The sequence below is a fragment of the Aneurinibacillus sp. Ricciae_BoGa-3 genome (assembly GCF_028421645.1).
In the GTDB taxonomy this organism is placed as follows: domain Bacteria; phylum Bacillota; class Bacilli; order Aneurinibacillales; family Aneurinibacillaceae; genus Aneurinibacillus_B.
The window spans coordinates 1,194,386-1,252,056 of sequence record NZ_CP116887.1 but is presented as its reverse complement, the minus strand read 5'-3'; the positions used below and the strand labels follow the sequence as shown (position 1 = coordinate 1,252,056).

Here is a 57,671-nt window from a genome sequence, read left to right as displayed (position 1 = left end):
CACGGTAGACGCAGATCCCGCAAGCATAGAACGGGAAGATTTATCCATTAAGAGAACTGCCGCTGCTCCTGCTGCCGCTCCTGCAAATACACCGAAAAGAAGTTTTCCATAGCCTGAATCCGTTCCGTAATTCATTTCATTCTGCATTGTTTAGCCTTCCTTTCTTTTGATCAGGTAGATTTATTCTTTACTAGTAAATACCCGAATAAAAAGGGGACAAAACAGCGTCTATGCTGTTGATAGCGCCACAGAAGTAGCTTTATTCCGCATCGGTATGCTGGGTCTTAAACTGACTGGTCAAGTTTTGCAGCTCTCGTGCCAGCTCACTGAGCGTTCCAGCATCCGCGGCGATTTGATGGGAGGCAGCTGCCTGCTCCTCACACACCGCGCTTACCTCTTGCGCACCTGCGGAAGCCTCTTCGGTAATCGCCGCAATCGTCTCGATATTCTCCCCGACAAGCCCGCTTTTCTTTTCCAAAATGTCCATCGAACGCACAAGGTCATGGGCCTGGTTGACAGCCTGTACGATAGATTGGTTTATCGTTGTAAACGACATGCCAGTGGTGTGCACAAGCTGCGCACCTTCACTGATTTCAGCCTGTCCTAATTCAATCGAACGAATGGCGGATTGAGTCTGCGCCATCGTTTCCATTACGATTTGTTGTATGTTCAGTGCAGCTGCCGACGTTTCTTCGGCAAGTTTTCGGACTTCACCAGCAACAACAGCAAATCCTTTACCTGACTCGCCGGCACGCGCCGCCTCTATACTGGCATTGAGCGCCAGTAAATTGGTTTGGGAAGCGATATTTGTGATGAGCTGAACAATCTCATGCACTTCATTAGTCTTCTCACCAAGCGTGCGCATCCGAACAACATTTTGTTCCGTGTTGTGGTTGATCTCTGACATCTTCTGAATCGTGGCTGCCGCATCTTCCTGCCCCTTCCGCGATTCTTCCTGTGAACGCTTGAAAATATCCAGCATAGACGCCGCAATTTTGTTCACATGCCCTATGGTGGCGATCATGTCTGCTACTTCGTTGGCTATCTCCTGGATGGACATAGAAATGTCCGTTGTGCCATTTGCCAGCTCTGAAATCGTAACGGCCACTTGTTCGGAGGAATCCTTTGTTTCCCTGCTGGTGATTTCAAGCGTTTCAGAAGAGGCTTTCAGCCGTTTAGAGGCCTCTTTCACATTTAAGATAATCGACTGCATACTGTCAACCATGTCATTAAAATACCTGCTTAAATCGCCCACTTCATCCTTTGTATAAATGTTTGTTTTCAATGTTAAATCGCCCTGCGCTATGCCCTGCGTAAGCATGCTTAATTGGTGTATGGGGCGGACTAGCCTGCTTGCGAATACCACCAGCGCAAGAATAGTAAAAATAAGAACAATAAGCGCGGTTACAAACGATAGCTTGGCAAGGTATGACATTTGTGAGGTGGCTTCGTTAACCGGGGACGTGATGATGATGCCCCAGTCCGTCTTTGCACTTTTTTTGTAGAATGCATATTTGTCGACACCTTCAAAAGTGTACTCGATTAACCCTGTTTCCCCATGTATCGTCCGATTAATGGCATCTGATAGTTCTTTGCTGCCCAGTGTATGTAAGTTTAATTTTAAGATATAGTCATGCTTCGGATGAGCAATGACAATCCCCTGGCTGTTGAACATGTAGGCGTAACCGGATTGCCCGAGCTTTTGTGAATTAACGACCTGCACCAGCTTATCGACGAGAATCGTTCCACCAATAACTCCGGCAACTTTTTTCTCTTTATACAGAGGAGCTGAAACGACAACGGCCAACTTGCCGGATACCTTCGAGATAAGAGGATCCGTAATGACTGTTTTTCCATTCAGGCTTTCTTTAAAATAGGGACGGCTGGAAATATCCATTGATTGCCCCGTAGAGGTTAGTGTCCTGTTTCCAATCGTATCACTAGATACAAAAAGCATTTCGAACTCGCTGTGAGCGCCAAGCTGCTTGAGAAGATAACTGTGCTCGATTTGAAGATTAGGATTGGCTGCCTCCTCAGATAGGGCCATCGTGTGTATGACATCCTGTTTAGACTGGATCCACTCATCTACACTCTTCTGAATAAAATCCAGTTTTCCTTGTGCATCCTGTTGAAAATTCTGTTTTAAAAAGTCTTTGGCCTTATTATGATTGATGTAGGCAATCATCGTGAGGGAAATGACAAAAATAGGAATCATCAAAAATAAAAGTTTAGAGCGCAGCGTTTTCATGAAATTCCCCCATTCTACTTCACAAAAGTTTTACATAATTAATAGAGTGTTCACCCCTAATTCGGGAAAATTTTACCTATTCTTGTTGATTTAATTATAGTAACATATACCTTAAGATTCAACGTTTTCTGATAAAAGTTTAGGATTTTGTAACTATTTATTTTTGTAAGACTAAATTCATGTGAGGTGGTTTTGTGAAGCACAAGCGGATGGCGATTGTCATGACAGCGGCGTTAGCGGGCATAACAGGATGTGGCTCAAGTACAGCGGTCGAGCGAGCGGCTGCGGCAGCAGGAAAGGAGAAAAAAATTGTAGAGGTGTCCACTGTTCATTCGGAAGCAGGAGCGCAGTACACCCGCTTATCCGGCATCCTTCAATCGTCTGAAGAAACCCTCGCTTCCTTTGAGGTTGGCGGCCGTATTGTGAGCACCGAAGCGGCAATCGGGGATAGGGTCAGCCAGGGAACGGTTCTTGCCAGACTGGACAGTTCTGATTACGAACTGCAATCGCAGAAAGCAAATTCCGCTATAGACACCGCGAATGCGGCCCTGCAATCTGCCGGTGCCAGTATTCAATCGGCCCAGGCAACCATCGATGAGACGGCTAATGGAGCACGAGAGCAGGAGCGCGCCCAGGCTAAACTGGCTCTAGACAGAGCCAATGATGCTTACCTGAAAGCGGATAGTGACCGTAAGCGTGCTGAAGCCCTGTACCGGCAGGGCGCTCTTTCACAGAAGGATTATGATGATGCGGTATACAAGACTTCCAATGCGCAGAAAGATTTAGAGAATGCACGCGCGGCCTATTCTCTGGTAATGGAAGGCACCCGCCCGGAAAAGCGCAGAGCGATCCAGGCTGCCTTAGTACAAGCACAAGCCGCCCAGCAACAGGCACAAACCGGGCGAGACCAGGCGGTTTTATCATCCGAGCAGGCGCAGCTTACCCTCGCGAAAACAACCCTGACTTCAAAGATCGCAGGCGTAATTGTGGACAAACAGGCATCCGTTGGCCAGCTCATCACACCCGGCACGCCTGTATACCGGATTGCAAGTATCGATCCACTGAAGGTGCTTCTGCCGGTTCCTGACAGCGAAATTGACAACTGGCACATTGGTGATGCCGTTACGCTCACGCTTTATGGCAAATCCAGATCGGCAAAGGTAAGCAAAATCTATCCTTCAACGAATTCCAGCACAGGAACGATTAACGTCGAAGTACATATTCCAAACCCGGCTGGAGATTGGTATGCCGGTCAGGTTGTTTTCGCAGAGCGAAAACTTAAGGAAACAAAAGGTATTTTCCTACCGGTTGAAGCGGTTATTAGCACAGGGAGCCATCCCTATGTTTTTATCAATAACAAAGGAAAAGCGGTTCAGACACCTGTAACAATTGGCACGCTGGTAAACAACAAGCTTGAAATTACATCCGGCCTGTACGACGGAGCATCTGTTGTAACGAAAGGAGCGGATCGCCTCTTTAACGGCGATGCAATTGACGCCCGTTCAAGTGGAGGTACCCAAAAGCCGTGATTTCTTATGTGATCCGAAAACAGAAAATAACGCTTCTCTTTTTTACCATGATTGTACTGTTGGGCTTTTTAACCTTTTTTCAGTTGCCCCGCCAGGAAACGCCGGATATCATCGTCAATGTTGCTACCGTCGTTACCGTTTACCCAGGAGCATCCCCTGAAAAAGTGGAGCAGAATGTTACGAAGAAGATCGAAGAGAAAGTGAATGAAATTCAAGGCCTGAAGAACATCCGGTCAGAATCCACATTAGGGGCTTCCACGATTGTCGTCGAAGTAAAGGATGGAATTGATCCGAAGACGAAGTTCGATGAACTGCGCAAAAAGGTCAAGGATGCAGAAAAAGATCTCCCGCCGGATGCGAAACAGCCGGTTATAAACGATGATTTAAACCGCACTTTTATCCAAACTTTTAACATTTCTGCGGCCAGCATTGACCAGCTGTACAGCTTGCGTAATACTTTAAAAACGTGGAAGGACCAGCTTCGCACCATTCCTGGCGTATCAGATGTGAAGCTGGATGGACTCCCGGACAAAGAGGTTCGGGCAGAAATTGATACCCAAAAGCTGGCCCGCTATGGACTTTCATGGGGCCAGGTATTAAACGCCATTAAGGCCGAAAATGATAAAGTTGGGCTGGGCAACTTTGACGTGGGATCCAGAACGTATCAACTGTACCTTCCGGATAACTATCATGCAGATGAATTGAATCGCGTCATTGTCTCCCGCACACCGGAAAGTTACCCGATATACCTGCAGGATATCGGCACAGTCAAAGAGACAACCAAAAAAGTTGACTACTATGCCTACCAGAATGGACGCCCGGCGATAACGCTTAGCATAAATGCAGAGGTTGGCAGCGATGTGCCAACGATTCAAAGCAAAGTGGATAATGCTATGACCGGGTTAAAAAAATCGCTACCCACCTGGGCAAAAGTAGACTCGATTTATTCACAAAATGAGCGCGTGCATGAGCTTTTCTCAGATTTAACCCGCGAAATGCTAATCGCGGTAGGGGCGGTGCTGCTTGTCTGTACACTTGGCCTCAACCTCACGACTTCGCTTGTGGTGGCGCTTGCCATACCGATTTCCCTAGCACTTGGGCTGATGTTTCTGCCCTCACTTGGCATTACACTCAACCAGATGTCCATCGTTGGGTTGATCATTGTACTAGGGATCCTCGTGGATGATGCAGTCGTCGTAAACGACAACATTGAACGCAGATTGCAAGTACTTGGTGAAGATCCTGAAACGGCGGCTACACACGGAGCGAAAGAAGTGTCCATTTCAATCCTTACCGCAACACTGGCCACCATCGCAGCCTTTGGCCCCCTGCTGTTTCTTCAGGGGAATGCCGGCCAGTTTATCCGGCCGATTCCGGTTATCATTTCGCTTACCATGCTAGCATCTATGCTGATGTCACTTACGATCATTCCAATTTTCCGAAGATGGCGGGAATCCAGGGCAAGGACTGCGGCCGCAACCATCCCAAGAAAACCGGCCGGGCTTCTCGGGAAGCAACTAGCCTCGCTTACAGGGTGGTATTCCGGGCGATTGATGCCCCGCATGCTTAATAAGCCCTTAAACGTAGGGCTAGCCGGTATTTTACTCGGGACAGCAGCTTACGGCTTAATCCCCCTGCTGCCTATTGAGCTATTCCCGAAAGCCGACCGGGCTGAGCTGCTCGTTAATCTTCGTACGCCGACTGGCAGCAACCTTCAAGCTACCAACCGGGTGGCATTAGAGACCAGCCAATGGCTGTTAAAACAGAAAGGGGTGCTATCCGTTGCCTCTTATACAGGCGGAAGCGCTCCTAAGATGTTCAGCGGCGATACGGGAGCTGGAGACGGAATAGAGGTTGCACAGCTCGTTGTTACAGTAGACAGGAAGGTGGTCCAAACATCGGACGTGGTTTCGCCCTGGACAGCTGCGTTGGAGCCGATGTTCCCTGGAGTCCGAATTACGCCTAAGGAATTAAGCGCCGGCCCACCCGTGGGGGATCCGGTGGTTGTGCGCGTATATGGGGGAGATATTCCAACACTTCGCAAACTTTCCAACCAGATAAAGGAAACGATTGCTTCGCTGCCTGGCACTCGGAATATCAATGACGATTTCGGCATCGAGCGATATGCGCTGGAGTTTCATGTGAAGAAAGATATAATGGATCAGAAGATGGTCAGCTATTCTGATTTATCCCGAACGCTTCGACTTGCCGGCGAGGGACTTACCGTAGACCAGTTCGATGACAGCAGCGATTTAATCGACATTAAGCTGTATGCCAGCAAGAATGACGGCAATGCCCTCGGTGCCATACAACAGTTGACTGTTCCAAATTCCCGCGGCCAGCAAATCCCGCTGTCGGAACTGGTCAGTACCATCCCTTCATTTACCATACAGAATATTCCGCATCGAAGCCTATCACGGGATGTGGAGATTTCCAGTGACGTAAGCGGGCGCACGGCGACAGATGTTATTAGTGAATTAAAACCAAAGCTCTCTGCTCTAAAAATGCCTGAAGGCTACCGCTGGGAAATCGGCGGGGAGACCTCGGAACAGACGGATATTTTTATCAGCCTGGGTAAACTCTCTATTATCGTTGTCTTTCTCATTGTCATTTTAATTGCCATGCAGTTTTACTCGCTTTCCCTGCCTATTCTTGTCATGAGCACCGTTTATTTGGCATTTGCCGGGAGTCTTATCGGTTTGTTTATTACGCAGACACCACTCGGATTCATGACAATGATGGGTGCGATATCATTATCCGGTATCGTTGTCCGAAACGGCATCGTGTTAATTGAGTTCATTGAGGAAGCCCGCCGTGATGGAGTGGAACTTAAACAGGCGGTCATCAGAGCCGGGGAAGCAAGGTTGCGCCCTATCCTGCTAACCACCATGACGGCTGTCGCCGGCTTGACCCCGCTTGCCGTGTCCAATGACGTCTTGTTTCGGCCGCTGGCAATGACCATTATTTTTGGGCTTATTTTCTCTACGGTGCTTACGCTCGTAGTCGTTCCTTCTCTATATACCGTACTCGCACAGCGCAAGATGAAACGAAGCCAGAAAAAAAAGCAGGAACCACCTGCTATTTCATTGTAAACAAGCAAAAAAGCTGCCGGGACAAAAATCCCGGCAGCTTTCTTAACTTAACTTTGTTTGCTTTCAGCAGATCTTTTTCGAACAGCGTGAACAATAAAAGTACCCAGGAATACAGCGATCAGGATACCGAAGAACAACAGGTCATGCAGCTCGAAGCCAAATGCTCCGGCAATCATTTTGACCCCAATGATCGCAATCAATACAAAAGCGGTTGTCTCAAGCTCCGGCACGGCTTCAATGAGCCTAAGAAAGATTTGAGCAACGCCGCGCATCATCAGGATCCCGAGAATTCCGCCCATAAATAAGATCCAGACTTTGTTGCTTACGCCAAACGCGGCAAGCACGCTGTCAATACTAAAGGCGATATCCATCAATTCAACAGCAAGCACAGTTCCCCAGAACGACTTTTTCGTCTCCTGAACATCATCATCCCCGCCGTCTTTGCCAAGAAAATGCTTGAGCGAAAGCCAGAGCAGATAAGCGCCGCCGACAATTTTAATCCACCAAATCTGCGTCAAGTAAACCCCAATTCCAATGGCGATAAAACGGAAAATATAGGCGCCTAAAATCCCGTAGAAGAGAGCCCTCTTCTGTTGGTTCTTAGGCAAATGCCTTACCATAACGGCCAGTACGAGTGCATTGTCTGCTGAAAGCAGACCTTCCAGAATAATTAAGGAGCCAATATAGCCCCAGCTTACAGGGTTGGCCAGCTCTGCTACAAGCTCGTGAAGTGAAAAAAACTGGCTGTACGTGTGTATCAACCCGGCTAAGAATCCATCCATTTAGTAAAATGACCTCCAACTAATATTTGCTATTTATTGTAATACGATGTTACTCGTGAAAAAGGATGCCGGAAAGAGTTACACTACCGGCATCCTTTCTAAGGGTTTCAATCAGCCTGCCTGCAGACCATAATTGGCGCATAGAGCTGCAAGGCCGCCCTGGAACCCGCTGCCGATTGCGTTAAATTTCCAGTCTCCATTATGGCGATACAGCTCACAGACTACAACCGCTGTCTCAATCGAGAAATCCTCACCCAGGTCATACCGCATAATCTCCTGGTTAGTTTCCTCGTTAACGACACGGACAAATGAGTTCACAACCTGCCCAAAATTCTGGCCGCGCGCTTGTGCGTCGTGAATCGTAACGGTAATGGCCACCTTGTCCACGTGGGCAGGAACCTTTGAGAAGTCAATCTTGATCTGCTCATCGTCCCCATCTCCTTCACCTGTCCGGTTATCCCCGGTGTGAACAACCGATCCATTTCCGCCCTGCAGGTTATTATAGAAGATAAAATCCTGTTCGCTCTTTGCCTTGCCGTCTGCCCCCAGGAGAAAAGCGGAAGCATCCAGATCAAAATCAAAACCTCCATCGTAGTGCTTAATATCCCATCCAAGACCGATGATGACTTTTTTCAATCCCGGATTGGTTTTTGTAAGGTCAATGCGCTGCCCTTTACTTAAACTAATCGACACAGCTATCCCTCCTGTAGCGTTCCATGATTAAAAAACGATTAGCCAACCTGCAGGCCATAATCGCGGCATAAGGCGGCAAGCCCGCCCTGATAGCCGCTTCCGATGGCGCTGAATTTCCACTCGCCGGCGTGGCGGTAGAGTTCTCCGACAACGACAGCCGTCTCCACTGAGAAATCTTCACCAAGGTCATAGCGGATTAATTCCTGTCCATTTTCATCATTCAGAATACGCACATAGGCGTTGGAAACCTGTCCGAAGTTCTGCTTGCGTGCATCCGCATCATGAATCGTAATCGCAAAGGCAACTTTCTCGATTGAAGCAGGTACAGACTTCAGGTCTACACTAACCTGTTCGTCGTCGCCATCGCCCTGGCCAGTCCGGTTATCTCCTGTATGGGTGACTGATCCGCCACCGCCCTGAGGATTGTTATAGAAAACAAAGTCTTTCTCGTTCGAAACCTTGCCGTTGGCATCTAAAAGAAACACGGAAGCGTCCAGGTCAAAATCATTTCCGCCATCGTATTTGTTTACATCCCAGCCAAGACCCACCACTACTTTTGTTAAACCCGGATTGGTCTTTGTTAAATCTACTTTTTGTCCTTTTGATAAACTAATTGCCATGATAAAAGGCCTCCTTTAATTGTGTGTTATGTATGGTTATTATTGATATCGCTGGACAACTTCACCCAATGATCCATCATTGGTGCCTTCGCCAACAGCGCCAAACTTCCATTCGCCGTTATGGCGGTATACCTCGCCAACAATAAGCGTCGTCCGGCCTGCATAATTATCCGTTAAGTTAAAGCGCAGCAATTCCTTGCTATTGGCCATGTCAGCCACGCGGATAAACGCATTCTGGATCATGCCAAAATCCTGTTTGCGATTCCGGCAATCATATATATTTACAACAAAAACCAGCTTGTGAATCTGAGCCGGGATGCGGGAGAGCTCGATAATTATCTGTTCATCATCTCCCTCGCCGTCACCTGTCAGATTATCTCCGGTATGACGAATGCTTCCATCTTTGCTCTGGAGATTACCAAAATAGATAATATTTTCCTTCGCAGTTATCTTATTTTGCTCATTGAGCATGATAACTGATGCATCACAGTCAATATTTTGGCCGCCACCGCCAAATAGGCCGCCCAATAATCCGCTACCACCGCGTTTAACCGGGTCCCATCCCAATCCGACCAAAATTTTGGATAGGCCCGCATTCCCTTTTGTTAAATCAATTTTTTGCCCTTTTTGCAGAGAAATAGTCAAGAAAATCTTCCTCCTCTATATGTACGTATTACAAACCAGTTCTTTTTGGAGCGCCAAAATCCTGCAAGCCTGTTAAAAGCCAGCTTGTGTTGTTCCGTGACCTGTGAACGCGTTGACCGATCGCAATATGTCTTCGGCTGCCCGAATTCCTTGCTGCTCGGTAAAAATGATCGACGAGCTTCCCCTCACGCCTAACCCCAGTTGGTAGATTTCCCCATGAAGCGGGCTGATTCCCACATCCGCCTGATGCAGCATGTCCAGATCCAATACAGAATCACCGGCGGCAGCCACTCGCATGGCCCCCGACCGCATCTTTACAAAATCAACGGCATCTCTTTTATTGACCGCTTCAGGGATTACATACAGCTTTCGGCCGTGACTGTACAGCAGCCAGCCGCATGTGCCCAGCCATTGTTGAAATTGCTGCAATTCAAACAGAGGAGCAAGCTCGCGTTCAATGATACAGTAATAGAATAATCCGTCAGCGGACCGGGAAGAAAACACCCAATTCGGATGCATGAGATCTTTTTCGAAGCGGCCCACAATCTCTTCCATACACATGCAACTGTCTTCCAGCCGCTGCTTCATTATCCACTGCCACTCTTCATCGATCCTGCCATCTACCAGCACATGTCCCCCATTGCTCGTGATCGCATACAAAGGTTTAATTTCTTCCCTAAATAGGCTAATGCGCTGGTACTGTTCCAGGGTGCGTGTGGTTACCGGAACAAATTGGATGCGGTCTGCCAATTCTTTAAGCTCAGTTACCGCCTTCTCTGTCATAAAGGAAATTTCCTGTTCCTGCTTGCTTTCTATCAAGCGAACCGGGCGCAGGCTGTCCGTCTCGCCTGGACCAAAGGCTTGTCGTGAATATATCAGTGTCCTGTCGAGATCGCTGGCAAAAATCATGTTTCTCCTCCCCCGATACACTTGATCAACCCGCAGCATGAAAAGGACATATCCGGGTACGTTTCAAGCGGCACCTGGCGTTCATGAGCAAGCTGCAGCACATGGGTAAGGTTATGAACCCTTTCAGGATGGATAAGTATTTTCCACGGGATACGCCGCAGCAGCACCCTCGTCGTTTCTCCAACACCCGGCTTTATGAGGTTAACATCCGGGATGGCGAACTGCCGCCCGATTCTGGCAACATCATCCATACCTTTCCAGCTTGCCAGATCAAGCGGATAATTATTCGCCTGTATTATGGCCTTCTCTATCGTATACGGAAATAACCGGGCAATGGTTTCAACAAAAAAGCCAGAAACATCTTCTTTTTGCAATTCCGTATAAAACTTAGCGCCATGGTAATCATTATGCCCAATAATATCACTGCGGTGTACAGTTCTGCTGATAAGCCCGGACACGGTAGCGTTTAAGCACGCGCTGGGAATTAAAAAATCCTCGCGAGTCCCGTACAACTCCGTACAGTGGCCGGGATCAGCGGCAACAGCAAGCTGCGCTGATAGATTTATGCCGTGGTTTGTTTGAAACAACGAGCACGCTTCTCTAAGTTCTTTTGTAATCGCACCCTTGCCTGTCCAGCCGTCGACAAACTGAATCTGTCGATCAGGGTGCTGCTGAAGAATATACAAAATAGCATTTTCATCGATACCCTTTCCCCGAATAATGGAAACACTATAATGGGGGAGGGAAATGCCAAACCGCAGGTGAATGTAGCGTTTAAACAGAATGCCTATGGGTGTGCCAGCACGCGCCAGCGATACGAGCACCAGATTAGTACCGCGCTGCTGAATGATTCGTTCGGCCGCTACAGCTGCCGTCTCAGCGAGCTTGTGCGCAGTCTGTGCAAGCGATGTGTAGAAAATCTTCATGTATTCATCAGTAGGCTTATATTCCTGAGGCAGCATTTCCGAGTAATGGGCACCCGATTGTACCGCCCTTTCCCTCTCTTCTGTGCTGCTCTCGTTAAGGGATTCGCCGATATTTTTAAGAACGAAAATGGCATCATCCGGCGCATAGCTTCCGATTGGCTGTGGATGAGGCAAAACAGGGTGATTAGTCATTCGGGTAAAGGTCACCGTCTTCATCCCTTCCGCTGTGGCTTAAGGTAACAATAGAAAGACGTGGAATACGCAGAGAACGAAACACCTGGTACAAGGCCTCCATCCTCTGCTGGTCCACCTTTCGTTCCATAAAAAAATAGACCTCGCTGTACATCCCGGGCTCAACGTTGTAGAAATAATGAAGCACCGCGGGGTCTTCCGGATTGGGGTAGCAATAAGCAGTACGGACCGCATAATCTTGCCTGTAAGCTGGATATATCGGGCTTCGTGTGGTGGACTGGTAGAAAACATCTTCGCCCATTTGGGCCGCAATCTGCATCGGAAGGTACATAAATTCGCCTGTGCCCATGCATAGCGTTCTGCCACCGCTGCGAGTTTTCTTTAAGAAAGCTGCCGCATGCGCGATCTCCCTGGCTGTGGTTTTGGATAGCTGCGACGTTAGGCCAAAGCGGCCGGTTGCCTGTACATAGGGAACGCTTTTTTCCGTACCTGCCGCATTGGTTGAGACAAGGGACAACCTATTAGAAAATGAGAGGTTGTACGCATCTAGGGTTGAGTTTTCTTTAATCCCGGAAGAAAGACAGGAATACGGTATAGGGCCATCCAAAATAAGAGAATCTGAAACGTCTTCTGTTGTATTTTCCTGCACCTCTATTTTCCCGGAGATGAGTGAGATGCAACGGATCCGCACGCCCAGCCGCCTCTCCATTGCAGAGAATCGCGCCCTATCCGCCTCGGAACGCCAGTCCAAAAGCGACACAACCATGTACTCGCTGCGCGGGTAGTGTGCATGAAGCTCCTCAATGATGTTCAACGCGGTTTTGCCTGTCGTGATTTCATCATCCACCAGCACAACCGGGTCGCTCCCTGCTAAAAATTTTGGATCAATTGGGTAACAGCGGTGGGATGTTGCATGTGAATGTTCTTCTTCAAAAGAAATCTGCGGCTGAAAATCTTTTATCCGCTCACGTGTAGTATGTATGTACCGGGCTTGTCCAGCAAATGAATCAAAAAATGCAGCCCCCAGCGCTGTGGCCGTCTCGGCAAACCCGATGACAAGCATTTGTTGCGCAAGCTCAAAAGCAGGCGGATCGATAAAATCAGCGTCCGTGTTGCGCGTTTTGGGATGAAGCAGTTTTTGCACAAGAGCGTCCGTCTCAATATCGTCTTTCCCGCATATTTCCTGCATAAATCTGGCCGCAAGAAGCCGACCTCCAGTAATGGGAATCATCGGATCAACCGGAATATGTTTGCCCAGTATTTGGCTGACAAATAAAAACCTGCGCTTTTTATTTTTCCGTGCTGCCATGGAAAACATCACATCCAGCGGAATTGTGTATGGATTGTGCTCCACCTCAACCTCCACGCCAAGACCCGGAAGAATATTATACGTATAGCTTTCTGGTAAGCAGACTGCGTTCATTTTCTCCCTCATGAAACACCCCGTATATTTGTGCCTGCCGCAGCACCTTTTTTGCCCACGCCATATGCGGTTTACTTTCGTTCATCTTATTATGGTAAGGACTTTTACTCGCTCCTGAACTGCTGTACGCCTCCATAATACTGCATGCATCGGCGTACTCCTCGCGGCCGATTATATAGCAAGACTGAACAACTTGCAGCTGGTCAGGATGGATCACTGTTTTTCCTACCAGCCCATTGGCTCTGTCCATTTTAACTTCTTGTAAAAGACCTGACACGTCCTCACCAAAATACTCCCAAACAGGGCCTGCGATCACATATGGATCGGGACCGCGGCCAAATACATTGACAATATCACCGATGCAGTCGCGTATAACCGCCACATCATAAATGGTTATACTGTTACCGCGGCGCAAGCCGAAGATTCCTGATAAATCAGTAGCGCCTATTCTGACATTCAACACCCTGTCCCGGTAAATATCCAACAAATTTTTTATCGCCAGCAGTTCGTCTATTCGTGATTCTTTATAAATAATGGCAGGTGATTCCAAAATTGGCATGGCATATAACCTGCGGGAAATTTGCCTGTTCACATTTTCAAGCGTCTCAAAATAGGCTGCACCGTTACCAGACGAGAATTTTGGGAAAACAAAGCCTGTAAGCAGTTCAAGCTGCTCCTTGCCCAATTGGTTTGCAAGGCGCTGCATTTGCTCCACGCATCGCACCCGGACAAACAAAAGGGGGAGTTCCAGCTCAGTTAATCGTCCCTTTTCAAACGCTATGCCAATTTCTTTTATATGCCTGAGAAGCGTCCCCTCTGCCCCGTCAACCTCCAAGTCCCCTACAGCGTCTTCCAGGCAGAGAACAGCTGATTGGAAACCTTCGTGTCTTCGGGTTATAATGTCGCTGGCAATTCTTGCCCGGTTAGCCGGCATATAGAGCAGAGCTCCGACTGCGTAGGCAAGCGTTTCTTTATCCATGTCGCGGGTATAAGGTAAAGGAGGAATGTAAAACACGTCTTCTAATACACGTGGTGGCAAATAGCCAAAGTATCGCACTGCAGAACCTCCTTTTGCTTTAGTGCACTCTCTGTTAAAATGGTATTGTATACCAGTTTGTAAACTTTTGAAACCCCCCTGCAACCAATTCCCGCTTTTTACGTATGAATATTGAAGAATCAGTGAAGGCAACTCTTACATAGAAAGGTTGATGCAGCGTGGCCGTTCGATTAAGCAAAGGGCAAAAAGTCGATCTAACCAAAACACATCCCGTATTGAGGAAAATTGTAGTAGGGCTAGGATGGAATGCCGGGGGGCAATCCATTGATCTTGATGCGTCTGCTTTTTTGCTTGGACCTTCCGGTAAAGTACAAAGTGATCATGATTTTATTTACTATAACAATCCTCTTGGCGCGAATGGCGCAGTGCGCCACAGTGGCGATAAAAGACAGGGCATTGGCTCAGGCGATGATGAACAGGTTTTTATTGACCTGCATGCCATACCGCAGCACATTGATAAAATTGCCTTCACCATCACCATTCATGAAGCCGAACAGCGCCGGCAGAGTTTCGGACAGGTTGCGCAGGCCTATGTGCGCATTGTTAACGAGGAGAACGGCGAGGAACTCCTTCGCTATGATCTGGGAAAAGATTTTTCGATCGAGACAGCAATCGTGACAGCTGAACTCTACCGCTACCAGGGTGAGTGGAAGTTTAATGCTGTGGGCAGCGGTTTTCAGGGCGGGCTTGGTGCGCTGTGCCGCAACTATGGCCTGGAAGTGGACGAGTTCCCGGCAACGGCCTCGACTTCCTGGCAGCAGCCGTTCCAGGAAGGGTATCAGCCTAATCAGGCAGGCCATCCTAATCAGCCGTTCACAAGCGGCTGGCAATCGCCGGGGGTTCATGACTGGACAAGTTCGCAACCCCCGCAGGCTTACAATACGCCATATGGCGGTTCATCGTCTCCTTCAACGCCTAACGGGAACATGTATAGTGGCGATATGGCCCGCTGCCCGCGTTGCGGCTCCACCCAAATTATCAGCGGCAAAAAAGGCTTTGGCTTCGGAAAGGCGGCTATTGGCGGGCTAATCTTCGGACCTATTGGTCTGTTGGGCGGATTTCTTGGAAGCAAGAAATTAGAATTCACCTGTGCAAGATGTGGCAATAAATGGTCGACTGAAGCAGCTGATTACATGAAATGGATGAACACCCAGAAGGAGCGGGCTCGTGAATTGATAAACCGCTACAAAGGGCAAGATATGCTTGATGCCGTGGTTGCAGGCTGTGCACTCGTGGCGTCTGCTGATGGCGTCATCAGCCAGGTGGAAAAGCAAAAAATGGTCGAAGTTATCCAGCAGGTTGAAGAACTGCGGGCCTTTGATATGGCTAAAGTGATTGACAGGTTCAATCACTTTACCGGCAATTTTCAATCTGATCCAATGCTGGCCAAAGCAGAGGCTATGCGTGCCGTGGGTAAAATAAAAGGTAAACCGGACGCTGCCCGGCTGGTTGTCCGGCTATGCTGTGCGATTGGCATGGCTGATGGCAGCTTTGACCCACAGGAAAAACAAATTGTAAGCGAGATATGCCGGGAACTCTATCTGAATCCGGCAGAGTTTATCGAATAACTCTTAAGTAAGGTCATAGAAAATTTGGTTGTGCGCCTGATTGCAGTGCCAGCAGTAACCTTATCTGTACTATTTGGATACGAAAAGGGCCCCCGGCAGGAGGCCCTTTTCTTAGTTCAGTACTTCTTCTATAAATATAGTAGTTGCTGTTGCCAGATCAATTTCTTTAACCTCAGGTTCTTCAAAATTAAACGAATCCCCGTTTTTTTTCCTGATGACACGAACAATTGGCCGGGATGGCAATCCTTTATGCTGGCCAACTATTACGCCTATTTCGCCAGTATTTAATTTTACAGAGGTTCCTGTCGGATACAGAGCAATCGATCGTAAAAAATTAACCGTGATCGTGTGGTCAAAATGGCGGCCTGCTAATCCCATAATAAATTCACTGGCCTGGTAAGGCATGTAAGTAGGCTCGCTGCTGAATTCCGAAATTAAGTTATCGTAATAATTTGCGACTGCTACAATTTTAGCATATTCGTGTATTTCATCGTTTTTTAAGCCGCGCGGCAAACCGGTTCCATCTACATGTTCGTGGTGCTGAAGTGAAACATGTGCGGACGCAAGGTTCAATTCATGTTTTTTTCGAAGAACATTAAACCCTACCCACGCGTGGTGTTCCTGGTCTTTTTTATCTGTATTTCGCCGTATCGGATCATTTTCTTTGACAACTTTTCCTATATCATGGAAGAGGGCCCCAAGCGCCAGATCCCGCAGCTTATCCGCGTTATATCCCAGATTGATGCCTATAATAGTTGACGTCATGCAGACGTTTAACGAATGAATAAACAGGTGGTTGTCTTTTGTGCGCACATCATCCAGCTGGAGAAGAATGTTTTTATTTCCCACGATTTCGTCGACCATGTTTGTTACCGTCTTGGTTACATTTTTCATGTCGATATTCTTCCCATCCTGCACACATTGCATGGATTCAGAAACCTGAGAAAGCGTTTCCCTTCTGGTTTTCTCCGATACCATATCCTCAATATGCACATCTGCAAAATGCTTGTCTTTTATGTAGAGCATCGTGACGCCAATTCGGCGCAGCTGGGTAATCATCATAGGTGTTAACAGCACATTAGCATGCAGCAGCGTCCGTCCATCACTTGTGTAAATGCTTTTTCCAAGCACCTGCCCGGACTCAACGCTCTCGATTGAAGTATGGCGCATCTATGTCTCTTCCTCCCCTTAAAACCAACGGTCTTTTATTGCCATATTACCATGAATATGAAGACGTTTGAACTACTTATTTATACTGTGTAAAATAAACAGGGCATCAAAAAAACCGACCTGACGAGATCGGTTTAGAATGACATTGATCTTCTTGTATTTATCGTAATACCAATCCGCCTTCTCTCACATACCGTGTGATTTTGCTGATTGATACACCTGTCGCATTGGCGATCTGCATTGCGTTTGCACGGGGATATTCGGCAAGATATTCGCGAATTCTCCGGTATACGAGTAAATCATCCTCCCGCGCTGTTGTGCTGTTTAACGTATTCTGGCTACCCGCTCCCATTGATAATCCCCCTGCTCTATTAGGTATATGTTTCCTCTATTATACTAGCAAGCGGATCAAGGATATATAGAGCGCAAGTCTATGTATCATTGGGCTTAATTTTGTTCCGGTTATCAAACTATGGATTTATTTAACACACGCATGCCCATTTTTATGCTATACTTGCTTATAAAATATTCTAATAACTTTACTGGGTTTCTCTATTATTTTTGATAGTCAAGGGGGTATAAACATGATCCCAGCAACAGGTGTTACGACTACGGTTTATATGATGCAGAGCGGCAAAATTCTGCTGGATACGTATGGAGAATCCTTTGGCTATCTCGAAGAGCCATATTTTCTTCGCATACCAGTAAAGGAAGTGGAAATTGCGACTGAGTGGATATATGGTTCGGAGAGAGGCGTTATTTATATTTCTAAAGACCCTGGACGAAATCCAGCTAAAGAAGAATATGGCTGGTAGAATAATTTGAAACAGCTGTCGTAAAAAAAGCCGGTGCAGAAGCGCCGGCTTTTTCCATATATCATCCTACTATCGATAGACTCTTGTGCCATCAGCCTGATAGAGTTTGTCATTCCTGTATTTGAATGTTTCTCCGCTAACTGTACTAATAAATAGTACATCCGCCTTTGGATCATACTCAATATGATCAATATCGATATAACCGAGCGGCAATTTTGTAATGCCCCCGCTTGCTTTATATTTATATACTTCACTTGTCTGATCATGTCTCATTTCGATATAGAAAAACTCCAGATAAGGTGAGAAGTATATATTTTTTACCTCCCGCTTTGTCCCAAGCCATTCATATACTTCAACAGGATCTTTTCCACCCGGCTGCAGTAAATAGCCTTTAAGTGAACTGTCCTGCACAAAGTATAACAGCGTGTTGGAACGCCCAAGCCACTGCATATAGGCAACCTTCCCCACGATCTGGTTAAAAGAGATGCCCTGCTGTTTGTTTTCAATAAACAAACGATCATCACTCGTTGTGTAAGCAACGTACCTCTTGTCATCCGTTAATGCCGATTTAACCGCGTTAAACGGAGGTGCCATGGCATCTTTCTGTGCGGGGACATCTAGAGGTTGCGGCGTTTTCTTCGCAACCGCTTGAAGCGATGGAGGTTTTAAAAACCGGTCAACCCCGAATAGCGTTCCGAATTGGATAACAGAAAGAACAATGAATAGAATGATCCATATCTTAGCTCCAAAGCGCTTCGTTTGGTTATGGCTCACTGCCCCTTCACTCCATCCACAATGAAACTCGTTGCAACATACCGTTCACCAAGCGGATTTGAAGGAGCTACAAGAAAGTCATTTTTGTAGTACAGCTCTGTACTGTACCCGCCATCGAGATTTCCGGCAATAATTGCGCCGTTCTCCAGCATCACTTCTTCACAGTCAAGCAGGCTTGCACCAATGCCCTGCTGCCCCCGTCCTGACAGTGCCAGAAGCAGGATGGCTCCGTCCTGGCGCTGACCAATGGCAGATCGCGGTGCAATTCCCCATGAATCATCGCTTTCTTTTAAATATGGCTGCCCGTCCTTTACTAGCTGAGGGCCGAATGAAACAGCATCCGAAATGCCAAGCGTCTTTAAATCATCTAATTTATACTTTCCAACAACGAGGGCGCCTTCCTTAGAAATACCGATCATTGGAAGAGCATCGGCAGAACCGGTGGCTCCCCCGATATATTTTCCACGTGAAAAAGTCGGGCCGGTTGGCATTCCGCCGGTTCCATGTCCTTTGATATCATAGAAGCCGCCAGCGTTAATGCCCGCAACTGCCCCCTCCTGCTTCACCATATCGCTCACAGTCTGCCCCACATCATTTAAATATTTTGTGACAGCAACATGCACGCGCTTCGGGTCATTAATAATAAGCAGGCTGCCGGAGTATTTAGATGTTGAAATCGGCACGACTTCTATGCCATTATCATGGACCTGAGAATAGTTATTCGTCTGCATCGAACCAACGCTCATTGCATCAATCGAAATCGGCCGGTATTTTTTTAACGTGGCGGCCGAGTAGAAAGGTTCAATATACTGCGGATGCCGGCTGGTGAGCACAGCCCCGATGACGGTTCTTCTTAAATTCTCAAAAGGGCCGTATAAAACGGCAGCTGCAGTTGAAAGGATAAAATATATAGTTAAACATATCGAACCCAATAATACTTTCCATAATCTTCTGGGCTTCTTCTGCGCCCGCAAAAGAGGAAGGCCAGCATGCATGCCCGCCTCTCGCTGTATTTCAGACATGTATTGAAATCAACTCCCTAAAATGCATCTTGCTTTACAACAAGTAGATAGGCTCCCTATCAAATTATAATGCATAAGTCGATAAACAATCTACGACAATCTGCGACAATCCTTCATAAATTTGTGAAAAGCAGAAAAAAGCGGGGCCAGCAGCCCCGCTTTCTATCCTATCTTCTTCTATAACGTTTTGGCAAACTCCAAAATAATCTTGGCCGTTTCTTCCGGCCGCTCTAACATAACATAATGACCTGCATGATCGACGAAAGCAGGGTTAACACCGTTGTTCACCCGTTGTATGGCTTCTTCGGAACCACGTGGGAGCAGCCGATCCTCTGCACCGTACAGAGCTAGAATAGGCATGGAAATAGACGCCAACGTTTTCTCTCCATCATACGTGCTGCAGCACGCAAAATCACTGTGTACAGCTTGTATTGGATTGCAGGCAATCTCCTGTTTCTCTTGCTGGAGTAAATCCTTATCGGCTTCCCTGCTGTAAGAGGCATAGAAAAGGGATTCCGGAAACGTTCCTTTTTGGAGATCTTCCAGAATTTTCGGGTGAACCGGCAATTTATAATGGCTGGCTGCCAGCACGAGCCCCTCGATATTCGGGCAACGGGCGGCCAATTCTATTCCTACCAAACCACCCATCGAATGGCCAATGATAACGACCTTGTCACCCTGTACCCCTTCTGCAAGCGCTTCGGCATAAGACACGATGCTAGACATGACTGGCAGGTTACTGGCGCCGTGCCCCGGCAGGTCTATTGCCTTTACGCGATCACCCAAAAGGGGGGCCAGCGCCCGCCATTTACTTTTGGTTCCTCCTGCCCCGTGGATGAGTAGATAGGTTATTTGGTCTGCGCTCATTTTGAATACGTATAAAACCCTTTTCCCGTTTTCCTGCCGAGATCGCCTGCCCGGACAAGCTTGCGCAGCAGCGGCGCTGCCCGGTATTTAGAATCCTGCGTTTCTTCAAAAAGCGAATCCTGCACATACAGCAGTGTATCGAGCCCAATCAGGTCGGCGAGTGCCAGCGGCCCAATCGGATGGTTCGCTCCCAGTTTCATCCCTTTGTCTATATCTTCAGCGCTGGCCACACCCTCAGCAAGGACAAAAATCGCTTCATTGATCATCGGAACAAGGATCCGGTTAACGGAAAAAAGCGGGGCTTCTGTTACATCAATGGATTCTTTGCCTAGCGTTTCAACCAGTTGCCTTGCCGTTTCGTATGTAGCATTTTCAGTCTTTTCACCGCGAATCAGTTCCACCAGCTTCATCACAGGAACTGGGTTAAAAAAGTGAACCCCGATTACTTTTTCCGGCCGTGCCGTTACACTGGCTATTTCCGTGATGCTTAGGCCCGATGTATTGGAGGCTAGAACAACTTCAGGTCTCACAACTCCGTCAAGCTTACGAAAAACTTCTTTCTTTAAATCCATATTTTCGCTGACGGCTTCAATCACCACGTCCACGTCCGCCAATCTTTTCCAATCGGTTGTCGTGGTTAATGCGCCCTCCATCTGCTGCTTTTTCTCAGCAGTCAAGCGGCCCTTTTCAATGGAGCGGTTCCAGTTTTTCTGCATTTCTGACAGGCCCCGGTTAAAAAACTGCTCCTGCTGTTCTACTGCAATAACCTCCAGGCCCGCCTCAAGTGCCGCCTGGGAAATACCGAAACCCATGGTGCCAAAGCCGATAATCCCCACCTTTTTCGCCATTCGCTCACTTCTCCCTTTATATGCTGCTTGATTTTTACTTGCTTCGGAAAACCGGTTCTCTTTTTTCAAAGAAAGCGGCCACACCTTCGTTTTTATCCTCTGTACCGCATATCTCGCCAAACAGTTTGGCTTCTAGCTTCAGCCCGTCAGCCAGGTGCATCTCAAGGCCTTTATCCACTGCCTGTTTAGCAGCCTGCACAGCAAGTGGACCACGTTTTATAATCTTACCTGCCCAGGCCTTAGCTTCATCGAGCGCCGAGCCATCTGTAATGGATTCCACCAGCCCAATACGGTAGGCTTCTTCGGCTGTTACCATTTCGGCCGAGAAGATCAACTGCTTCGCTTTGCCAGGGCCTATCAGGCGTGCCAGCCGCTGCGTGCCGCCATAACCGGGAATAACGCCGAGATTTACCTCAGGCAGGCCCAGTTTGGCCTTAGGGGAAGCCACGCGGAAATCACAGGCCAGCGCCAGCTCCAGCCCGCCACCCAGTGCAAAACCGTTAACAGCGGCAATAACAGGCTGTTTAAGCGCCGCGATTTTATTGAAAATGGCCTGCCCGTTGTGGCAAAGTGCTTCACCTTCCTGCTGCTTCATCTGCGGGAATTCCTTAATATCAGCACCGGCAACAAACGCCTTCTCACCGGCTCCTGTGACGATGACAGCTTTTACATCGTCCGTAATGCCGTCAACAATTTCAGAAAGCTGGGCCAGCACCTCCTGATTCAGCGCATTCACCGGCGGCGAATCAATGGTAATAATCCCAATATTATTTTCGAGTTGCCATGTAACTTGTGCCATAAACATCCTCCTTACGTTTGATAAAATATGAATTATAATAATTTTACCAATATTCCTGTCCTACTGCCAGTATCTTCTCGCCGCACACAGCTCCCTCTCGTAAATGGTGCCCGCCAGTGGGATCAATTCAATGTTTTTTCCTGTTTTCGGTGAATGAAGCATCTGCCCTTCGCCGGCATAAAAACCAACATGGTGCACGCTGCCTTTGCCTTCTTGATAAGCAAAAACCAACAGGTCTCCCGGCATCAATTGATCCTGGTTTACCAGCCTGCCTTGGATGGCCTGCTCGGAAGCATCCCGCGGAATGATAATGCCAAAAGCCCGGTGCATCGAATAGGCAAACCCTGAACAGTCGTAGCCAAACGCGGACATTCCACCCCACAGATACGGGAGATCCAGAAACTTTTTAGCGGCGGCCAGAATTTCTTCCCCATCTGGGAAACCCAAATTGCTGTCTGCCGCAAGTACAACGGCGTCGTCGGACCGCAAAAGCCTTACCCCATGAGGTGTAAGAACGTGCAGCCATTCACCCGTCTCCCCGAGCAACGGGAATTCCGTCACAAAGCTCACTTCAAGTTGCGGTGTATTCGGATCCACATAAACCCAGGCCGTGGGGGACGTAACACAGGCTTTCGGAAGCGAGTGAACAACTTTTCTATTTGGCGCAACTTCTTCGGCCAGTTTTACATACTCCGCTTCTGAAACAAGCTGGACCCTGGGCACCCATCCCGGATACCCCCGCTCATCTTTCGCTGTTGGCTGGCAAGGTACCGCAATTCTCACCCACTCCCCGCTTTCTTCCAAAACCGTTACCTGCGTACCATATAGAGCCTGCGTCTGCACGGCATTCCGGTCGTAAAGCGCAATTCTGCCTTCATAGTTAAGCGAACCCAGCCACTCCCTCACTCTGGCTGGAGCCTGTATGGCCTGTTGATCCAGACCACCTGGCGAATCGGGCGCTGTCCATAACGTGGCAACATTCACCGCCACCCGGCAGCTGTTAGTTTGCCTGCTCATTGAATATTTTCACCTCATCCCTTACCCGCTGGACGCCAAGGCCCGGTGTTTCAGGCAGGCGAATGATGCGGCCGTTGTATTCGACCCCACCGGTAAGCGGATCGTGCAGCAGCATGAGAGGCGCATCAAAGTCATACCGCGTAATGTTCTTTTTGCTGGCCGCAAAATGGACACCGGCTGAAATGCCCAGCCGCGATTCAATCATGCTGCCCACCATACACTCTATCCCGCATTCTTCCGCCATATGATTAATAATTTGCGCTTTATAAATTCCGCCGGCCTTCATTAACTTAATATTTATTAAGTCGGCTGCCCGGTTTTTCAGCACCTCAAAAGCCTGCACCGGCGTAAAAATGCCTTCATCTGCCATAATCGGCGTATCGACTGCATCGGTTACCGTTTTAAGCCCTTCTAAATCATGCGCTTTTACAGGCTGCTCAACAAGCTCAATATCAAGCCCCATATCTTCTAGCTTCCGTATTGAGCGGATCGCCTCTTTCGGAAGCCACCCCTGGTTAGCGTCCAATCTGATTTTTATCGCGGGGCCAACGCGCCGGCGTATTTCTTTTATCCGCTTAATGTCCTCTTCAACGCTCCCTTTACCCACTTTAATTTTCAGGGTCGTAAATCCCTGCTTGATGTACGCCTCCGCATCTTCTCCCATCTCCTGCGGGCCATTGACACTGACGGTATAATCCGTCTCAATTTCGTTTCTGTACCCGCCGAGAAAACGGAATAGCGGCATAGCGCTGTTTTGTGCAATCAGGTCGTAAAGTGCCATATCTACTGCAGCTTTGGCGCTGCTGTTGCCGACCATGCAGCTGTGCAGTACATGGAAGACATGTTCATAAGCGAGCAGATCGAGTCCAATTAACTGAGGCTTTATAACCGTGAGCACAGCGGCTTCAATGCTGTCCAGGCTGTCCCCGGTTATGACGACCGTAGCAGGCGCTTCACCCCACCCTGTCATCCCATTCTCACACGTTACGCTTACGATTACAGAATCGGCGAAGTTAACTGTACGGAGCGCCGTTTTAAACGGCTTTTTCAGCGGAATGGATTGGCGGCTGACCTTAATTTCAGCGATTTTCATGTTCAACCTCCTGCGCTATGTTGCAAGTTTTTTGTCCACAACACCCGCATCCATCGCAAGCGTTCTGGCGGCAGTGTCCAGTGCGGCATGTACGCCAAGCGGGACAGAAAAATGCGGGGAGCAGTGCCCGATATTTAATCCCATTACAGTCGGCTTGCCTACAGACACGATATGATCAGCAAATACCTGTTCAAGCGTAAGCGATTCCCCTCTTCTGGAGGGGGCACAGTTGCAGAAATCGCCCAGTATGATCCCGGCCGCATCGCGTAGTTTTCCCGCCAGCCGCAGCTGGTTCAGCATTCGGTCAACCCGGTACGGTTCTTCGTCAACGTCTTCAATCAGTAGAAGCTTGCCTTTGGTATCAATTTCGTAAGGGGTCCCCAGTGTGCTTACAATAAGCGTGAGATTTCCACCAACCAGCATCCCGGAAACCGCTCCTTCTACCAGCACGGTGAACGGCCGCCCTGTTTGGTCGCTGTACGTGCGCTTTTGCGGTTCAAACAGCTGGCGAAAGCCATCTCTTGTTGGGCCCGAAATATCGTTCGCCAGATCAGAAGCAAGCATCGGCCCATGAAACGTGACCAGTCCTGTTTTCTGATAAATCGCCGTGTGCAGAAACGTAATATCGCTGTATCCCCAGAAAATTTTCGGGTTGACCGCTATTAAATCATAATTCAGCCGATCCGCTACCCTAGCTGTCCCATAACCGCCGCAGGCGCAAAAAATGGCCCGGATGTGTTTATCAGCGAACATCCTGTGAAGTTCATCTGCTCTTTCCTGATCCGTACCTGCAAGATAGCCGCGCTTTCTATCCAGCGATTGGCCAAATTGTACATGCAGCCCCAACTCTGTAAAAAAGGACTCGGCTTTCCTTGCCTTTTCCCTATCCGGCCAGCCCGCCGGTGCCACGACGCCAACCGTATCGCCCCGTTTAAGGGCAGCGGGTTTTATGAATGATTCCATCCTAATCATCTTCCTTTACACATGGTGAAAAAAGGGCCCCACTCCGGCTGGAGTGAGCGCCCGGGGAATCGTTTATTTTAATGAAGCCCATTTGAGATCGATGTAGCCAACAGGATGCCTTACAATATCTACGGCATTATCGTTTTGGAGGTACGGAGCCGTGTAGAAATGCAGCGGCATAATCGGTGATTCATCCATAAGAATTTTTTCAGCGTCATGCATTAATTTAAAGCGTTTTGGATCATCAGGCTCATTGTAAGCAGCCTTAATGAGCTTATCGTATTCGGCATTGCTCCAGCCTGTGCGGTTCATCGGATTGCCGGATTGGAAACCGTCAAGGAAGTTAATCGGGTCGCCAAAGTCAGCTAAGAATGTGGAGCGGGAAAGCATGAGCTGCCCTTTCTTCTGCTGATCCTTGAGAACCTTCCACTCCATATTTACAAGTTTCACATCGACACCGAGATTTTCTTTGAACATCTCTTGCAGAACCTGAGCAACCTTTTGTTTCTGGTCGCTCGTGTTATACGTTAAGGTAATGGTTGGCAGCTTAGTAAGGTTATCTTCCTTCATGCCTTGCTGGAGTAGCTGTTTGGCCTGCGCAGGGTCAAACTTAATGAGATCCCCGCCAACCTGGCGAAAATCGCCGCCTGCCGGGTCATTTAATCCAGCTGCAACAAAGCCAGTTGCCGGTTTTTGTTTCTGGCGCAGCACTAAATCCACCAGCTTCTGCCGGTCAATCGCCATATTGAATGCTTTGCGGATTTTGACATTATCAAACGGCTTCATTTTTGTGTTAAAGCGGTAGAACTCCGTGCCGGACTGGTCGGCTACCTTTGCCTTCCCATCTTTGAATAGCTGATCCGCCATATCGGTAGGAATCGTATACGTAGCATGCAGTGCCCCTGTTTGGAAAAGCTGATATTCTGTGTTGGAATCATTGACCATTTTCCACACAACACCATCAAGCTTCACATTCGCGGCATCCCAGTATTTATCATTTTTCATCATCGTCAGATGGTCGTCATGCTTCCACTCCGTAATTTTGAACGGCCCGTTACAGACCATTGTATTCGCTTCTGCCGCCCATTTGCTGTTTTTTTCTACAACTGCCTTATCTACCGGGAAGAAAGCAGGATTCGATACAAGACCCAGGAAGTAACTGAGCGGGTGGGCAAGCGTAACCTTAAGCGTTGTGTCATTTACGGCTTTCACCATCATTTTGTCTGCTGGCGCCTTGCCGCTGTTATACAGTTCGGTACCTTCAATTAAATAGGCGAGCGGCGCCGCTTCTGAAGCTGTTTTCGCATCGGCCATCCGCTTCCATGCGTATTCAAAGTCTTTCGCAGTTACCGGATCGCCATTGGACCACTTGGCGTTTTGCCGAAGCGTAAAGGTGTAGGTCTTCCCATCGTTTGACACATCCCACTTCTCAGCAACAGCCGGCTGCGGTTTATTATCCTTATCGAGGCGCGTTAACCCTTCCATCGCATTGTTTAAAATGTCGTACGAAGGCTCATCGAAGCCAACCGGCGGGTCCAGTGAAGTCGGTTCTTTCTGGTTGTTTAGCATGAGCAGTTTCTGCTGGGCGCTGCTTCCCTTGTCTTTGCCGGCATCCTTGCTGGCTGTGGGCTGGCCGCTTGAGCACCCGGCCGCGATGAGTACAGTCGGGATCAGCAGGCTCAACATCAGCGAGGCAATTTTTTTCAATTTTATTTCCCCCTTATATAAATAGTTCTTGCACACAAATTTTATGTACCTGCAGCCCGCCTGGCTGGATACACCACATTTTTGGCACGTGGATCCTGAAGCCAGCAGGCCACCTGGTGGTGTTCACTGAGTCGGGTGTAATTCGGCTGGTAGTTTCGGCACACCTCCAGCGCATACTCACAGCGGGCTGCAAATGCGCATCCTGCAGGCGGCGCGAACAGATCGGGCGGTGTTCCGAATATAGGAAGAAGCGATTTGTTTCGATCTGCGTCAAGCCTTGGCATCGATGCCAGTAACCCTTTCGTATAGGGGTGTTGCGGATTGCGGAAGATGTCCTGTACGGTTCCTGTTTCTACAACCTTGCCCGCATACATGACGTTCACCCTGTCCGCCATTTTCGCTACCACTCCCAGATCATGGGTGATGATAATGATAGAGACGCCGGTTTTCCGCTGAATATCTTTAAACAGCTCCAAAATTTGGGCCTGTATCGTAACATCAAGCGCTGTAGTCGGCTCATCGGCGATCAGCACAGACGGTTTGCATACGAGGGCGATGGCGATCATAATCCGCTGCCGCATGCCGCCGCTGAACTGGTAGAGATACTGCTTTAACCGCTGCTCAGGATTGGCGATTCCCACCAGATGAAGTATTTCAATCGCCTGTTTTCGCGCCTCACCTGACGAAACCTTCTGGTGGCGGATTATCCCCTCCGTAATCTGCTTGCCAATGGATATCGTGGGATTTAGCGCCGTCATCGCGTCCTGAAAAATCATCGAGATTTCAGAGCCGCGAATATTACGCATTTCCCTCTCCTCAAGATCGACCAGGTCCTCGCCCTTAAAAATTACCTGGCCTTTCGTAATCCGTCCGTTATGTGGCGGGATGAGCCGCATAATGCTGCGGGCTGTCACGCTTTTGCCGCAGCCGGACTCGCCGACGATGGCAAGCGTCTCCCCCTGGTTTAATGTAAAATTCACTCCCCGCACAGCCTTTACATCTCCACCATAAGTAGAAAAAGAAACATGAAGGTCTTTCACCTGCAACAGCGGATCCATCCCATCTACCTCCTCTGTTTCGGGTCGAAGGCATCCTGCAGCCCGTCACCCAGTACATTAAATGAAAGCATCGTAAGTGAGATAAAGAAGGCTGGAAAGAAGAGCCTCCACCAGTAGCCTGATAGAATAACGGGCAAGCCATCATTGGCCATGACGCCCCAGCTTGCGAGCGGTGCCTGCACACCCAGCCCCAAAAAGCTGAGAAAGGCTTCTGCAAAAATGGCTGAAGGAACAGTAAACGTAATCTGCACAATGATAATGCCCATTAAATTAGGCAGCAGGTGCTTGCGGATAATGTATCCGGAACTGGCGCCAAGCGCGCGGGCTGCCATCACATATTCTGAGGCTTTTAACTGAAGCACCTGCCCTCTGATTAGCCTGGCCATGCCAACCCACCCGGTGGCACTGAGCGCCACGATGATGGTTAATAAGCCCGGCCCCATCACAACCATCAGGAGGATAACGACCAGCAGATAAGGAAGACCGTATAAAATATCGACAATCCGCATCATAAGATTATCTGTGAAACCCCCTTTAAAGCCGGAGATTCCCCCATAAGTAACCCCGATAAAGAAATCAATCAACGTGGCCATTAATCCGATGAACAGGGAGATGCGGGCGCCATACCAAACTCGAACATACACATCGCGGCCCAAATCATCCGTGCCAAACCAGTGATCGGCTGAAGGCGCTTCATTGGTGTGCAGCAGCGATTGCTTGGCATAGGTGTAGTGGGAGAGAGACATACCAAAAATAGCCATCAGGGTGAACAAAATGATCACTGCGAGGCCTGTCAACGCCAGCTTGTTTTTGCACAATCGAAGCCAAACATCCTGCCAGTAGGACAAGCCCGGCCGCACGATTTCTTCCGCTGCGTCGCTTTCCTTTTGCATGGGCACAAAAAGCTCGTTTGGTACGCTCACGCTTACGCCTCCTTTCTGTGAAATTTCATGCGCGGATCGATGAAGCCGTATGCCACATCGACGAGAAACATCATCAAGACAAGCAACGCGCTGTAGAATACCGTTGTACCCATAATGACGGAATAGTCGCGGTTGTTAATGCCATCCACGAAATACTTGCCCATCCCGGGTATGGCAAATATTTTTTCGATAACGAAACTCCCTGTAAGTACGTTCGCCACGAGGGCGCCCATCAAAGTAACAACTGGAAGGATTGCATTGCGAAGCCCGTGCTTTATAAGGATGGCAACTGGATGAAGCCCTTTTGCCCTGGCCGTTTCCATATAATCCTGGGTTAGGACTTCCAACATGCTGGATCGGGTGAGCCGGGCAATAATGGCCATCGGGCCTGTGGCAAGAGCGGCTGCCGGTAAGATCACATGCTTCCATGTCCCCCACGTTGCCACCGGGAGCAAGCCCCATTTAACAGCCACGTATTTAATCAAAAGCGTCGCCACAATAAAGTTTGGCACAGATATACCAATGACGGCAAAGATCATAGCCAGATAATCAATAACATGATTGTGCCGCAATGCGGCAGCTATGCCGAGCGCTACCCCGCAAATAACCGCAAAAACAATCGCAACCATGCCGAGGATAAAAGATACAGGAAAGCCACGGTTGATCATCGCGTTTACCGTATCCGAGCTATTCGCGATGGATGGGCCGAGATCGAAGTTAAGCAGTGATTTGAGGTAAGATAAATATTGGACGCCAAGCGGTTTATCGAGGTTGTAATGAGCCATTAAATTCTGAGTTACCGCCTCATTCGTCGTGTGGTCGTTATCAAAAGGGCTGCCTGGAATGGCATGCATCAGAAAAAAGGTAAGGGTGACGATGACGAACAGCGTGACTACCATCGAGATAAAACGCCGTACAAGAAATGAAATCAACTGCACCGCCTCCTTCTAACAAAAAGTAGTTTGCATAGCCAATTCGGTCATAACAAGCATGGCTCTATAGGCTTCAAGAATGTCTTTCGCATGAAAGCGGACAATTGTACTGCCTTCTTCCGCTTCTGTGCCTGGCATAAGGCTTGCCCATTCCGCCTGGCCTGCATTTGTAAATTCAATCGCAAGCAGTGGCTTTTCCGGCGGGACAAGTGGTTTGATCTTATCCCGGTTGTCTAGGGCCACTTTCATCTTCTCACGCAGCAGCCTGCCGCTCTGTTGTGGAGTTAAGCAAAGGGCTGATGTTCTGGATATGTATTCTTTAACGGCAGCGGTATAGACGCCGGGTATGAGCTCCTCCGCCTCAGCGGCTGCCCGGTTATCACCGGCTACGAGCAGGACCGGTACATTATAATAGCCCGCCACATAGGCGTTAAATCCAAGCTCGCCAACGACAACGTCATTAATATAAATATTGCGTACGCCAAAAATCATCGTGTGGCTTAAGACGCCTCGCTGTGACGCCCGGGCATGATACCCGAGAAAAACGGCCCCTGCATACGATTCATTAAGCCCCTGCACCATGGAGAAGGGTTTTACATCACCGGATATAAGCTTTGCCTGCGGATGGATTTTCTCGATAAGCAGGTTGTTCATCTTGGAGTGGCTATCGTTTACCACCACTTCTGTACACCCTTCTTCAAAAGCGGTTTCGATAATATGATTGGCCTCAGCCGTCATAATCCTCTGGCCGCGTTCATAGTTGCGCCTGGTCGAATCAATAAACGTTACATCGTTTAGTCCTGTAATGCCTTCCATATCCACTGACATATATAATTTCATGTCAACACCCTCTTCTGTTTCAGATTTTCACTTTGCATGTTGGCGAATTGCTTAAGTACGCTAAAAAACCCGCCAAATGGAAATACACACGGATGTGTATCCATCTGCCGGGTTTTATTTACGATGTATGCTTGGTGCACACGAATAAATAAAGCAGCATGCAGGCCGCTGTTAGGCCTGTCTGGATTTTAAGGCTTGTTTATATTTTTTCTGCGCGTCTTTGAATGCGACAATAAGTGCCTTCTGAGAAGAGCCGAAATACCGCTGGCGAATCTCCTGGGCGATTCTATCCAAATCGTTCATCGTATGCCCCAGAAAAATCGAGCGCACAAAATCGGATGTAAGCTGGATAGTTGACGAGCAGCCCGCATCGATGATCTTATCGTTCGTACAATCGACGACCAATCCAATAAAAAAAGCATTATACTGCTGGGTTATAGGATTGTTCATAGAAGATTGGGCATCACCTATTATGTACAAGGTATCCGGATTATACATACAAAAACGACCTCACTTTAGCCCGGTTGCCCCTGTGATATATGGGATGAATGGTGGGAAGCACCAGACGCCATATGCCCCGGCAGCCGCTGCAGTGTATGTTTATCTTAACAGAAGGATTATTATTTTGTAAATATTTCTTTTTATCTGTTTTTTATATGCAATCAAATCACTAACGACTTGTACAAACTTTAAAACGTAATCAACAATTAAAAAACAAAATAGAAATGCTCCAAATGTCCAAAAGCGTTGTTGATATAAATCAACACTAAATGCAACTTTAACCCACCATTCACCGCTCACCCTCACCAATGTCTAATTATGATGAGCACCCAACGCTGGGCTAAATAACCTACCGTGTTTAGTACCATCGATCCAACGACTTAAAAACCTTAAACGCCCAGCTAGGCTTTATTTAAGCAGCGTCTGCCCCTTCGATCCCGCAGTCTACGGCGGGTATAGGGGAGTCATTCACTTGCTTCATTTGACCCTAAAGCAGGGCATGAGCAACAATTGCAGAAGCCCTCTGAGATAATTACAAGTAGAATAAAAAGACAAGGATGATCCCTATTGTTCCATTTGAGCATAATAATCCCATCACTTTCACTTCCATAAACTATTGAATTAACTTACACTTTATTAGTATGTATAATTAGATGGACAGGTGCTAGAGGATTGTCCTAAATTTAATAAATTAGTTGATTTGCTTGTCTGTTGCAAGAATGTACCGTTGCATCTATCTCATTTTAGGAATATCTTGGAAGTAACGAAATGGACCAAACGTTGGTATATAAGGGTTAAACATGAAGAGAACAGAGCAAATCCGCCAGCGCGACATACCAGCCTAATATTTCAGGGCACCGCATGCCTACAATATTCATGTGGTCATACGGTTCAAGAAGCCCCATATAATTCCACTTCCCTTTCACTGGTTTGCCCGTGTATCCGATAATTTCGTCTGTGGAGTTCAGCTTAGGTCCATCCATGGAATAGGTATTGACAATTCCGTCATTCGGCCACCATCTTTCATCAATCTCCAGTCGTTCATGTCCCGCTTTTCTTTTATAAGCTCCCATCTGTAAAGAAAAAGGCATAAAGAGCGGGTTCATGCTCGAACGAGGAATTTCATAGCAGCTATACGGCGCGGTAAATGTGTTTTTGGTTGCCCAGGAAAAATAATAGACTTCCGGCTGGGCCTTCACCCAGCTGTTTAATTCGCTTGCGCCTTCTGGACTTAAATCCCATGAGCACAAATCCTTAGTAAACTTCCAGATGCCGCTCTTGTATATGCGGTTCGTATAGTCACGGAAAGACTCCTGTTGAGCTTTTTTTAGATCCCACTGATCCAGCTTAAAGTCATAAAAAGCATGCCTCATCCCTCCTATAAGAGCGGAAACCACAGCGGTTATATGCTGCGCATGAGGCATTACCCCTGTGATCCCGGCAGTTAGAGTGCTTCCGTTGTGAGGGGATGATATAGTAGTCACGCTGTGAACCCAGGGCTTCTTGTGATTATCGAAGAGCGTGGATAATTCTTCTGATGGTGTCTGCTTCTGTTCTTCCGGTCTGCCATTATGCAGCAATTGGACAAGAAGTCGGGCAGTTTGGCCGCCCATGCTGTGTCCAATTATATGTATCTTATTTCGTTCCCCTGTGTGCGGATTTAGTTCACCCCATTCCGGATAGAGGCCTGGGTAGGATCTCCCGTACCGCTGGTGCCCATGCTTTCTTGCATGGGCACTGCCGTAGTCTACCTGACCGCCTTTAATAATCGCGAACAGCTCACATGCCCGATCCCAATTGGAGGAGACAGGTCCTAAGGCCGGCGTGTACGTTTGAAAACCTTTATCATTGAGAAGCTGCTCAATATCATTAAATCCGCCCCAATAGTTAAATTTCCCAAGTTCATCTCTGCCCCACCCTGAAAAACCTGCAATCAAAAACAGCGGGTAGCAGTTGTTGGATGCCCCGTGAAAACAGTTCGTTTTAGCCATGGACCTGCCTCCTTTCTTATACTAAAAAAGGCAGCCTCCGTTTTTCCAGATAGCTGCTTTTCTTGGTGCTCAATCTACATAACGGCTGTGTTCCGGAATCTGAGTACGGCCAAAATCCCTTGCCAGTTCCTCTAATCCATCGGCCAGCTGTTCCCCATGCATCGGCAAGCCATGCCCTGTAACCGCAATGGATGGCCGTAGTGCAGCAAGCTTTTTCACGGATTCCCAAGCCGCTTTCCAGTCTGGTGTAAAATAAGCCGGCGGCCCGTGCAATTCCGGTTTCTGTGTAATTACATTAAAAAGGGATTCCTGCTTTAGCGTTGTAAAAGCATCCCCTGCGATAAGCGCCCGATCGCTTTCCCGGAATAGTGAAATGTGACCCGGTGTATGGCCTGGAGCGTCCACGCCAGGATCGGCTGGAGGATAATTGGACTTACCGGTCAGGTAGGGCATTTCCAATTCGTGTGCATATACCGGCACATCCCAAAGCTTCACCAGCTCCTCAACCGCACCGATATGGTCAAAATGCCCGTGCGTAAGAATGATGGCTTTCGGCCTGAAGCCTTTGCCAAAAATGTTCTCCGCTTCCTCTATAATCTTCTGCGCCGACTTAGGCATCCCTGCATCAACAAGCACCCAGTTATCGCTTTGTCCAGCGTGTCCGACAAAGCACATATTCACAATCTGAATGGTTAAACAGAGTATGTCCGGCGTGGCCCGCTGAACCTTTCCACTCGCTACAGATGTTACCGGAATAAATTTGTCTTCCATAATGGTTCCTCCTATCGCACCCAATTTAGATCTGACCCAAATATTGTTATCCTGAACCGGGTGGATTATAAGCAATCTTCTCAGTTGCTTCTACATTACTTAACCATGCATGGACTCCGGTTAAGACCTCTTGCATAGTAAATATCAAAAACCCGCATTTCCCCTCCTCAAAAGGGTCTGCGGGTTTCGTCATATATTTACTACTCAGCGATTAATGGTCTCCGTGATTGCCTTTGCTCGGGTTCGTGATCACAAACCCCTCTTCCGGAAGGTATAAATAATCAATCTTTACACCGTCCAGCAAGTCAACACCTTTTTCGAGGATCACATCAATCTCTTTATCGGTATGTACGACTTCATCATTGTCTCCAGGAGTGTCTAAATCCAGGCCATAGTGCGCGTGATCGCCATGGGAATGCGTAACCATGACGCGGAGCATCTGGCCCTGTGATTCTTCTTCTTCAAGGATTTCCTTGATTTTCTTTGCTGCATTGCGTGTAATTTTACAGTTCATTTATCTTCTTCTCCTTATTTTTTGCTCTGCTAAATGATCAAGCAGGACAAGCTTCCATCTTATAGTACTATATCTAACCAGAAAAATCCGCATTAATCAGCTTACCCTGTCTGCTCTCCGTTAAAACCATGGTTACCAGTAAAATCCAGATTGTTTAAAAACTCGCCATGTGCAAACGCAAGGCATGTTTTGAACCAGACAGTCTGTTACAATAAGAAAATAATTCGTAATCAGAAAGGGGATAAGCGGCTCTTTGCCGTTATGGCCCGCCGCGCTGCTATGAAACCGACAAACGCTATCCAAAGTAAAATTAATCAGGCTATCAAACAGCTTGAATCCCGATTTCTAGAGCGAGAGGAGCTCATCCGCCTGTTATTTTTAGGCATGATGGGCGGTGAAAACGTGCTGCTTGTTGGCCCGCCCGGAACCGCCAAATCCCAGCTTGCCCGTTCCACAGCCCAGCTTTTTGGCAGTGAAAACTGGTTTGATTACCTGCTTACCCGGTTCACCACTCCAGACGAACTGTTTGGGCCGGTTTCTCTCCAGGAGCTGAAGCAGGACCGGTATATCCGGCAGACTGATGGCTATTTGCCAGGTTCACAGTTTGCATTTCTTGATGAAATTTTCAAAGCAAACAGCGCCATTTTAAACGCGCTGCTTTCCATATTAAATGAGCGAATGTTTTTCAATGGGCGAGAGAAACAGCCCGTTCCTCTCCTATTCTTGATCGCGGCGTCCAATGAGCTGCCGGAAGAAAATGAACAGCTGGCAGCCCTTTACGATCGATTCCTGATTCGCTATGAAGTCACCTATCTGAAGAACATTGCCAGTTATGAATTGATGTTTCAAATGCCGGACGAACCGCTGTCCCCGGTGCTTTCTATTAGTGATGTCGAGTATATCCAGCAAGCCGCCCGCCACGTGCACCTGCCGGAATCGATCATCTATTTCCTTTTCCAACTCAAACAAGCATTAGAGGAAAAGGAGTTTCTCATCTCTGACCGGCGCTGGAGTAAAATCGGGCGACTCTGGAAGACATCTGCCGCACTCAACGGCCGGGATACGGTCTCAATCTGGGATACCGTTTTTACGCCGCACATGTTATGGGATGTTCCAGAAGATTTAACGGTGGCCCAGGAAGTGTTTGAACCTATTTTTCAGGCCGCACTGAAGAGAGAGGTGGAAAAAGAACTTCCGCTGCGCGCCTTTGAGCAAATTGCCGAGAAATGGCAGGATAAAGTAGAGGAACTCCAGTCGTTCCAGTTCAAGCGTGAGATGGGCGAAAAGCTTGGCAAAGAATCTGCCCAGCGCGGCATGTCACAGATTGATAACGCCCGCAGCGAAATTGAAGAAGCGGGACGTCACCTGCGCGACCTGCTTGTTGCCTGGCAGCAAAACGAGAAAGATCTGGCCGGCCATATTTACCGACAGAACTTCCTCCTTATGAATATTGAACGATATACGGTGAAATACACCGGGCTGCGCATCCAGGGCGAACGCATTCTGCAAAGCCTGCAAAAGATTTACCGCACGCTCTTTGACCGCGATATTCCGGGTGCATCGTACGATTATACGCTATAAGAAAGGCGGCGTCATGGCTTATGATAATTCGTTCAACCCGAGTCGACCGGTATGTGTTCGATTCTTACATCCAATCTTCGCGAACAGCACAGGAATGGACCCGTTACGCCAGGTCGCAGGCGGAATGGTTTGACATTGAAATTTTCGCCGACTTCTACCTGTGCTTCTACCAGGCTTCACCGGAAATTGACGGCACAGCTGAGGCCCCGCCCTTCCACCGCTGGATTGTGGACACGCTGCGCCGGCAGTATTTTTATCAGTCCATCCATCCCCGCACGATTGGCTCCGTGAATGCGAGTTTTAATACAGCGCTGAAAGCCCTTATGTGGCTAACAGATTCGTATGAACACGAGGTAAAACAGCGGGAAAAAGACAAACAGGCCCTTTTCTTTGGCATCAATAGCGAGGAGGGCTCGCAAGGCGAACAGTCACTCACCGTGGGCGAGCAGTTGTCGGAGAAACAGCTGCGAAAGCTCGAGTTGGTCGGCTATACCCTTCAGCAGGGCAAGCGCAATGCCGAAGAGAAACAGGCGGCGATGGATAGACGCCCGCTCGTAGCGGAAGAAATCCGACAGCTTAAAAACCAGATTACCGAACTACAGGAAGAGATGCGTACCGAATTTACGAGACGCAATAAGCTTAGGCAGAAGTTAAAAAAGGCAGAAGATGAGCTTGACAAACGGGAGAAACAGCACCAGCGCTTGCTGCGTCAGGAGAAGGAAACCTTTAACCAGATGGAGGAAGAACTGGGCCAGTGGTTGAATCAATCATTGAAGCAGACGCTCTCCAGCGAAGATAGGGAAAGTTTATTCTTAAGCGATCTATTCGAAGCCAGCCAACGACTGGCTAACCGCACATGGGGCAGTGAGCTCGGCCGGTTGCACAGGCAAGCTTTTGAGCAGTATTTGCAGTGGGTCGATCGGCTGAAACGCCATCCGGACCTTCTTGCCTTCCTTGAGGAAGTGGGCCGGAATGTTCATCAGTTCAAGGCGAAACGCAGGCGGATACGGACTCGCCTGATGCCGGAAACGTATGATGACCTCAGGCAGTCGGGCGATATTTCTCACATGCTGCCCAGTGAAGCCATCCTGCTGGCTGACGAAGATTTTGAAATGTATTTCACTGTTAAGTGGCTGGAGCAGAAGCTGATGACCTATCAGACGAGCGGGTATGTGGATGAGCCGCAGAAAGGTCCGGTTATCTGCATGCTGGACACGTCTCATTCGATGCGGGGAAGCAAGCTCAGGCTGGCCCAGGTATTTGTCATGACATTTGCTGCGCTCTGCTTATTAGAGAGGCGGGATTTCTACCTTCTGCTTTTCGGTGCAAAAGGAGAGCTGGTGGAACAGCCCCTGATGCACAGAAAGCCGGATTGGCAGGCATTTTACAGCTTATCCCGGATGGCCTTTGGCGGCGGGACGCACTTTGACGCTCCGCTTAAACGTGGAATTGAAATCGTCCAGCATACCCCCTCCTTTCGTGACGCAGACTTCGTTATGGTCACCGATGGAGTAGGAAGCATCTCTTCCCCGGTTCGTGATAGCCTGGCTCAGCTCGGCAGCACAAAACATGTCCGGCTTCACTCGCTCATTATCGGGTCTGCCCGGCAGCATCTTGTACAGAAGTACGAAATCCTTGGAGTCTCCCACCGGGTACGTTTTGCGGCTAACTGGGAAACGCAGGGAGAAGAAAATCAAGGACTGCTGCTTGATGTTTTCGCTGATGCCGGAGGGTAAAGCTGCTTGCCGCCAAAATAAAAAAAGAGCCATCAGGCGACTCGCTCTGGTGGATGCAGGGAAGTTCCAGGGAATACAGTGGCTAAAAGAGGATGATCCAAACGGATCATCCTCTTTTCTACTGACTGAACATTTTTGTATCATTCAAGAAAAATTTGACTAAACAAGTTCCAAAGAAGAATAGACCTGCTTCTTTATCTTAAAAACCCAACCCGTTCCGCGCTATGTTCATTTTGTTATGCAAAATAATGGTTTAATCTTCGCTTGACCTGCCTGCTCCAGACCAGCCAGCACCAGGCGAACTCATACCTGGCCATCCACTTCCACTTGAACCCATTCCTGACCAAGCCCCACCTGGCCAACCACTTCCGCTTGAGCCCATTCCTGGCCAACTTCCGCCTGGCCAACCTTGCGCTCCTGAGCTTTCCCAACCTGAACCGTAGCCGGCACCTCCATGATGGGATTCCATATACAAGCGGTCAACCATTTTTGTGTGATAATAATGTTTCCTATAAAAACGTTCATGCAATGGCGGATTCTCGTATTTGTATTTTTTTGCTAACAACCCATACAACTCCGCTTTGGTGATATTTTAATTTATCTCCCATTCTATTGCCTCCCGAATGATTTTGTTCGTTACGAAAATATACATATGCGGAGGCCGTAGAAGGTGTATGGGCATGTGTCCATTTATCCTCTAAATCTATTCAAGGCTCTCTAAATCCCGGATGGCAACCAGTAAGCGATTCAACGCATCTTCTAGTATAGTTCTTGGACAGGCGATATTCATTCTTACAAAACCCTCACCGCCCTGGCCGAATATATAGCCATGGTTAAAAGCGATTTTCGCTTTTTTTAACATGAATTGCTGTAGCTCTACTTTACTAAGTCCTAGTTCCCGGCAATCCAACCATACCAGGTAGGTTGCTTCTGGCTGAATGACTTTGATTTGAGGAATATTTCTTTGTAAAAAACGCGTTAAATATGTAAGGTTGCCGTGGAGGTAGGCAATAAGCTGGTCAAGCCATTCCTCTCCTTCCCGATAGGCCGCCTCTAAAGCAACGATGCCGAAAGTGTTTGTATTCTTTAAGTAGTGGCTATTTAATTTTTCAACATAGCGCTGCCTTAGTTCTTTATTTGGGATAATAAGATTTGAAGTTTGTAAACCCGCTAAATTAAATGTTTTACTAGGAGCTGTGCACGTGATCGTTAGGTTGGCAATTTCTTGGGAGAGGGATGCAATCGGTATATGCTTAAAGCCGGCATACACCAAATCAGAATGTATTTCGTCTGAGATAATCAGCACATCATTTTCCAGGCAAATATCAGCAAGTTCCGCCAGTTCTTTCTTGGTCCAAACTCTGCCCACTGGATTATGTGGACTGCAAAGGAACAGCAATTTTACAGAGCAATCGATTTTTGATCGTAAATCCTCGATGTCCATGCTGTAGTGCCGATTGGCAGGATCATAAACCAGTGGATTCTCAACCACGAAACGCCCATTATCTTTAATCATTTGAAACATTGGGGTATAAACCGGTGTTTGAACGACGATTTTATCACCGGGATTTGTGAAGGTGTCTAAAATCAACCTCAATGCCGGCACTACACCCGGTGAAAAAACAACCCAGTCTTTTTCAATTGGCCAATTGTGCCTTTTGGCTAGCCAGTCGCATACAGCTTGATAATAGGAATCAGAACGTGTGGCATAGCCGAATATACCATGTTCCGCTCTTTCTTTTATTGCATCGATAATGGGTGTAGCAACTTTAAAATCCATATCCGCAACCCACATGGGAAGTACCGCTTTATCCCCAAATAAACGTTCTGCGTCATCCCACTTTAGAGAATTGAAACCCGTTCTCACAATCACTTCATCGAAATTGTATTCCATGTTGTTCTCCTCTCTCCTATTTTTAGCGCATGCGCACGAGTGTAAATGAAGAGACACCCCTATGAGTGCCTCCCTATTCATCCTATTCTCTTATTTATACTTTTTCCAGTCTAACTTACTTTCATCTAACATTTCTGCAAAACTTTTATTTTTCTCCCGGAGCCGAGCCTCTTCCAGCCGGCGCTGTTTTTCCTGCTCTTGTCTTTCTGCTTCCTCTTGCTTTAATGCTTTGCTGGTATTTTTTAGCTTCTCAAGGATACCTGCGTCTAGACGATCACCCAGGCCCATCCCTTCCTGTTTTGGCTCTTTTTTAGACTCCTGCGCGCCAGATGGCCTCCGGTTATTCTTCGGCTTACTCACATCAATCGCTCCTTACCCTATCATTTCTATTGAAATAATATCACCCGAAGTAACCGCTGGCAAATAGCCAGGCCCTTTGATTTTTTTTCATTCTTATTGGGACTATTCTAACTATGATAGAATATAGATGAAAAATATAGACAATTCTACATAGGAGATGAACTAAAATGGCCCAGCATTCATTTCGCTTAACTGCAGACTGGCAAGGTGGAAGAAATGGTAAAGGTTCCATTTCAATTGGAAACCTGGCTTCACAGATCTCCGCTCCGGAAGAGCTTGATGGCCCCGGTGTCGGTACCAATCCAGAAGAATTATTAATAGGCGCTGCTTCCACGTGCTATTTAATTACCCTGGCAGCTGTTCTGGAGCGCCGGGATGTGACGATTCGTTCTCTAACGCTGGAAACAGAAGGATTTGTGGGAGATGAAGGCGGTCTTCACTTTGAAAGAATTATACACCGCCCCCGTCTCATACTCGCTGCAGGTTCTACAGATGAACAGTTAAAAACCGCTGTTGCGGCAGCGGAGCGCGCCGAGAAGGCCTGCATGGTTTCCAAAGCTCTCCATGGCAATGTCAGCGTCACTGTTGAACCAGATGTGAGTGTTGAATAAACAGGCAAAAAAAGCAGCCCGTTACCGTTGTCCGGTAGGAGGCTGCTTCTCATTATTAACCAACAGGCCGCAATATCTGGTCCTGCTTCAGGCTCTCAATATAATAAAGCAGTTCTTGCTTTGGTTCAAACCATTCTCCATGGATGAGATAGTTACTAAACCGGTGATGCACTTCTTTTTTCGCCTCTACCGAACCCGTCATTGATGCTAAAAGCTCCACCTGAAAAGGGCAGAAGCATCGGATTTCTTTCAGCCTTTTAACAACGTCAAGGGCGATGCCGATTTTGATTGGGCCTTTTTCACTTTCGCCGGTATAAGCCTGGGCAAAATAAAGATAGGGGCTGCTGCTTTCTTTTTGAACATTTGCAACGGGAAAGTCCATCTTACAACTAGTAAAACACGCAAGGTATTTCTGTAATTTCTCATAGACGTGCTGTTTAACCCTACCTGCACCGATAGTCATCAGCCATGCCGGAATCATTTCATACCGGAGGCACAGCATGCGCTGGGTTTGCACGCCGCCATCGGAACCGCTAACGGAGATAGGAAGCATAGCAATGCCAGCTTTTAGTGCTGCATTTCCCCTTACTTTCTGGGTCTGGCTTGAGAATCCAAGCCCAAGATTTTCACACAAACGCTTAAATGGAACATAGGTTGCTGTTTCTTCCTCACTGTTCTGCACTACGACCGACTGGAACACATCTTCATGAAGCTTTACATGAGACTTCTCGATAATCTTCACGAATGCCTTTCCCTCCATCTCATATCTCTGTTTAAGCTATCTGTGTTTTTTGCATGCAGCCTTATTTAGCTTTAGACAAGGCTTTATATTTATTTATACGCCGGTTAGCAAAAAAATCCTCCATTATGGCCATAAGTTAAAATTTATCCATTGGCCACAACATGGAGTTGGCATCCGACAGCAAGCTGATAACCTGATCAACACTGATTTTTCTACCTCCGAGCGCCTGCTGCAAAACAACTTCATCCAATACGTTCCACATCGCTTTATGGTCAGTGGACACTTCCCATTTGCCCTCCATCTGTTCAATCAATACATGATCAGCGGGAAAGTGGCCTTGTATTTCTTTTATTTCCGGCTGCCCCCATGCGGCTTCTTTTACTAAGAAAAGCGCGGCGCTTTTTGCTCCTGGCTCATAGCACAGCTCGGATACGTGCAACGTGCCATTTGAATCTATATAAAACCGAATATAGGCAGCTGGCTTTTCTTCTTTCGTGGCCAGCAGGAAGTGATCGTCCGTGCCTGCTCCCCAACGCAGCTGATCCTGCCAGTAACCCACTGTGCGAATGCGTGTACCCGTTCTTTTTTCATTAAAGCTATTATAGATTGCGGCTGCCGCAGATGCGTCCTCCTTCGTAAACGGGCGCACTTTATACTCATTTTCCTGGCCTGTTTGATCTGCAATATCTTCCCTTGCGAATCGATAGACAGATACAGGAACCGAAATCCAGCCCAGCTTTTCATAGAAACCAGGAATCTCGGTGTAAAGCAGGGATAACGGAAAGCCATTTTCCTTCATCCATTCCACTTGCTGAAGCAAAATCTTTTTACTTAGCCCCTTTCCCCGGAATTCCGGCAGCGTCGCTACATTCCCTACTCCAGCCACTCTGATTTTGGCCTCCTGGATACGAACTTCAAAGGGGAAGATTTGGGCGGTTGATGCGATTTTCCCATCTGCAAGAGCCACCCACGTTGTATCAAGCAGGTAGGAAGAGTCATGGGCAAGCCTGTTCTCAAAAAAGGACCGTTCCTCAGGGAAAATACTGGCCAAAAGATCCAGCACTTCTGTCAATTCGGTTTGGCTTTGGATCGGCCGCACGATTATTTGTTCCATTGCTGTGCCTCCTTGCGCTATAGGTATTGGATTTTATCAATTTTCCATTCCCTTATTCTCATTTTAGAAAACGTTAGACAGCCCCAACCCGCAAGGAGCTTTGCCTTGGAAGGAAGGATTGTAAGGTTCGTATCTCACGAAAAAAGGGGCACCCATCTTGGGTGCCCCTAACAAACTATTGGTGAAAAGGCACCCGCCTCAGCCCTAGCCCGCTACAAATTACCTTCCGCATCATGCCGGGTGATTTGCGCACGCCGCTCTGTGATCACCTGCTCCACATTATGCTTCGTTATATAGACGCCAAAATCCGGTGGAACCGATACATTCGGATCCTGGAAAATGCGCGCGGCAACCAGCCTGGCCACCGGCGCCCGATAGTGGCTCGCTTCATAGTAATTATGATCATCCAGCGTAACCGAATTGTATCCGCTGAAGTCCCAATAGTCGCCTATATTCGAAACCTGCCTTAAAAAAGCGAGATAATCCTCTCTATTAAGGCTGTCCATGAGCTTGTGGTTATGCGGCGTGATAAACATAATCAGATGAATATGATGGGCGTCGCATATTTTTTTGATGTCAGCGAGGGCTTGCATGTTCTGCTCCGTGTCTATACTCTTGATCGTACGCTGCCTTTTGGCATGAAAAGATGGTTCGTTTTGGATATAGGCTTGCGGGTTAGCCTGGATTAATTTGTCCTGCCCGACAAATAAAATCCGCCCGCTACCCCAGACGTCCTGAACTACCTTATGGGTAGATTCCGGCTGTGTGTTAGCCTTTATCTTATTCTGAAAGTACGTAGACGGTTTGGTTGCTAAATATTCCAGATAGAACGGAAGCACACTCTCACCCTGTACATGTGGATGCAGCCGCTTGCCAAAATCCTGTGTTTCAAATTCGTAAGACGTCATATTCTCGGGAACATCGATCTGCAGGTAAATGTTTTTGAGCGTATAGTGATTGTGCACAAAATAGTTCAGGTGTGCGAGATCCTCATGCAGATTGGCAAGGTGAACGGTTAGATTATAAAACGATGAACCGGGCAGATACTTCTCTATCAGCTGTGGATCTGTCGTTCCAATCCGCGATGATCCCAGCATAAATGAATTATACTTCCCTTTTTTCTTCTCCAAATAGTCTATCTTCGTAAACCTGAGCTGTGTGGCGGGGTTCTCTTTCAAAAAAGGAGAATGAAAGATATCCAACGGATCTACCACATAATTAACGGCAGCCAGCAGAATAAACAATCCGAGTACAGTTGCTGCGATCGTAACATTAAACTTTCGATATTTTCTCACGTAACTTCCACCTGCTTAAAATTGAAAATATAAGAACTCTGAAACCTTCCTCAGCTCAAGCAGGCTGTAGAAAGCAACACACCCGAGCGCCAATGCCCAGCGCCAGTTTGGTTTAAACCGCTGCGCCAGCTCCATTGTATTTGGCAACAGTACCACCCACAGCAGAAGCGCGGCCAAATCAACCATTATCGCTGTGCGGTTCGCCAGAGCGGTGAGAACCGGCAGAGCACTTCCGGCGCCATGCCCCATGCCAAACATGGCCTGCAGGATAGCCCAGGCATCACCAAGCGACTGCGCGCGAAAGAATACCCAGGCAATGACAACAAAAACAAAGGTGACAAGCCAGCCAATGGGCCTGGGGAGCGGGCGCTTAAAAGTGCGCCATCCATGGTTGATCATGAGATAAAGCCCATGCAGTGCACCCCAGATAACAAACGTCCAGCCAGCCCCGTGCCACAGCCCTCCCAGCAGCATGGTAATAAATAAATTACGCATCTTTTTAATTTTACCGTGCCGGTTGCCCCCGAGCGTAATATACATATAATCTTTCAAGAAAGCCGACAGCGTAATGTGCCACCTGCGCCAGAAATCAATAATGGATTCGGCCTTATAAGGTGAGTTAAAGTTAATCGGCAACCGGATATTGAGCATCAGACCGAGGCCTATCGCCATATCCGAGTAGCCTGAGAAATCGAAGTACAGCTGAAAGGTGTAACTGATAGCGCCTATCCATGCCTGCCATGCATTTACATCATGAGCATGTGCAAATACTGGCGCAGCCCAGCCAGCAATTGAGTCAGCAATCAACACCTTTTTCCCAAGTCCCATTATAAAGATGACAATTCCGGCCGCCATATTTTTGTGCGAAAAAACAAAGTTGCGCAGGCGGTGAAACTGCGGAATAATATCGCGATGATGCAGAATCGGGCCCGCAATTAAATGCGGGAAGAAGGTGACGAACAAACTATACGTCAACAGATTGTATTCCTTCGTTTCGCCGCGGTAAGAATCCATTAAATACGCAATCTGTGTAAAGGTAAAAAAGGAGATACCGAGAGGAAGAGCAATATTATAAGGTCCCAACGCCTCGTGGAACCACCCATTCCAGGACTCTATGAAAAAATTGGTGTATTTATAATAGCCAAGCAGGATCAGGTCAATCGCAACCCCAAATAGTAGCAGCGCTCTCTTTCTCCCGGGCTTATCCGCGCGTGAGATATATGTTCCTGTGAAGTAATTAAACAGGATAGATGCCAGCAGTAGAACAAGGTACTTTTTATCCCAATAGGAATAAAATACTAACGAGGCCATAATGAGCGCAACGGTCGCAGCTGTCGTTTTTTTTCTGCTCCCCAGTAAGAAAAAAACACACAAGGTAATAGGCAAAAAAACCAAGATAAATGCATAGGAATTAAAAAGCATAAGGCAGGCCAACACTTCCTTTAAAAAAATCTCATCCAATCTACTATTCTATCATACGGCCAGACACTGTGATTTTTTTATTTTCCTTCTCTATTAGCAAGGACAACCAGGTATAACACTATTAACCTATTACCTTCTATACAAACTGCCTAACAATGTAACCGCTGAAGATGTTGCTTTCTTTTTCTCTGAGTATTTTGGAGCTTCCTGCGAGCACTTCAGCGATGGAATTCTTGTGACCAAGCAGCTATAAAGAAAAAGCAATCCTCCACAAGGTGGCAGGATTGCTTTTTTGAGAGGCCAAGGTTAAGACTGCTGCCTGGGCTCAGGCTTGACGTCTCCGTTCTGTAACCGTTCCCTGGCTCTGTCCGGCTAAGCTTTTCTGCTTAATGCGGGCCGATACAAAGAGAATCGCCATGACAGCCAGGCAAATGATTGAGCTGACCACATTCTGCCCATTCAGCAGAACAGAGATGAAGATTGCAATCAGCGAAATTCCGGTGAAAAGTGAAGTATAGGGGAATAACCGCAGTTTATAGGACGGTTGCGAAGGATACTGCGTACGCAATTTTAACTGGGCGAAAACAATGCCAATCCACACCAGCATAACCGTAAAACCGGGAATACCCATTAAATAATTAAATACATTAGCAGGTGTTAAATAAGCCGCAAGTACCCCAACAAAGAGGCTAACCGCACTGACAACAAGGCCGTACACCGGGACTCCATGCTTGGAAACCCTGGTGAAAATTCGGGGCGCCTCGCCTCCCTGAGCCAGTGAATACAGCATACGGGACGTCGCATACATACCGGAATTAGCCGCTGAAAACACCGCTGTGAGCATGACAAAGTTCATAATATGTGCCGCGCCTTTTAGACCCACTGCGGCAAGCACCTGTACGAAAGGGCTGCCTCCCTGTAAAATGTGATTCCAGGGAACAAGGCCTGAGATGATAAGCAGCGGCAGGGTGTAGAACAAAGCCACACGGCCTATTACACCTCTGATGACGCGGGGCAGCACCTGTTCGGCATTTTTCGTTTCAGAGATCGTTAGGCCGATCAATTCAGAGCCGCCATACGAAAACATGACAACAAGCAGAGAGGAGAACACGCCAGCCCATCCCTTAGGCAAGAATCCACCATTGTCCATAAAGTTTTTCAATGGTGGAGTCGGGCCTCCGGAGAAACCTCCGAATAACAGGGTGCCTCCCAGTATAATAAACAGGACAAGCGCCATGACTTTCACACCTGAAAGCCAGAATTCTACTTCTCCGTAATACTTTACATTGGCCAGATTTACGATCAGCACACACAGTGCCACAATAAAACTCAGCAGCCACAACGGCGCCGATTGAAACCAGTATTGCAAGAAAGAACCGGCCGCCACAATTTCAACAGCCATCACCAGTACCCAGTTAATCCAATAAAGCCAGCCTACAATAAATGCAGCCTGTCTGCCAAATGCTTTTTCTATTAGGTATCGCATATCGGCTTTGGGATAAACACCCGCCATCTCGGCAAGTGCGCCCATCACAACAAGCAGAAGGGCTCCTCCAAACAAGTAAGCAAAAATTACGCCGGGACCTGCCAGGGAGAGTGTATCCCCGCTTCCCTTAAACATACCGGCGCCAATCATGCCACCAATGGCCATCATACGTATATGTCTGGGCAGCAGCCCTTTCTGTAAACGGTCCTTTTCCATTTAAGTTCCTCTTTTCGTTTCGCTTTACTACCAAAAAGCATAACAGCATTAAACTAAAAAAGAAACCGAAAAGGTAAAAGTTTTTATTTGTAAATAATTCAATTTATTTTGTTTATAAATAAAAACAGGTAAGAGAGCCAGCCTCTCTTACCCGCTTACAACAAAAGGATACGACGAACTTTCAGGGTATCCTGCGCTTTTTTTGATGATATCTGCTTTCTTTAATCTATCGCCACGACTACCCGTCCGCGTACTTTGCCTTCAAGAATAGCAGACAAAGTACGTGGCAGATCATCAAGGGAGATTTCGTGGGCAATACTTTCAACCAATCCTTCTGGTTTTAAATCATCCGCCATCCGTTCCCACAATCGTTTCCTAACTTCCATTGGACAGTATACTGAATCGATTCCAAACAAAGAAATTCCGCGAAGAATAAATGGGAAAACCGTGGTTTCGACATTTCCGCCGCCAGTCATGCCGCTTACCGCAACAGCCCCGCCGTATTTGGTTGAGCTGAGCAGATACGCCAGTGTTCGGCCGCCAACCGGATCGACGGCAGCCGCCCAGCGCGGCTTATCCAGCGTTTTTATTTTTTCTGGGCTCACCTCTTCCCGCGATAAGATGGCGCTTGCGCCCAGTTGCTGTAAGTATGCGTGCTCAGACTCCTTGCCTGTGCTGGCGGCTACCTCATACCCTTTCTTAGCCAGCATGGAAACGGCCATACTGCCGACTCCGCCGGTTGCACCGGTGACAAGCACAGGCCCGTTTTGCGGTATGATTCCATGGTCTTCAAGCCGCTTCACGGATAGAGCAGCAGTAAACCCCGCCGTTCCGTATGCCATAGCTTCTTTAACTGTGAGCCCATCAGGTAGCGGCACAACCCAATCTGCCTGCACTCGGGCATATTCGCTGAATCCCCCGTAATGTGATACACCCAGTTCGTAACCGGTTACAAGAACTTTATCGCCCTCTTTGTACCGGCTGTCAGATGAGGCAACAACCGTTCCGGCCAGATCAATCCCCGGGATAAATGGATATGAGGATACAATCCTGCCATTGGGAGTACTGGCCAATCCATCCTTGTAGTTCACACTTGAATAGGAAACTTTGATGGTTACCTCACCCTCAGGCAGATCGTCCATGGTGATTGATTTTACACCTGCCGTGAAATTATCTTCCTGCTTGTCCACGACAAAAGCGCGAAATATATCTTTCATGTAGGTTCTCTCCTTTTTTGACTATGGCTCCTGCACGTGCTAGAGGCTGTGCATAAGCCACGATTCTATTGGTCTATTTGTTAATAATTCTGTTTTTTTTCCTTAATTCCTTCCTTTTTGTCGAGATCAACTGTTAGTTATTCACCAGTATTTTTGCGTTTTATTTGAAACATTTTCCGGGTAATGATAGCAGTAGAAGGGAGCTAAAATGTTTTATTTTTAGTTTAAGAAACACGAACACAGGCAAAAATAAATAGCTAGGAGGTGAGTTGCCATGCATCAGCAAGAATACAGGTTTACTAGTTTTCAAGAGGTTGTTCTTAATAAATACTTTCTGCTGTTGACGGCGACAGGGCTATTTGACACGTTTATCACAGGTTGGGGACTTCGCCACCATTATATCTGGGAAGCAAATCCCCTAATGAGTATAATCTACGGGGAGAATCCCGCATACTTTTATATTTACAAGATTGCTTTTTTCCCGCTTCTCGCAGTTTTGATGAAATACATCAGCCTTAACACGTTTATTTTGTGGCTGTTTCGTTTAGCGGTTGTGCTGTATGTTTCGGTTACCCTGCTTCACCTGAGATGGCTGCTTGTTGTTTTCTGACGAACCTGCGAGATAACAAAAAGCCGGAAGAATGAGAGGTTCTTCCGGCTTTTCTAATGAGGGCCAGCCACAGTAACGCGTATGTGCGTTTCTTTACGCTAAACCCACCTTTCTTATAAGCTGATCAGCGTGGTTCCTGATGGGGATGACTTGAACAGCACATTGTTTTTCACGGTTGCTTGTCCATCTCCATTTATTGTTGTTTCGTTGCCAGTTTTCAGATCCACATACTTGCCATCTTCCACACGTATGACCGTTCCATCTTCCTTCACAAGCAGATGATTAGGCTTAACAGGCTTATTCAGATCCATAATTTTGTTTGAACTTCCCTGTTCATACGTATATACAGAAGTTACATTGCCGCCTGTATCCAGCTTGCCGTAATACAGCGTATCATTTATCACACGAAGCAGTACCGCATTCTTTTCAATTCGGTGGTTTCCTTTTTCATCCCGGCTGTGCAGATAAGGAATACCCTGCTTTACGTCTTCGAAGAAAAGTTCATTCCTGGTCGATGCCATTAGGACATCGTCAATATAGTAGCTGCTGACATCCATCATCTTAAAGTCCCCGCTTGTACCGACATGATAAAGCTTGGAGATACTTTTATTGCCAACCAATATATAAATATCGTTGGTAAAAGGGCTAAACGTCATCTTTTTAAACGTCGATGTAGGCGATACCGGTCCAATCGTTCGGATAGTCCGCACATTATTCGTCGAAAGCATCGCTGTTTTTACTACGAGTTTCTTATCCCAGCCGCTGCCTGTGCTGATGCCAAGCAGCAGTCCGTTGTCCTGGATCCACGTGATGTAGTCTATCTTCCCTTCATTGCTGAGGGTGTACACTTCTTTGTTATTCGTTAAATCTTTTACATGAAGTGTGTTCTGCCCATCAACGTAGGCTGCCAGATTTTTGCTGTCCGATAGGGCCACTCGATCCGTTTGCCCATTGAAAAGCTTAACCGGGTCTCCTGCGGATGTGCCAGTTTGGTTCGAAATTGCGGCTGCTGCCGGTCCATTCGCTCCATTGCCGAGCAGATGATTATAATAAGTGAATACCCCTAGTTGAATTGCTGTTACAATTACCAGAAACCAGATAATTTTCTTCACGTTGCCTCCTCCTATTCCGGCATGACGATAAATGAAGTGGCGACTTTTCTTTCCCCTAGCACATCACTTGGTTCATTAACCAGCTTACCATTATACACCATAGTAGCCGAAGAACCTCCGTCCAGATTTACAGCAGTCACAGCCCCGTATTTCAACATCAAATCCTGTATGTCATGCAGGGTGGCCCCAAGGTTCTGCGGTCCGTGGACGAACCGGCCGTCTGTAACAATGAAAATGATCGTGCCATCTGCCTTCTGCCCAATCGCAGTACGCGGCGCGTTACCCCAGCCGCCATTGCCACGAACCAGCCCCTGACCATCTTTTACAAGAATTGGCCCAAATGAGAGGGCTTCATTGACTCCCATATTCTGCAGTTCCTGCGCTGAGTATTTTCCTGAAATCAAGGAGCCGTTCGCCGTGATACCAATCACATTGCTATTTTCACTCGTCGCATAGTAGTTTCCATCATGAATGGTGGTTCCAAGGGGAATGCCCCCTGTTCCGTGCCAGCCGACATCCTGGAAAGATCCGCCGTTAACACCAGCTACCGCATTGTTATCACGTACCATTTCACTGACCGTTTGGCCAACTTTGCCTATTTGGTTTGTAACCCCTACTTTGATACGTTTCGGATCCCGGACAAGCATAATCTTTGCTGAAAACGTATTATCTTTATAATCATCAATTTGGATGGAGTTATCCTTAATAGCGCCAAAATTACCCAAACTAGCTGCGTTCCCGCTGCTATTCACTAAGGGCTGCCCGGACCCAGCGGCATATTTTGCAATCTCCGCTGCAGAAACCGAATTCAGCGAGAAAAGCGAGATCCATAGCTTGGGATGCTGCGTGGTCCCCAGCGATTGCAGGGCGTAATCTTTTACATTTTGGTAGGGCCCCTTAAAAACAATCAGGGCCGTGGAAATATATATATAGCACAATCCAAGAAAGAGGGAAAACACTCTTCTTCTGAACTTTTTCTTTGGCTTTTTTCGGGGAACTCTTTTCTTGGTCGTTTCTGGTTCCCGTTGAATTGGCTGTTTTATGGGTGGCTTGTACAATAAAATCCCCTCCTTTTCTAGGTATCGTACAACAACGAGTAGTTTATAATTGTTTTCTTAAAATGGGCTGAGAAACATCAGTATGACTTCGTGCAATCACATGCTTACTATTTTATCAGACATCGGGCTCAAATTTAGTTATATAAACATTAAGAAAAATGCTTTATATAGGGAAAATACCCACATTTGCCATAAGAATCATTCAAAAGTTTTACCGCAAAAGATATTAATTCCAACCCAGTAAGGTTTTACTTAATTTCTTAACGGGTATCTTTATAGTGCAAATACAAAATATGACATCATGGAGGAAAATAATGAAGAAGTTAAACAAAGTTTTAGTTACAACCGCTTTAGTTGCCGGTTCATTTTCCCCTGCTGCTGCATTTGCTGCAACAACTAACTCCCCTTCAGATACATTGAGCAATTCGCTATCCAACAGTGGTTCTAACGGGTCTTCTTTAATTCCTTTGGATGGAACAAACCATAATTTTTCTACCTATAAGTTAACACATAGTGGTTTTAACGGGCTCGTTATGCCAACCAATTTAATTTCTGTGGCCAACAAATCCTTTGATGGCATCAATCAAGCTGTTCAGGACTCTGTAAGGTCTATGCAGCCGATTCATCTCACGCTCTCCACCGATAAGCTTGGCACAATGGGATACAGCAATGCCAAGCTTAAGGTAGCTGATTCACCGTCTAACGTACAGCTTTGGGCTAAAAATATAGATGGCAATTGGGTGAACGTGGCCGATAACGGATGGGGTCCAGTAGCTGGCTTTCGACTCAATGCGCAGGCGAACGAATCTGTCGTCCTGTACCTGATGAATTCAGGCAGCTATTCACCTGTGAAATTGCAATTAGTAGATTTGAAAAATCCTGACAAAATCCTAGCAGAAGACGATTTAACATATACCCTGCCTAAATAAGTGAAAAGGTCCGTGCCATTAGGCACGGACTCTGCTGTTGTTATGAAATATTTTTCGTATTTCTTTTTGCGAGAAGGGACAGGCAGGCGTTTGTTACTAGCCGCTGTATCAATGAATCCGAATCTACTGTATGTATGGAGCCATTCGTATTTTTATAGATTGCAAGCAGCACTTCCTGGGAAACAAACACAGCATCCTGCTGATTGCCTGTTAAATAGAAAGCCGCGCTATACACTTTGCCCTCTATGCTTGACAAATACTGCAGTTTAGCAAGCTGGTTCCCACTTAGTGTTTGAAATCCCAGCAGATCACCCATTCAGCCTTCTCCCTCCAAATCTTACATGCTCTTCTGGTCGGATTCGACAAGCAACTAGCAGAAGAATTATAGCGTTTCTTTACAAGATTTATATACATTATAATGTACCATATTCGTTGATGTACCGGTATCATAATTTAGTAAAATAATACAAAAATCGAGTGATTTCGGGATAAAAGCACTATCTTTGCCGTTTTTTTTGTGCATGGTTTCCACATCTCCCCTGAACTCTGGTTTTCACTTCCTTAACCATGATGAAAAAACGCTGCAGATGGGCAGCGTATGTGAAGAAGTTTTACTTTTTTTTAGCCATTTGCTGTTTTCTTTTTACTCGCAGCGCAGTGAGCCCCCTCATTTTGTTGTACATTGATTTATCCTTTAGTTTAGCAAAAAGTGACTGGGCCGGCCCAGTATTTTCCTCAATCATCCATAAAATCCTATATTTATCCACAGCCAAATCAAGGCCAATCTGCCAGTAGGCCTTATATTCATCAAATTTATAGCACGTTTTATAGGCGAGCAGCTTTGCTTCTTCCTTTAATTCCTCAATCTGTTCATTCCCTAACTCAAGAGACTGCTTTAAAGCGTAATTGATGTCAGTCACATAGCCTTTACCGCGCGCTACATTGGTTATGACGCTGCTTTCGCCTGCTACTTTCGCCAGCATCCCGATATATTGCCATTTTCTATTTTCACGCATCATCATTAGCCGTATATCAAATGGCCTTTGGTTAATCTCGGCAACCTCAATTCCCTGTTGGATAACATAGCGTTTGTCGGCCATACAAAATTTATTGATTCGCATGTACAGGCTATCCAGCGTCTCACATGAAATCGCCTTTCCGCGGATTCTAACGAAACTGTATCCGTTCCCTGTTTTCCACGCTTTAATAATTCCCTGTCCGCCCCAGCCATAATCCGGTTTAATAAAAACAACGGAATAGTTAGACAGGTATGATTCAAGGGTTGATCTGTTGAACAGATCCAATTCAGGCAAGTAAACACGTATGTCCTCTTCTGAAGCAAAAAAGTTCCACAATCCCCATTTCCCCATCTCTCTTTTCCTTTGCTTTTTATCCGCCATGCGCAACACCTCAACCCTTTCTATGCTGTAATCAAAGTATTCTTTCAAGCACAAAAAGTAACCTGGGGTTATGTAAATAGGCAAATTTTTCGAAAGGAGCAGTTTAAAGGAGATTGTCCCTTTAAGGCAGAATTACAGTGCTCTGCAAACATCTATGAGCACAAAGAAAAAAGCCGAAAGTTCTGCTGAATTGGCCGAAATCCCGGATTTCCTTAGTTGGCAGTGCTGAGCCGCTGCTCAACTTGTTTTATTTATTCTCCACCATGCTAAAAAGCCCTGCCAAAGTAACGGCAAGGCTTTTTTACTAATAGCACACACAGTAGGACCGCTGTGCTGCTTGTAATGTCAGAAGTAAATTTAATGGCGTGCCCGGAGAGACTCGAACTCCCAACCTTCTGATTCGTAGTCAGACACTCTATCCAATTGAGCTACGGGCACTACATCATACTGTTTTAATAAAACATAAGCACCCTAACGGGTACTACTGATTTCATTCCAGCACTGAAGATTATTCGACGTAGTAGGAATGAATAATAATGGTGCACCCTAACGGGTACTACTGATTTCATTCCAGCACTGAAGATTATTCGACGTAGTAGGAATGAATAATAATGGTGCGGGTGGAGGGACTTGAACCCCCACGCCGAAGCGCTAGATCCTAAGTCTAGTGCGTCTGCCAATTCCGCCACACCCGCAGTTTTATGGCGGACAGAGTGGGATTCGAACCCACGAGACGGGTTTACCCCGCCTACACGATTTCCAATCGTGCTCCTTCGACCAAACTCGGACATCTGTCCATCTAGAAATAAAGGTTTGCACCTTCAAAACTGAACTGGAAGAAACGATGCGTTAGGAATTCCTTAAAAATTGGGTTAAGCCCTCGACCGATTAGTATTCGTCAGCTCCATGCGTTACCACACTTCTACCCCGAACCTATCTACCTCATCATCTATAAGGGGTCTTACCAGCTTATGCTGTGGGAAATCTCATCTTGAGGGGGGCTTCACGCTTAGATGCTTTCAGCGCTTATCCCGGCCGCACATAGCTACCCAGCGATGCTCCTGGCGGAACAACTGGTGCACCAGCGGTGCGTCCATCCCGGTCCTCTCGTACTAAGGACAGCTCCTCTCAAATTTCCTGCGCCCACGACAGATAGGGACCGAACTGTCTCACGACGTTCTGAACCCAGCTCGCGTACCGCTTTAATGGGCGAACAGCCCAACCCTTGGGACCTACTTCAGCCCCAGGATGCGATGAGCCGACATCGAGGTGCCAAACCTCCCCGTCGATGTGGACTCTTGGGGGAGATAAGCCTGTTATCCCCAGGGTAGCTTTTATCCGTTGAGCGATGGCCCTTCCATGCGGAACCACCGGATCACTAAGCCCGACTTTCGTCCCTGCTCGACTTGTAGGTCTCGCAGTCAAGCTCCCTTGTGCCTTTACACTCTGCGAATGATTTCCAACCATTCTGAGGGAACCTTTGGGCGCCTCCGTTACACTTTAGGAGGCGACCGCCCCAGTCAAACTGCCCACCTGACACGGTCCTCCATCCCGATAAGGGATGCGAGTGAGAAGGCCGGCATAATCAGGGTGGTATCCCAAGGATGCCTCCACCGAACCTGGCGGTCCGGGTTCAAAGGCTCCCACCTATCCTGTACAAATCATACCAGCATTCAATATCAAGCTGCAGTAAAGCTCCATGGGGTCTTTCCGTCTTGTCGCGGGTAACCTGCATCTTCACAGGTAGTATGATTTCACCGAGTCTCTTGCCGAGACAGTGCCCAAGTCGTTACGCCTTTCGTGCGGGTCGGAACTTACCCGACAAGGAATTTCGCTACCTTAGGACCGTTATAGTTACGGCCGCCGTTTACTGGGGCTTCGGTTTACAGCTTCGCGCTTGCGCGCTAACCGCTCCCCTTAACCTTCCAGCACCGGGCAGGCGTCAGCCCCTATACTTCGCCTTGCGGCTTCGCAGAGACCTGTGTTTTTGCTAAACAGTCGCTTGGGCCTTTTCACTGCGGCCCCCTCACGCTTATCACGCTAGCGGGGCACCCCTTCTCCCGAAGTTACGGGGTCATTTTGCCGAGTTCCTTAGCAAGAGTTTTCTCGCGCGCCTTAGGATTCTCTCCTCGCCTACCTGTGTCGGTTTGCGGTACGGGTACCTTACTTCTCGCTAGAAGCTTTTCTTGGCAGTGTGAGATCAGGAACTTCGGTACTTAAATTTCCCTCGCCATCACAACCCGGCGTTACAGTGTACGGATTTGCCTATACACACGCCTCATTGCTTGGACAGACATAACCAGCAGTCTGCTTGCCTTACCCTCCTGCGTCCCTCCATCGCTCAAATGAAGTAGAGGTAGTACAGGAATTTCCACCTGTTGTCCATCGCCTACGCCTTTCGGCCTCGGCTTAGGTCCCGACTAACCCTGAGAGGACGAGCCTTCCTCAGGAACCCTTAGGCTTTCGGCGGAAGGGATTCTCACCCTTCTTTTCGCTACTTACACCGGCATTCTCACTTCCTGCCGCTCCACCCGTCCTTTCGGTCGAGCTTCACCGCTGCAGGAACGCTCCCCTACCCCTGACACCTACGGTGTCAAGCCACAGCTTCGGTACTTCACTTAGCCCCGTTACATTTTCCGCGCAGAGTCACTCGACCAGTGAGCTATTACGCACTCTTTAAATGGTGGCTGCTTCTAAGCCAACATCCTGGTTGTCTGGGCAACTCCACATCGTTTCCCACTTAGTGAAGATTTAGGGACCTTAGCTGGTGGTCTGGGCTGTTTCCCTTTTGACTACGGATCTTAGCACTCGCAGTCTGACTCCCGGATATCTGTAGCCGGCATTCGGAGTTTGACTGAATTTGGTACCCCGCGAGGGGCCCGCATCCAATCAGTGCTCTACCTCCGGTACAGTAAATCCGAGGCTAGCCCTAAAGCTATTTCGGGGAGAACCAGCTATCTCCGAGTTCGATTGGAATTTCTCCGCTACCCACACCTCATCCCCGCACTTTTCAACGTGCGTGGGTTCGGGCCTCCAGTGCGTGTTACCGCACCTTCACCCTGGACATGGGTAGATCACACGGTTTCGGGTCTACGGCTGCGTACTCACTCGCCCTGTTCAGACTCGCTTTCGCTGCGGCTCCGGCTTCTCACCTTAACCTCGCACGCAACCGTAACTCGCCGGTTCATTCTACAAAAGGCACGCCGTCACACAGTTAATGTGCTCCGACTAGTTGTAGGCACACGGTTTCAGGTTCTCTTTCACTCCCCTCCCGGGGTGCTTTTCACCTTTCCCTCACGGTACTGGTTCACTATCGGTCGCCAGGTAGTATTTAGCCTTGGGAGATGGTCCTCCCAGCTTCCCACGAGGTTTCACGTGTCTCGCGGTACTCAGGGTACGTCTCGGAGAGACGGCCATTTCGATTACAGGGTTGTTACCTTCTGTGACGGGCCTTTCCAGGCCGCTTCATCTATGACCGTCTTTTGTAACTCCATGTGAGACGCCCTACAACCCCGGAAGGCGAACCTTCCGGTTTGGGCTTCTCCGCGTTCGCTCGCCGCTACTTACGGAATCACTATTGTTTTCTGTTCCTCAGGGTACTTAGATGTTTCAGTTCCCCTGGTCTGCCTCTACCTGCCCTATGGATTCAGGCAGGAGTACGATCCCATTACGAATCGTAGGTTTCCCCATTCGGACATCTCCGGATTAACGCTTGCTTACAGCTCCCCGGAGCATTTCGCAGTTCGCCACGTCCTTCTTCGGCTCCTGGCGCCAAGGCATCCACCGTGTGCCCTTCATAGCTTAACCTCTGGTTTCCAATCAAGCGTCCTGATCAACGTCGATCTTCTGCGTTGCGTTGTCCCTGCGCTGCTCACGTATCAAAATCATACGCTCCGCTGCTCGGTCCTGCCGCGCCTTGAATCTCTCGTTTCTCATGCCGCTTTCTTTCATGGAAATCCGGTTTCACCTAAAAGGTTATTACAATTGGATTTTCCTATTGCGCATTGTTTCTTCCATGATTCAGTTTTCAAAGTGCAAAATTGACGCCCACGGATGGGCTAACGTCTACGTTGCAACAGTGACGACCAGGACGGTCTAGCATCGTTAACGCAACAGGACGTTGCGCCTGTTAACGATGGCACGTTGCGCTTTTAGTAGACGATCCTTTTTTCGGCAAGGTTGCCGGCCTGGCAATGTCCTACTCTCCCAGGGCGTTGCCGCCCAAGTACCATCGGCGCTGAAGGACTTAACTTCTGTGTTCGGGATGGGAACAGGTGTGACCCCTTCGCCATAACTGCCAGACACTCAGAATGAGTGTCGTTCTACGTTGCTCACAGGACGTGAGCGGTTTTAGTAGAACATCCACTTCCTACCAGGTCGTTCTGCGTTAGCCACAGGACGTGGCTGCATTTAGCAGAACTTCCACCCTAAAACCTCGCGGTTTATTTAGTTTTCCCAGTGTTCCTGGAAAACTGAACAGTGAAAGTGCCAGTGTGCCGATTCTCCATAGAAAGGAGGTGATCCATCCGCACCTTCCGGTACGGATACCTTGTTACGACTTCACCCCAATCATCTGCCCCACCTTCGGCGGCTGGCTCC

At 47.7% G+C, this 57,671-nt stretch carries 51 protein-coding genes, 3 tRNA genes and 3 rRNA genes (2 of these 57 running past the window's edge); 9 read left to right on the top strand and 48 right to left on the bottom strand.

The window, feature by feature from the left end:
• Together PP175_RS06505 and PP175_RS06500 are read right to left on the bottom strand one after the other, a co-directional pair.
• A protein-coding gene (locus PP175_RS06505; RefSeq protein WP_272441982.1) for a hypothetical protein crosses the window boundary here: on the bottom strand, positions 1-147 show its start. It extends 354 nt beyond the left edge of the window; the window shows 147 of its 501 coding nt (coding positions 1-147); its start codon is at positions 145-147; its stop codon lies off the left edge, out of view.
• A gap of 112 nt (positions 148-259) precedes the next feature.
• Positions 260-2,248, bottom strand: a complete 1,989-nt coding sequence (locus PP175_RS06500; RefSeq protein ID WP_272441981.1) for a methyl-accepting chemotaxis protein — start codon at positions 2,246-2,248, stop codon at positions 260-262.
• A 194-nt stretch (positions 2,249-2,442) separates the two neighbouring features.
• On the opposite strand from PP175_RS06500, the gene PP175_RS06495 reads away from it, so the two are divergent.
• On the top strand, positions 2,443-3,777 hold the full coding sequence (locus tag PP175_RS06495) for an efflux RND transporter periplasmic adaptor subunit (protein ID WP_272441980.1): 1,335 nt from the start codon (positions 2,443-2,445) through the stop codon (positions 3,775-3,777).
• Positions 3,774-6,869 carry an efflux RND transporter permease subunit gene (locus PP175_RS06490; RefSeq protein ID WP_272441979.1) on the top strand — a complete coding sequence of 1,032 codons (3,096 nt, stop codon included), beginning with the start codon at positions 3,774-3,776 and terminating at the stop codon, positions 6,867-6,869. Before PP175_RS06495 ends, PP175_RS06490 begins: the two co-directional genes overlap by 4 nt.
• 47 nt (positions 6,870-6,916) lie before the next feature.
• On the opposite strand, the gene PP175_RS06485 is transcribed toward PP175_RS06490, so the two are convergent.
• The 8 genes from PP175_RS06485 to PP175_RS06450 all read right to left on the bottom strand — a co-directional run bounded on the left by PP175_RS06485 (position 6,917) and on the right by PP175_RS06450 (position 14,116).
• On the bottom strand, positions 6,917-7,651 hold the full coding sequence (locus PP175_RS06485; protein WP_272441978.1) for a TerC family protein: 735 nt from the start codon (positions 7,649-7,651) through the stop codon (positions 6,917-6,919).
• 111 nt (positions 7,652-7,762) lie between these two features.
• Positions 7,763-8,344, bottom strand: coding sequence for a TerD family protein (locus PP175_RS06480; protein WP_272441977.1), 582 nt, complete (start codon positions 8,342-8,344; stop codon positions 7,763-7,765).
• Positions 8,345-8,382: 38 nt separating this feature from the next.
• On the bottom strand, positions 8,383-8,964 hold the full coding sequence (locus PP175_RS06475) for a TerD family protein (RefSeq protein WP_272441976.1): 582 nt from the start codon (positions 8,962-8,964) through the stop codon (positions 8,383-8,385).
• A gap of 39 nt (positions 8,965-9,003) precedes the next feature.
• Positions 9,004-9,609, bottom strand: coding sequence for a TerD family protein (locus tag PP175_RS06470; protein WP_272441975.1), 606 nt, complete (start codon positions 9,607-9,609; stop codon positions 9,004-9,006).
• 72 nt (positions 9,610-9,681) lie between these two features.
• On the bottom strand, positions 9,682-10,518 hold the full coding sequence (locus PP175_RS06465; protein ID WP_272441974.1) for an HAD family hydrolase: 837 nt from the start codon (positions 10,516-10,518) through the stop codon (positions 9,682-9,684).
• Positions 10,515-11,660: a cysteine protease StiP family protein gene (locus PP175_RS06460; protein ID WP_442870425.1), complete on the bottom strand. Its 1,146-nt coding sequence runs from the start codon at positions 11,658-11,660 to the stop codon at positions 10,515-10,517. Before PP175_RS06460 ends, PP175_RS06465 begins: the two co-directional genes overlap by 4 nt.
• Complete coding sequence (locus PP175_RS06455; protein WP_272441973.1) at positions 11,629-13,071, bottom strand: phosphoribosyltransferase family protein; 1,443 nt, start codon at positions 13,069-13,071, stop codon at positions 11,629-11,631. The genes PP175_RS06460 and PP175_RS06455 overlap by 32 nt, the downstream gene beginning before the upstream one ends.
• Positions 13,022-14,116, bottom strand: a complete 1,095-nt coding sequence (locus tag PP175_RS06450) for an HpcH/HpaI aldolase/citrate lyase family protein (RefSeq protein ID WP_272441972.1) — start codon at positions 14,114-14,116, stop codon at positions 13,022-13,024. The genes PP175_RS06455 and PP175_RS06450 overlap by 50 nt, the downstream gene beginning before the upstream one ends.
• Positions 14,117-14,274: 158 nt before the next feature.
• Between PP175_RS06450 and PP175_RS06445 the strand changes: the two genes are divergently transcribed.
• Complete coding sequence (locus tag PP175_RS06445; RefSeq protein ID WP_272441971.1) at positions 14,275-15,684, top strand: TerD family protein; 1,410 nt, start codon at positions 14,275-14,277, stop codon at positions 15,682-15,684.
• A gap of 111 nt (positions 15,685-15,795) precedes the next feature.
• Here PP175_RS06445 and PP175_RS06440 read toward each other — a convergent pair whose 3' ends face one another.
• Both PP175_RS06440 and PP175_RS06435 read right to left on the bottom strand, forming a co-directional pair.
• Complete coding sequence (locus tag PP175_RS06440) at positions 15,796-16,854, bottom strand: HD-GYP domain-containing protein (protein WP_272441970.1); 1,059 nt, start codon at positions 16,852-16,854, stop codon at positions 15,796-15,798.
• Between the two features lie 160 nt (positions 16,855-17,014).
• Positions 17,015-17,206, bottom strand: coding sequence for a hypothetical protein (locus PP175_RS06435; protein WP_272441969.1), 192 nt, complete (start codon positions 17,204-17,206; stop codon positions 17,015-17,017).
• 232 nt (positions 17,207-17,438) lie between these two features.
• Between PP175_RS06435 and PP175_RS06430 the strand changes: the two genes are divergently transcribed.
• A complete protein-coding gene (locus PP175_RS06430) occupies positions 17,439-17,669 on the top strand; it encodes a hypothetical protein (protein WP_272441968.1) in 231 nt (76 codons plus the stop codon).
• Positions 17,670-17,738: 69 nt separating this feature from the next.
• Here the strand turns inward: PP175_RS06430 and PP175_RS06425 are convergent, their stop codons facing one another.
• The 17 genes from PP175_RS06425 to PP175_RS06345 form a co-directional block, all read right to left on the bottom strand.
• Complete coding sequence (locus tag PP175_RS06425; protein WP_272441967.1) at positions 17,739-18,443, bottom strand: hypothetical protein; 705 nt, start codon at positions 18,441-18,443, stop codon at positions 17,739-17,741.
• Entirely contained in the window at positions 18,440-19,465 is a 1,026-nt protein-coding gene (locus tag PP175_RS06420; RefSeq protein WP_272441966.1) for a phosphodiester glycosidase family protein, read from the bottom strand. Before PP175_RS06420 ends, PP175_RS06425 begins: the two co-directional genes overlap by 4 nt.
• Before the next feature lie 177 nt (positions 19,466-19,642).
• The gene (locus tag PP175_RS06415; protein ID WP_272441965.1) at positions 19,643-20,332 is read right to left on the bottom strand and encodes an alpha/beta fold hydrolase; all 690 of its coding nucleotides are present in this window, start codon (positions 20,330-20,332) and stop codon (positions 19,643-19,645) included.
• Positions 20,329-21,180: a 3-hydroxybutyryl-CoA dehydrogenase gene (locus PP175_RS06410; RefSeq protein ID WP_272441964.1), complete on the bottom strand. Its 852-nt coding sequence runs from the start codon at positions 21,178-21,180 to the stop codon at positions 20,329-20,331. The genes PP175_RS06415 and PP175_RS06410 overlap by 4 nt, the downstream gene beginning before the upstream one ends.
• 34 nt (positions 21,181-21,214) lie before the next feature.
• Positions 21,215-21,979, bottom strand: coding sequence for an enoyl-CoA hydratase/isomerase family protein (locus PP175_RS06405; RefSeq protein WP_272441963.1), 765 nt, complete (start codon positions 21,977-21,979; stop codon positions 21,215-21,217).
• Between the two features lie 60 nt (positions 21,980-22,039).
• On the bottom strand, positions 22,040-22,996 hold the full coding sequence (locus tag PP175_RS06400) for a C40 family peptidase (RefSeq protein ID WP_272441962.1): 957 nt from the start codon (positions 22,994-22,996) through the stop codon (positions 22,040-22,042).
• Positions 22,980-24,089: a mandelate racemase/muconate lactonizing enzyme family protein gene (locus tag PP175_RS06395; RefSeq protein WP_272441961.1), complete on the bottom strand. Its 1,110-nt coding sequence runs from the start codon at positions 24,087-24,089 to the stop codon at positions 22,980-22,982. Before PP175_RS06395 ends, PP175_RS06400 begins: the two co-directional genes overlap by 17 nt.
• Before the next feature lie 15 nt (positions 24,090-24,104).
• Positions 24,105-25,052: a S66 peptidase family protein gene (locus PP175_RS06390; RefSeq protein ID WP_272441960.1), complete on the bottom strand. Its 948-nt coding sequence runs from the start codon at positions 25,050-25,052 to the stop codon at positions 24,105-24,107.
• Between the two features lie 72 nt (positions 25,053-25,124).
• The gene (locus tag PP175_RS06385; protein WP_272441959.1) at positions 25,125-26,759 is read right to left on the bottom strand and encodes a peptide ABC transporter substrate-binding protein; all 1,635 of its coding nucleotides are present in this window, start codon (positions 26,757-26,759) and stop codon (positions 25,125-25,127) included.
• Positions 26,760-26,800: 41 nt separating this feature from the next.
• Positions 26,801-27,817, bottom strand: a complete 1,017-nt coding sequence (locus tag PP175_RS06380; RefSeq protein WP_272441958.1) for an ABC transporter ATP-binding protein — start codon at positions 27,815-27,817, stop codon at positions 26,801-26,803.
• 5 nt (positions 27,818-27,822) lie between these two features.
• Positions 27,823-28,710 (bottom strand): ABC transporter permease, encoded by an 888-nt coding sequence (locus PP175_RS06375; protein ID WP_442870453.1) that lies wholly within the window; start codon positions 28,708-28,710, stop codon positions 27,823-27,825.
• Positions 28,711-28,742: 32 nt separating this feature from the next.
• Positions 28,743-29,672: an ABC transporter permease gene (locus PP175_RS06370; protein WP_272441956.1), complete on the bottom strand. Its 930-nt coding sequence runs from the start codon at positions 29,670-29,672 to the stop codon at positions 28,743-28,745.
• A gap of 15 nt (positions 29,673-29,687) precedes the next feature.
• Positions 29,688-30,512 carry a M55 family metallopeptidase gene (locus PP175_RS06365; RefSeq protein ID WP_272441955.1) on the bottom strand — a complete coding sequence of 275 codons (825 nt, stop codon included), beginning with the start codon at positions 30,510-30,512 and terminating at the stop codon, positions 29,688-29,690.
• A 171-nt stretch (positions 30,513-30,683) separates the two neighbouring features.
• Positions 30,684-31,010 (bottom strand): DUF3870 domain-containing protein, encoded by a 327-nt coding sequence (locus PP175_RS06360; RefSeq protein WP_272441954.1) that lies wholly within the window; start codon positions 31,008-31,010, stop codon positions 30,684-30,686.
• 797 nt (positions 31,011-31,807) lie between these two features.
• Complete coding sequence (locus PP175_RS06355; RefSeq protein WP_272441953.1) at positions 31,808-33,004, bottom strand: esterase/lipase family protein; 1,197 nt, start codon at positions 33,002-33,004, stop codon at positions 31,808-31,810.
• A gap of 69 nt (positions 33,005-33,073) precedes the next feature.
• Positions 33,074-33,775 (bottom strand): MBL fold metallo-hydrolase, encoded by a 702-nt coding sequence (locus PP175_RS06350; RefSeq protein WP_272441952.1) that lies wholly within the window; start codon positions 33,773-33,775, stop codon positions 33,074-33,076.
• Positions 33,776-33,986: 211 nt separating this feature from the next.
• Positions 33,987-34,289, bottom strand: coding sequence for an iron-sulfur cluster assembly accessory protein (locus PP175_RS06345; protein WP_272441951.1), 303 nt, complete (start codon positions 34,287-34,289; stop codon positions 33,987-33,989).
• Positions 34,290-34,568: 279 nt separating this feature from the next.
• Between PP175_RS06345 and PP175_RS06340 the strand changes: the two genes are divergently transcribed.
• Both PP175_RS06340 and PP175_RS06335 read left to right on the top strand, forming a co-directional pair.
• Complete coding sequence (locus PP175_RS06340) at positions 34,569-35,870, top strand: AAA family ATPase (RefSeq protein WP_272443199.1); 1,302 nt, start codon at positions 34,569-34,571, stop codon at positions 35,868-35,870.
• Positions 35,871-35,890: 20 nt separating this feature from the next.
• A complete protein-coding gene (locus tag PP175_RS06335; RefSeq protein ID WP_272441950.1) occupies positions 35,891-37,606 on the top strand; it encodes a hypothetical protein in 1,716 nt (571 codons plus the stop codon).
• A gap of 303 nt (positions 37,607-37,909) precedes the next feature.
• Here the strand turns inward: PP175_RS06335 and PP175_RS06330 are convergent, their stop codons facing one another.
• The 3 genes from PP175_RS06330 to PP175_RS06320 all read right to left on the bottom strand — a co-directional run bounded on the left by PP175_RS06330 (position 37,910) and on the right by PP175_RS06320 (position 39,860).
• Entirely contained in the window at positions 37,910-38,131 is a 222-nt protein-coding gene (locus PP175_RS06330; protein WP_272441949.1) for a hypothetical protein, read from the bottom strand.
• A 178-nt stretch (positions 38,132-38,309) separates the two neighbouring features.
• Positions 38,310-39,500 carry a MalY/PatB family protein gene (locus PP175_RS06325; RefSeq protein WP_272441948.1) on the bottom strand — a complete coding sequence of 397 codons (1,191 nt, stop codon included), beginning with the start codon at positions 39,498-39,500 and terminating at the stop codon, positions 38,310-38,312.
• Positions 39,501-39,590: 90 nt separating this feature from the next.
• Entirely contained in the window at positions 39,591-39,860 is a 270-nt protein-coding gene (locus PP175_RS06320) for a YqkE family protein (protein ID WP_272441947.1), read from the bottom strand.
• A gap of 167 nt (positions 39,861-40,027) precedes the next feature.
• On the opposite strand from PP175_RS06320, the gene PP175_RS06315 reads away from it, so the two are divergent.
• Positions 40,028-40,471 carry an OsmC family protein gene (locus tag PP175_RS06315; protein ID WP_272441946.1) on the top strand — a complete coding sequence of 148 codons (444 nt, stop codon included), beginning with the start codon at positions 40,028-40,030 and terminating at the stop codon, positions 40,469-40,471.
• A 55-nt stretch (positions 40,472-40,526) separates the two neighbouring features.
• Here the strand turns inward: PP175_RS06315 and PP175_RS06310 are convergent, their stop codons facing one another.
• From PP175_RS06310 to PP175_RS06285, 6 genes are all read right to left on the bottom strand, one after another.
• Positions 40,527-41,213 (bottom strand): phage antirepressor N-terminal domain-containing protein, encoded by a 687-nt coding sequence (locus PP175_RS06310; RefSeq protein WP_272441945.1) that lies wholly within the window; start codon positions 41,211-41,213, stop codon positions 40,527-40,529.
• A 136-nt stretch (positions 41,214-41,349) separates the two neighbouring features.
• Positions 41,350-42,327 carry a GNAT family N-acetyltransferase gene (locus PP175_RS06305; protein ID WP_272441944.1) on the bottom strand — a complete coding sequence of 326 codons (978 nt, stop codon included), beginning with the start codon at positions 42,325-42,327 and terminating at the stop codon, positions 41,350-41,352.
• A 212-nt stretch (positions 42,328-42,539) separates the two neighbouring features.
• Positions 42,540-43,622, bottom strand: coding sequence for a hypothetical protein (locus tag PP175_RS06300; RefSeq protein ID WP_272441943.1), 1,083 nt, complete (start codon positions 43,620-43,622; stop codon positions 42,540-42,542).
• 15 nt (positions 43,623-43,637) lie between these two features.
• A complete protein-coding gene (locus PP175_RS06295; RefSeq protein WP_272441942.1) occupies positions 43,638-45,044 on the bottom strand; it encodes an MBOAT family O-acyltransferase in 1,407 nt (468 codons plus the stop codon).
• A gap of 325 nt (positions 45,045-45,369) precedes the next feature.
• The gene (locus tag PP175_RS06290) at positions 45,370-46,746 is read right to left on the bottom strand and encodes an amino acid permease (RefSeq protein WP_272441941.1); all 1,377 of its coding nucleotides are present in this window, start codon (positions 46,744-46,746) and stop codon (positions 45,370-45,372) included.
• A 221-nt stretch (positions 46,747-46,967) separates the two neighbouring features.
• Positions 46,968-47,963: an NADPH:quinone oxidoreductase family protein gene (locus PP175_RS06285; protein ID WP_272441940.1), complete on the bottom strand. Its 996-nt coding sequence runs from the start codon at positions 47,961-47,963 to the stop codon at positions 46,968-46,970.
• Between the two features lie 274 nt (positions 47,964-48,237).
• On the opposite strand from PP175_RS06285, the gene PP175_RS06280 reads away from it, so the two are divergent.
• Positions 48,238-48,573, top strand: a complete 336-nt coding sequence (locus PP175_RS06280) for a DUF5658 family protein (RefSeq protein WP_272441939.1) — start codon at positions 48,238-48,240, stop codon at positions 48,571-48,573.
• A gap of 113 nt (positions 48,574-48,686) precedes the next feature.
• Here PP175_RS06280 and PP175_RS06275 read toward each other — a convergent pair whose 3' ends face one another.
• Positions 48,687-49,685 carry a hypothetical protein gene (locus PP175_RS06275; protein WP_272441938.1) on the bottom strand — a complete coding sequence of 333 codons (999 nt, stop codon included), beginning with the start codon at positions 49,683-49,685 and terminating at the stop codon, positions 48,687-48,689.
• 11 nt (positions 49,686-49,696) lie between these two features.
• Positions 49,697-50,743 carry a phosphodiester glycosidase family protein gene (locus PP175_RS06270; protein ID WP_272441937.1) on the bottom strand — a complete coding sequence of 349 codons (1,047 nt, stop codon included), beginning with the start codon at positions 50,741-50,743 and terminating at the stop codon, positions 49,697-49,699.
• A 314-nt stretch (positions 50,744-51,057) separates the two neighbouring features.
• Between PP175_RS06270 and PP175_RS06265 the strand changes: the two genes are divergently transcribed.
• Positions 51,058-51,672 carry a hypothetical protein gene (locus PP175_RS06265; protein ID WP_272441936.1) on the top strand — a complete coding sequence of 205 codons (615 nt, stop codon included), beginning with the start codon at positions 51,058-51,060 and terminating at the stop codon, positions 51,670-51,672.
• Between the two features lie 40 nt (positions 51,673-51,712).
• Here PP175_RS06265 and PP175_RS06260 read toward each other — a convergent pair whose 3' ends face one another.
• The 8 genes from PP175_RS06260 to PP175_RS06225 all read right to left on the bottom strand — a co-directional run.
• Positions 51,713-51,988, bottom strand: coding sequence for a hypothetical protein (locus tag PP175_RS06260; RefSeq protein WP_272441935.1), 276 nt, complete (start codon positions 51,986-51,988; stop codon positions 51,713-51,715).
• Positions 51,989-52,283: 295 nt separating this feature from the next.
• Complete coding sequence (locus PP175_RS06255) at positions 52,284-53,072, bottom strand: YheC/YheD family protein (protein WP_272441934.1); 789 nt, start codon at positions 53,070-53,072, stop codon at positions 52,284-52,286.
• 361 nt (positions 53,073-53,433) lie between these two features.
• Positions 53,434-53,510, bottom strand: a tRNA-Arg gene (locus PP175_RS06250).
• A 174-nt stretch (positions 53,511-53,684) separates the two neighbouring features.
• Positions 53,685-53,767: transfer RNA gene (locus tag PP175_RS06245), tRNA-Leu, on the bottom strand.
• A 7-nt stretch (positions 53,768-53,774) separates the two neighbouring features.
• Positions 53,775-53,869: transfer RNA gene (locus PP175_RS06240), tRNA-Ser, on the bottom strand.
• A 71-nt stretch (positions 53,870-53,940) separates the two neighbouring features.
• Positions 53,941-56,879: ribosomal RNA gene (locus PP175_RS06235) — 23S ribosomal RNA — on the bottom strand.
• Positions 56,880-57,257: 378 nt separating this feature from the next.
• Positions 57,258-57,374: ribosomal RNA gene (gene rrf / locus PP175_RS06230) — 5S ribosomal RNA — on the bottom strand.
• A gap of 208 nt (positions 57,375-57,582) precedes the next feature.
• Positions 57,583-57,671: ribosomal RNA gene (locus PP175_RS06225) — 16S ribosomal RNA — on the bottom strand; it runs 1,446 nt beyond the window's last position.
• The 16S, 23S and 5S rRNA genes sit together here with 3 tRNA genes alongside, the layout of an rRNA operon.

What these genes read in the sequence shown, in the direction of transcription:
- PP175_RS06500 (WP_272441981.1), bottom strand. Translation starts at nt 2,248, where the DNA reads ATGAAAACGCTGCGCTCTAAACTTTTATTTTTGATGATTCCTATTTTT.
- PP175_RS06485 (WP_272441978.1), bottom strand. Translation starts at nt 7,651, where the DNA reads ATGGATGGATTCTTAGCCGGGTTGATACACACGTACAGCCAGTTTTTT.
- PP175_RS06475 (WP_272441976.1), bottom strand. Translation starts at nt 8,964, where the DNA reads ATGGCAATTAGTTTATCAAAAGGACAAAAAGTAGATTTAACAAAGACC.
- PP175_RS06465 (WP_272441974.1), bottom strand. Translation starts at nt 10,518, where the DNA reads ATGATTTTTGCCAGCGATCTCGACAGGACACTGATATATTCACGACAA.
- PP175_RS06460 (WP_442870425.1), bottom strand. Translation starts at nt 11,660, where the DNA reads ATGAAGACGGTGACCTTTACCCGAATGACTAATCACCCTGTTTTGCCT.
- PP175_RS06455 (WP_272441973.1), bottom strand. Translation starts at nt 13,071, where the DNA reads ATGAGGGAGAAAATGAACGCAGTCTGCTTACCAGAAAGCTATACGTAT.
- PP175_RS06440 (WP_272441970.1), bottom strand. Translation starts at nt 16,854, where the DNA reads ATGCGCCATACTTCAATCGAGAGCGTTGAGTCCGGGCAGGTGCTTGGA.
- PP175_RS06435 (WP_272441969.1), bottom strand. Translation starts at nt 17,206, where the DNA reads ATGGGAGCGGGTAGCCAGAATACGTTAAACAGCACAACAGCGCGGGAG.
- PP175_RS06430 (WP_272441968.1), top strand. Translation starts at nt 17,439, where the DNA reads ATGATCCCAGCAACAGGTGTTACGACTACGGTTTATATGATGCAGAGC.
- PP175_RS06420 (WP_272441966.1), bottom strand. Translation starts at nt 19,465, where the DNA reads ATGTCTGAAATACAGCGAGAGGCGGGCATGCATGCTGGCCTTCCTCTT.
- PP175_RS06415 (WP_272441965.1), bottom strand. Translation starts at nt 20,332, where the DNA reads ATGAGCGCAGACCAAATAACCTATCTACTCATCCACGGGGCAGGAGGA.
- PP175_RS06410 (WP_272441964.1), bottom strand. Translation starts at nt 21,180, where the DNA reads ATGGCGAAAAAGGTGGGGATTATCGGCTTTGGCACCATGGGTTTCGGT.
- PP175_RS06405 (WP_272441963.1), bottom strand. Translation starts at nt 21,979, where the DNA reads ATGGCACAAGTTACATGGCAACTCGAAAATAATATTGGGATTATTACC.
- PP175_RS06400 (WP_272441962.1), bottom strand. Translation starts at nt 22,996, where the DNA reads ATGAGCAGGCAAACTAACAGCTGCCGGGTGGCGGTGAATGTTGCCACG.
- PP175_RS06395 (WP_272441961.1), bottom strand. Translation starts at nt 24,089, where the DNA reads ATGAAAATCGCTGAAATTAAGGTCAGCCGCCAATCCATTCCGCTGAAA.
- PP175_RS06390 (WP_272441960.1), bottom strand. Translation starts at nt 25,052, where the DNA reads ATGGAATCATTCATAAAACCCGCTGCCCTTAAACGGGGCGATACGGTT.
- PP175_RS06380 (WP_272441958.1), bottom strand. Translation starts at nt 27,817, where the DNA reads ATGGATCCGCTGTTGCAGGTGAAAGACCTTCATGTTTCTTTTTCTACT.
- PP175_RS06375 (WP_442870453.1), bottom strand. Translation starts at nt 28,710, where the DNA reads ATGCAAAAGGAAAGCGACGCAGCGGAAGAAATCGTGCGGCCGGGCTTG.
- PP175_RS06365 (WP_272441955.1), bottom strand. Translation starts at nt 30,512, where the DNA reads ATGAAATTATATATGTCAGTGGATATGGAAGGCATTACAGGACTAAAC.
- PP175_RS06360 (WP_272441954.1), bottom strand. Translation starts at nt 31,010, where the DNA reads ATGTATAATCCGGATACCTTGTACATAATAGGTGATGCCCAATCTTCT.
- PP175_RS06355 (WP_272441953.1), bottom strand. Translation starts at nt 33,004, where the DNA reads ATGGCTAAAACGAACTGTTTTCACGGGGCATCCAACAACTGCTACCCG.
- PP175_RS06350 (WP_272441952.1), bottom strand. Translation starts at nt 33,775, where the DNA reads ATGGAAGACAAATTTATTCCGGTAACATCTGTAGCGAGTGGAAAGGTT.
- PP175_RS06345 (WP_272441951.1), bottom strand. Translation starts at nt 34,289, where the DNA reads ATGAACTGTAAAATTACACGCAATGCAGCAAAGAAAATCAAGGAAATC.
- PP175_RS06340 (WP_272443199.1), top strand. Translation starts at nt 34,569, where the DNA reads ATGAAACCGACAAACGCTATCCAAAGTAAAATTAATCAGGCTATCAAA.
- PP175_RS06335 (WP_272441950.1), top strand. Translation starts at nt 35,891, where the DNA reads ATGATAATTCGTTCAACCCGAGTCGACCGGTATGTGTTCGATTCTTAC.
- PP175_RS06330 (WP_272441949.1), bottom strand. Translation starts at nt 38,131, where the DNA reads ATGAACGTTTTTATAGGAAACATTATTATCACACAAAAATGGTTGACC.
- PP175_RS06325 (WP_272441948.1), bottom strand. Translation starts at nt 39,500, where the DNA reads ATGGAATACAATTTCGATGAAGTGATTGTGAGAACGGGTTTCAATTCT.
- PP175_RS06315 (WP_272441946.1), top strand. Translation starts at nt 40,028, where the DNA reads ATGGCCCAGCATTCATTTCGCTTAACTGCAGACTGGCAAGGTGGAAGA.
- PP175_RS06305 (WP_272441944.1), bottom strand. Translation starts at nt 42,327, where the DNA reads ATGGAACAAATAATCGTGCGGCCGATCCAAAGCCAAACCGAATTGACA.
- PP175_RS06295 (WP_272441942.1), bottom strand. Translation starts at nt 45,044, where the DNA reads ATGCTTTTTAATTCCTATGCATTTATCTTGGTTTTTTTGCCTATTACC.
- PP175_RS06290 (WP_272441941.1), bottom strand. Translation starts at nt 46,746, where the DNA reads ATGGAAAAGGACCGTTTACAGAAAGGGCTGCTGCCCAGACATATACGT.
- PP175_RS06285 (WP_272441940.1), bottom strand. Translation starts at nt 47,963, where the DNA reads ATGAAAGATATATTTCGCGCTTTTGTCGTGGACAAGCAGGAAGATAAT.
- PP175_RS06280 (WP_272441939.1), top strand. Translation starts at nt 48,238, where the DNA reads ATGCATCAGCAAGAATACAGGTTTACTAGTTTTCAAGAGGTTGTTCTT.
- PP175_RS06265 (WP_272441936.1), top strand. Translation starts at nt 51,058, where the DNA reads ATGAAGAAGTTAAACAAAGTTTTAGTTACAACCGCTTTAGTTGCCGGT.
- PP175_RS06260 (WP_272441935.1), bottom strand. Translation starts at nt 51,988, where the DNA reads ATGGGTGATCTGCTGGGATTTCAAACACTAAGTGGGAACCAGCTTGCT.
- PP175_RS06255 (WP_272441934.1), bottom strand. Translation starts at nt 53,072, where the DNA reads ATGGCGGATAAAAAGCAAAGGAAAAGAGAGATGGGGAAATGGGGATTG.